The organism is Stutzerimonas stutzeri, from assembly GCF_013522825.1.
GTDB lineage: Bacteria > Pseudomonadota > Gammaproteobacteria > Pseudomonadales > Pseudomonadaceae > Stutzerimonas > Stutzerimonas stutzeri_AK.
This window is the reverse complement of the sequence record NZ_JAAMQZ010000028.1, coordinates 1-57,328: the sequence shown is the minus strand read 5'-3', so window position 1 is coordinate 57,328 and position 57,328 is coordinate 1. Positions and strand designations below refer to the sequence as shown.

53 protein-coding genes (1 of these 53 cut by a window edge) are annotated in these 57,328 nt (G+C 60.3%); 27 read left to right on the top strand and 26 right to left on the bottom strand.

The genetic code is table 11. The features are described 5' to 3' along the window. From G7020_RS16805 to G7020_RS16780, 6 genes are all read right to left on the bottom strand, one after another. On the bottom strand, positions 1–807 hold the 5' end (the start) of the coding sequence (locus G7020_RS16805) for a hypothetical protein (protein ID WP_181086329.1). 858 nt of this gene lie to the left of the window's left edge; 807 of the gene's 1,665 nt are visible here — the first part of the coding sequence; the start codon lies at positions 805–807; its stop codon lies off the left edge, out of view. After that, the gene (locus G7020_RS16800; protein WP_181086328.1) at positions 808–2,106 is read right to left on the bottom strand and encodes a cytidylyltransferase domain-containing protein; all 1,299 of its coding nucleotides are present in this window, start codon (positions 2,104–2,106) and stop codon (positions 808–810) included. A 78-nt stretch (positions 2,107–2,184) separates the two neighbouring features. Beyond that, on the bottom strand, positions 2,185–3,153 hold the full coding sequence (locus tag G7020_RS16795) for an FkbM family methyltransferase (RefSeq protein WP_181086327.1): 969 nt from the start codon (positions 3,151–3,153) through the stop codon (positions 2,185–2,187). Positions 3,154–3,262: 109 nt separating this feature from the next. Next, positions 3,263–3,721 (bottom strand): adenylyltransferase/cytidyltransferase family protein, encoded by a 459-nt coding sequence (locus tag G7020_RS16790; protein ID WP_336509728.1) that lies wholly within the window; start codon positions 3,719–3,721, stop codon positions 3,263–3,265. Between the two features lie 8 nt (positions 3,722–3,729). Beyond that, positions 3,730–4,914, bottom strand: a complete 1,185-nt coding sequence (locus G7020_RS16785) for a PD-(D/E)XK nuclease family protein (RefSeq protein WP_181086325.1) — start codon at positions 4,912–4,914, stop codon at positions 3,730–3,732. Positions 4,915–5,435: 521 nt separating this feature from the next. Beyond that, complete coding sequence (locus G7020_RS16780) at positions 5,436–6,407, bottom strand: Rpn family recombination-promoting nuclease/putative transposase (protein ID WP_181086324.1); 972 nt, start codon at positions 6,405–6,407, stop codon at positions 5,436–5,438. A gap of 486 nt (positions 6,408–6,893) precedes the next feature. Between G7020_RS16780 and G7020_RS16775 the strand changes: the two genes are divergently transcribed. Both G7020_RS16775 and G7020_RS16770 read left to right on the top strand, forming a co-directional pair. Further along, entirely contained in the window at positions 6,894–7,196 is a 303-nt protein-coding gene (locus tag G7020_RS16775; RefSeq protein ID WP_181086323.1) for a type II toxin-antitoxin system HigB family toxin, read from the top strand. A gap of 5 nt (positions 7,197–7,201) precedes the next feature. Then, entirely contained in the window at positions 7,202–7,573 is a 372-nt protein-coding gene (locus G7020_RS16770; protein ID WP_181086322.1) for a helix-turn-helix domain-containing protein, read from the top strand. 165 nt (positions 7,574–7,738) lie between these two features. On the opposite strand, the gene G7020_RS16765 is transcribed toward G7020_RS16770, so the two are convergent. Both G7020_RS16765 and G7020_RS16760 read right to left on the bottom strand, forming a co-directional pair. After that, positions 7,739–7,999 (bottom strand): DUF4351 domain-containing protein, encoded by a 261-nt coding sequence (locus tag G7020_RS16765; protein ID WP_181086321.1) that lies wholly within the window; start codon positions 7,997–7,999, stop codon positions 7,739–7,741. 120 nt (positions 8,000–8,119) lie between these two features. Continuing rightward, positions 8,120–9,055 carry a DUF4351 domain-containing protein gene (locus G7020_RS16760; RefSeq protein ID WP_181086320.1) on the bottom strand — a complete coding sequence of 312 codons (936 nt, stop codon included), beginning with the start codon at positions 9,053–9,055 and terminating at the stop codon, positions 8,120–8,122. A gap of 170 nt (positions 9,056–9,225) precedes the next feature. Between G7020_RS16760 and mntA the strand changes: the two genes are divergently transcribed. Then, positions 9,226–9,468: a type VII toxin-antitoxin system MntA family adenylyltransferase antitoxin gene (mntA, locus tag G7020_RS23900; protein WP_219852729.1), complete on the top strand. Its 243-nt coding sequence runs from the start codon at positions 9,226–9,228 to the stop codon at positions 9,466–9,468. A gap of 188 nt (positions 9,469–9,656) precedes the next feature. On the opposite strand, the gene ligA is transcribed toward mntA, so the two are convergent. The 4 genes from ligA to moaA all read right to left on the bottom strand — a co-directional run bounded on the left by ligA (position 9,657) and on the right by moaA (position 17,998). After that, entirely contained in the window at positions 9,657–12,026 is a 2,370-nt protein-coding gene (ligA, locus tag G7020_RS16750) for an NAD-dependent DNA ligase LigA (protein WP_181086319.1), read from the bottom strand. Between the two features lie 227 nt (positions 12,027–12,253). Continuing rightward, a complete protein-coding gene (zipA, locus tag G7020_RS16745) occupies positions 12,254–13,075 on the bottom strand; it encodes a cell division protein ZipA (protein ID WP_181086318.1) in 822 nt (273 codons plus the stop codon). A 178-nt stretch (positions 13,076–13,253) separates the two neighbouring features. Then, positions 13,254–16,739 carry a chromosome segregation protein SMC gene (smc, locus tag G7020_RS16740; protein WP_181086317.1) on the bottom strand — a complete coding sequence of 1,162 codons (3,486 nt, stop codon included), beginning with the start codon at positions 16,737–16,739 and terminating at the stop codon, positions 13,254–13,256. 263 nt (positions 16,740–17,002) lie between these two features. Next, positions 17,003–17,998 (bottom strand): GTP 3',8-cyclase MoaA, encoded by a 996-nt coding sequence (gene moaA / locus G7020_RS16735; RefSeq protein WP_181086316.1) that lies wholly within the window; start codon positions 17,996–17,998, stop codon positions 17,003–17,005. A gap of 184 nt (positions 17,999–18,182) precedes the next feature. Here moaA and G7020_RS16730 point away from each other — a divergent pair, with 184 nt between their 5' ends. Further along, positions 18,183–18,596 carry a CopD family protein gene (locus G7020_RS16730; protein ID WP_181086315.1) on the top strand — a complete coding sequence of 138 codons (414 nt, stop codon included), beginning with the start codon at positions 18,183–18,185 and terminating at the stop codon, positions 18,594–18,596. Between the two features lie 52 nt (positions 18,597–18,648). Here G7020_RS16730 and G7020_RS16725 read toward each other — a convergent pair whose 3' ends face one another. Next, entirely contained in the window at positions 18,649–19,113 is a 465-nt protein-coding gene (locus G7020_RS16725; protein ID WP_181086314.1) for a DUF2231 domain-containing protein, read from the bottom strand. Positions 19,114–19,248: 135 nt separating this feature from the next. On the opposite strand from G7020_RS16725, the gene coxB reads away from it, so the two are divergent. The 4 genes from coxB to G7020_RS16705 are packed head-to-tail and all read left to right on the top strand — an operon-like array spanning position 19,249 to position 23,853. Further along, positions 19,249–20,142, top strand: coding sequence for a cytochrome c oxidase subunit II (gene coxB, locus G7020_RS16720; protein WP_181086338.1), 894 nt, complete (start codon positions 19,249–19,251; stop codon positions 20,140–20,142). Beyond that, complete coding sequence (ctaD, locus tag G7020_RS16715; RefSeq protein WP_181086313.1) at positions 20,139–22,670, top strand: cytochrome c oxidase subunit I; 2,532 nt, start codon at positions 20,139–20,141, stop codon at positions 22,668–22,670. The genes coxB and ctaD overlap by 4 nt, the downstream gene beginning before the upstream one ends. Then, positions 22,670–23,029 (top strand): hypothetical protein, encoded by a 360-nt coding sequence (locus G7020_RS16710; protein WP_181086312.1) that lies wholly within the window; start codon positions 22,670–22,672, stop codon positions 23,027–23,029. Before ctaD ends, G7020_RS16710 begins: the two co-directional genes overlap by 1 nt. Beyond that, positions 23,026–23,853 (top strand): cytochrome c oxidase assembly protein, encoded by an 828-nt coding sequence (locus tag G7020_RS16705; protein ID WP_258189376.1) that lies wholly within the window; start codon positions 23,026–23,028, stop codon positions 23,851–23,853. Before G7020_RS16710 ends, G7020_RS16705 begins: the two co-directional genes overlap by 4 nt. 225 nt (positions 23,854–24,078) lie before the next feature. Here G7020_RS16705 and tusA read toward each other — a convergent pair whose 3' ends face one another. From tusA to G7020_RS16690, 3 genes are all read right to left on the bottom strand, one after another. After that, a complete protein-coding gene (tusA, locus tag G7020_RS16700) occupies positions 24,079–24,330 on the bottom strand; it encodes a sulfurtransferase TusA (RefSeq protein WP_423835663.1) in 252 nt (83 codons plus the stop codon). 130 nt (positions 24,331–24,460) lie between these two features. Further along, positions 24,461–25,000, bottom strand: a complete 540-nt coding sequence (locus G7020_RS16695) for a FlgO family outer membrane protein (RefSeq protein ID WP_181086311.1) — start codon at positions 24,998–25,000, stop codon at positions 24,461–24,463. After that, a complete protein-coding gene (locus tag G7020_RS16690; protein WP_181086310.1) occupies positions 24,997–25,710 on the bottom strand; it encodes a hypothetical protein in 714 nt (237 codons plus the stop codon). The genes G7020_RS16695 and G7020_RS16690 overlap by 4 nt, the downstream gene beginning before the upstream one ends. A 231-nt stretch (positions 25,711–25,941) precedes the next feature. Here G7020_RS16690 and G7020_RS16685 point away from each other — a divergent pair, with 231 nt between their 5' ends. The 3 genes from G7020_RS16685 (at position 25,942) to G7020_RS16675 (ending at position 30,999) form a co-directional block, all read left to right on the top strand. After that, entirely contained in the window at positions 25,942–26,295 is a 354-nt protein-coding gene (locus G7020_RS16685) for a helix-turn-helix domain-containing protein (protein WP_181086309.1), read from the top strand. Positions 26,296–26,527: 232 nt separating this feature from the next. After that, the gene (gene acnA / locus G7020_RS16680; protein ID WP_181086308.1) at positions 26,528–29,203 is read left to right on the top strand and encodes an aconitate hydratase AcnA; all 2,676 of its coding nucleotides are present in this window, start codon (positions 26,528–26,530) and stop codon (positions 29,201–29,203) included. Between the two features lie 227 nt (positions 29,204–29,430). Then, positions 29,431–30,999, top strand: a complete 1,569-nt coding sequence (locus G7020_RS16675; protein WP_181086307.1) for a methyl-accepting chemotaxis protein — start codon at positions 29,431–29,433, stop codon at positions 30,997–30,999. Positions 31,000–31,040: 41 nt separating this feature from the next. Here the strand turns inward: G7020_RS16675 and G7020_RS16670 are convergent, their stop codons facing one another. Further along, positions 31,041–31,718 carry an alpha/beta family hydrolase gene (locus G7020_RS16670; protein ID WP_181086306.1) on the bottom strand — a complete coding sequence of 226 codons (678 nt, stop codon included), beginning with the start codon at positions 31,716–31,718 and terminating at the stop codon, positions 31,041–31,043. Positions 31,719–31,800: 82 nt separating this feature from the next. On the opposite strand from G7020_RS16670, the gene ccoN (G7020_RS16665) reads away from it, so the two are divergent. The 12 genes from ccoN (G7020_RS16665) (at position 31,801) to G7020_RS16610 (ending at position 44,024) form a co-directional block, all read left to right on the top strand. Further along, positions 31,801–33,225: a cytochrome-c oxidase, cbb3-type subunit I gene (gene ccoN, locus G7020_RS16665; protein ID WP_181086305.1), complete on the top strand. Its 1,425-nt coding sequence runs from the start codon at positions 31,801–31,803 to the stop codon at positions 33,223–33,225. A gap of 11 nt (positions 33,226–33,236) precedes the next feature. Then, the gene (ccoO, locus tag G7020_RS16660; protein WP_181086304.1) at positions 33,237–33,848 is read left to right on the top strand and encodes a cytochrome-c oxidase, cbb3-type subunit II; all 612 of its coding nucleotides are present in this window, start codon (positions 33,237–33,239) and stop codon (positions 33,846–33,848) included. A gap of 100 nt (positions 33,849–33,948) precedes the next feature. Next, the gene (gene ccoP / locus G7020_RS16655; protein ID WP_181086303.1) at positions 33,949–34,884 is read left to right on the top strand and encodes a cytochrome-c oxidase, cbb3-type subunit III; all 936 of its coding nucleotides are present in this window, start codon (positions 33,949–33,951) and stop codon (positions 34,882–34,884) included. 539 nt (positions 34,885–35,423) lie between these two features. Next, positions 35,424–36,851: a cytochrome-c oxidase, cbb3-type subunit I gene (ccoN, locus tag G7020_RS16650; protein WP_181086302.1), complete on the top strand. Its 1,428-nt coding sequence runs from the start codon at positions 35,424–35,426 to the stop codon at positions 36,849–36,851. Between the two features lie 11 nt (positions 36,852–36,862). After that, a complete protein-coding gene (ccoO, locus tag G7020_RS16645; RefSeq protein ID WP_181086301.1) occupies positions 36,863–37,474 on the top strand; it encodes a cytochrome-c oxidase, cbb3-type subunit II in 612 nt (203 codons plus the stop codon). A 6-nt stretch (positions 37,475–37,480) separates the two neighbouring features. Continuing rightward, on the top strand, positions 37,481–37,663 hold the full coding sequence (locus tag G7020_RS16640) for a cbb3-type cytochrome oxidase subunit 3 (RefSeq protein WP_103454524.1): 183 nt from the start codon (positions 37,481–37,483) through the stop codon (positions 37,661–37,663). Beyond that, positions 37,664–38,581: a cytochrome-c oxidase, cbb3-type subunit III gene (gene ccoP, locus G7020_RS16635; RefSeq protein WP_181086300.1), complete on the top strand. Its 918-nt coding sequence runs from the start codon at positions 37,664–37,666 to the stop codon at positions 38,579–38,581. 136 nt (positions 38,582–38,717) lie between these two features. Beyond that, positions 38,718–40,130, top strand: coding sequence for a cytochrome c oxidase accessory protein CcoG (ccoG, locus tag G7020_RS16630; protein ID WP_181086299.1), 1,413 nt, complete (start codon positions 38,718–38,720; stop codon positions 40,128–40,130). Between the two features lie 11 nt (positions 40,131–40,141). Further along, positions 40,142–40,645 (top strand): FixH family protein, encoded by a 504-nt coding sequence (locus G7020_RS16625; protein WP_181086298.1) that lies wholly within the window; start codon positions 40,142–40,144, stop codon positions 40,643–40,645. A gap of 8 nt (positions 40,646–40,653) precedes the next feature. Further along, positions 40,654–43,092, top strand: a complete 2,439-nt coding sequence (locus tag G7020_RS16620; protein ID WP_181086297.1) for a heavy metal translocating P-type ATPase — start codon at positions 40,654–40,656, stop codon at positions 43,090–43,092. Between the two features lie 49 nt (positions 43,093–43,141). Then, positions 43,142–43,348, top strand: coding sequence for a cbb3-type cytochrome oxidase assembly protein CcoS (gene ccoS, locus G7020_RS16615; RefSeq protein WP_181086296.1), 207 nt, complete (start codon positions 43,142–43,144; stop codon positions 43,346–43,348). Further along, complete coding sequence (locus tag G7020_RS16610) at positions 43,341–44,024, top strand: sulfite exporter TauE/SafE family protein (RefSeq protein WP_181086295.1); 684 nt, start codon at positions 43,341–43,343, stop codon at positions 44,022–44,024. Before ccoS ends, G7020_RS16610 begins: the two co-directional genes overlap by 8 nt. A gap of 181 nt (positions 44,025–44,205) precedes the next feature. Here the strand turns inward: G7020_RS16610 and nadE are convergent, their stop codons facing one another. Continuing rightward, on the bottom strand, positions 44,206–45,042 hold the full coding sequence (nadE, locus tag G7020_RS16605; protein WP_181086294.1) for an ammonia-dependent NAD(+) synthetase: 837 nt from the start codon (positions 45,040–45,042) through the stop codon (positions 44,206–44,208). A 456-nt stretch (positions 45,043–45,498) separates the two neighbouring features. On the opposite strand from nadE, the gene hemN reads away from it, so the two are divergent. From hemN to G7020_RS16585, 4 genes are all read left to right on the top strand, one after another. Beyond that, the gene (hemN, locus tag G7020_RS16600) at positions 45,499–46,884 is read left to right on the top strand and encodes an oxygen-independent coproporphyrinogen III oxidase (protein ID WP_181086293.1); all 1,386 of its coding nucleotides are present in this window, start codon (positions 45,499–45,501) and stop codon (positions 46,882–46,884) included. 103 nt (positions 46,885–46,987) lie between these two features. Continuing rightward, on the top strand, positions 46,988–47,722 hold the full coding sequence (gene fnr / locus G7020_RS16595) for a fumarate/nitrate reduction transcriptional regulator Fnr (RefSeq protein WP_181086292.1): 735 nt from the start codon (positions 46,988–46,990) through the stop codon (positions 47,720–47,722). A gap of 12 nt (positions 47,723–47,734) precedes the next feature. Beyond that, a complete protein-coding gene (locus G7020_RS16590) occupies positions 47,735–48,283 on the top strand; it encodes an adenine phosphoribosyltransferase (protein WP_181086291.1) in 549 nt (182 codons plus the stop codon). A gap of 334 nt (positions 48,284–48,617) precedes the next feature. Continuing rightward, positions 48,618–49,226, top strand: a complete 609-nt coding sequence (locus G7020_RS16585; RefSeq protein WP_181086290.1) for an SCO family protein — start codon at positions 48,618–48,620, stop codon at positions 49,224–49,226. A gap of 8 nt (positions 49,227–49,234) precedes the next feature. On the opposite strand, the gene G7020_RS16580 is transcribed toward G7020_RS16585, so the two are convergent. The 8 genes from G7020_RS16580 to G7020_RS16545 all read right to left on the bottom strand — a co-directional run. Beyond that, the gene (locus G7020_RS16580) at positions 49,235–49,930 is read right to left on the bottom strand and encodes a transporter substrate-binding domain-containing protein (RefSeq protein ID WP_181086289.1); all 696 of its coding nucleotides are present in this window, start codon (positions 49,928–49,930) and stop codon (positions 49,235–49,237) included. An 11-nt stretch (positions 49,931–49,941) separates the two neighbouring features. After that, positions 49,942–50,715 (bottom strand): ABC transporter permease, encoded by a 774-nt coding sequence (locus G7020_RS16575; protein ID WP_181086288.1) that lies wholly within the window; start codon positions 50,713–50,715, stop codon positions 49,942–49,944. Continuing rightward, positions 50,712–51,458 (bottom strand): ABC transporter ATP-binding protein, encoded by a 747-nt coding sequence (locus G7020_RS16570; protein ID WP_181086287.1) that lies wholly within the window; start codon positions 51,456–51,458, stop codon positions 50,712–50,714. The genes G7020_RS16575 and G7020_RS16570 overlap by 4 nt, the downstream gene beginning before the upstream one ends. A gap of 119 nt (positions 51,459–51,577) precedes the next feature. Then, the gene (locus G7020_RS16565) at positions 51,578–52,567 is read right to left on the bottom strand and encodes an ABC transporter substrate-binding protein (protein WP_181086286.1); all 990 of its coding nucleotides are present in this window, start codon (positions 52,565–52,567) and stop codon (positions 51,578–51,580) included. Between the two features lie 313 nt (positions 52,568–52,880). Then, a complete protein-coding gene (recR, locus tag G7020_RS16560; protein ID WP_181086285.1) occupies positions 52,881–53,480 on the bottom strand; it encodes a recombination mediator RecR in 600 nt (199 codons plus the stop codon). A gap of 123 nt (positions 53,481–53,603) precedes the next feature. Beyond that, complete coding sequence (locus G7020_RS16555; protein ID WP_181086284.1) at positions 53,604–53,930, bottom strand: YbaB/EbfC family nucleoid-associated protein; 327 nt, start codon at positions 53,928–53,930, stop codon at positions 53,604–53,606. Positions 53,931–53,949: 19 nt separating this feature from the next. Beyond that, positions 53,950–55,971: a DNA polymerase III subunit gamma/tau gene (gene dnaX / locus G7020_RS16550; RefSeq protein ID WP_181086283.1), complete on the bottom strand. Its 2,022-nt coding sequence runs from the start codon at positions 55,969–55,971 to the stop codon at positions 53,950–53,952. Between the two features lie 149 nt (positions 55,972–56,120). After that, on the bottom strand, positions 56,121–57,328 hold a 1,208-nt coding region (locus G7020_RS16545), incomplete at its 5' end, for a group II intron reverse transcriptase (RefSeq protein WP_181086282.1).

The window sequence follows — 57,328 nt, the reverse complement described above, 5'->3', positions numbered from 1 at the left end:
GGGACTGGTTGCTCTTGCCGCTTTCTCTACGAAGTCGGCACGAAAACAACGATACAGGTCATAAAAACCATGCAGTAGAAATAACCGAGCCAGAAAATGCACATAAGGTCTGGGCAGACTGACTAGTAATTGAGGTTCGGCTCTAAAAAAACTGGCCACCCCCTGAACAGAAGGGAGTGACCAAGGCCCAATCACGGTCGAGAGATTCCGGTCAGTCTGTGCCAGCACCGAAACCAGTAAAGCCAGATGCTGACGGAACTTGAAGACCAGCTCATCTGACCAACCCAGACATTCGATGACCAAGTCCAACCCGGCCAACTGCCGGGAAAACAAACAGGGATGCTTAAAGAAGGCCTGCTGTACCACTTGCTGCAAGCGCCTCTCGGGAGTTCCATCAAGCTCCAAGCGTGACTGGATGAATGCCTGCCAGCGGTAATAACCAACGGGGAACGCCCAACTGGACGGCTTTCTCCTCTCCAGGTGATGCAGCAGCTCGAAGGCCTCTCTCCAGTGGGCGTCAGCATAGAGCTGCATAGCCTGACGATAGGAGACTCGCGAGAGCAACTCGGAATTCTCGGGAAATAAGAACACGGCCTCTGCCAGAACCTGCTCATGCAAAGCCCAATCCTGCACAGCCTCAAGGGCTCGAGCGCAAGCGTGAAAATCTTCCGTACAGGTCAGTGCGCCCAACCGATACAACTCTCGCCACAGGGTAGCAGCTCTCTGCCAATCCTGCGCCCGCAGGCCAGCCAGCGCCTGTTCTATCAGTTGAGCATGCAACACTGATGTTTCTACAATCTGGCTCATTCAGAAAAAACCATGGTTCTTGGTCAACTCGTTGACGCTCATGCCCATAGAAATATCCAACAGAATTTTTTTCTCGCTACCGCCGCGCCGAACCACCAAATCAATCACCTGATCTTCCACTTGGCGCGGAATGACTACAACACCTTCCTTATCAGCAAATACAAGATCCCCTACGGTTACTGAAACCCCAAAGATGCTGATCGGCTTGTTGATCGAGTCGACAGTCGCCCGCTGCCTGACATCTTGGCAAGTATAACCGCTAGAAAATACTGGAAAGCCCAGTCCATGAACCTCTGAGCTATCACGCGTCTTGCCGCCGATTATGGCCCCAACCGCACCGGCACGAATCGCCAGATTGGCATTCAGTTCGCCGAAATAAGCATAATCGCTCAGGTCGTTCTCAACCATGATGATGTCGTTGGGAATAATTGTATTGTACGACTGTAACGCCTGGTAGATACCCTCAAACCGTTCACCGTCATGTAAAGCGCGTAGTCGCAGTGTTTTTGCCCGAGCCAGAAGCTTGCACCCTTGGATGTTGGGCTGCAGCCCCTTGATTATCTGTGAGCGATATCCGAGGTCATCGAGAATATCTGAAAGTAGCGACGAGGACATAAATCCCTTGACGTTATTAAGCAACTTGCGGTCTCTCTCCCTATGCCCCGCTGCAAGCAAGTTGGCCATTTCAAACTCGTCCGGGAAGTTTACATCAAAGGCATCCTCAACCGTTGCTTCTATCTGATAGGGGCGCTCACCTATACGGCGCTGCAGTTTCAATGCAGCATTGCGCCTGACAATATACAAGCCCATCGTTTCAATCACAGTATCCGGCAAGTCCACGCTATTAGGAATATGATTGATATTGTAGATCGGCCCATCGCCATTCCATGTATATTGCTTCTCACGCTTTATCAGCACAGCAGAATCGAACTCTGGCTGACTTTTAAGTATATTAACGCCTTCCAAGATGCGCAGAGGGCTTATGAAGGGGCTAGTGCAAAGTATCTGGATATAAATATCAGCCTCAACATGCGCCACTTCATTCATGAATAGAGCATTGCCATCAACCTTGTTTGTAGCAAGACTGGGATTTCGGCGCAGTATTTTCGCACCACTGGCTGCCGCCAACTCCATGATATCTTCACTTTCCGTATCGAGGTAAACCTCATCAATGAAAGAGCACGCCATCAGCTTTTCCAAGGTATGCAAAAACAAGGGCTTACCATCCAACAAACGTGTATTCTTATTTTCAACACGATCACTGGTTCCTTTAGCAGGAAGAAATGCAACCACCTTCATTTGACACCTCACGAATACGATAATGAAAGACAAATCAGGAACCGACACCCAATATCTATGCTGCCGAAGACGGGTGCATTACAATGGATCGGCAAACAGGATCGCTTCCCAACCATGAGTCAGCTGAACCCACTTGAAGAAAAACGCATACTCGACACCAGTCTGCGCAATACTGCGAGGTATGGTGATGACATCATCCCATTTGTGATAGATACAGATTGCCAACCGTGGGCGGAAACGCCTGATGCTTTCCTGCGCACCGTTGAGAGCGGGCACTTCAGCTCCTTCGATATCCATTTTCACCAGATCCAGTTTGCTGAGATCATGGCGCTGGACATAATCATCCAACGTGATCGTAGGCACTTGCTCAGCCAAGCTTGAATCGGCAGACATGCGTGTTGCCCCCTGCATAGCTGCGGGCAACACCCCAACAACTTCATCGGAACGCTCGCTTAGAGCCAACCTATTCAATCGCACCCTATCAGCGATGCCATTCAACTCCAAGTTATAATGAAACAATTGGATATTTTCTTGAAGCAATTCAAAAGAGTGGATAACGCAGTCACCTTTCACTTTGTGACAGAACAAAGCGGCAGTATCACCCACAAAACCACCGGCATCGACAATCACGTCTCCAGGCTTTATTACAAGATGCTTATGCTCATATTGATTATAATATACATCATGAATATTTAGCACCCAATCATAAATTGCCAACTCAAACGCATAACCTTGCGGTCGTAAATCTTGAATCTTATAATCTCGCCCATTGAGTAGTAGTGGCGTACAAGCCTGATTGCGGATACAATTCACCATCTTGTTATATAGCACCAACTCAACAGGATCAATAAAATCAATCCCTCCCCAGCGCTTGAACATCCAGATCACAAAGCGCTGGCGGTCATCCATCGGCAAATGCTCATAGAGCGAGTGGGAAATTTCCGGAAAATACGGCCTATACCTATCTAAAAATGGCTCAGCGGCAGCTCGGACCGTATCACTCGCCCCCTGCAACTTACTAAGCAAGTCCCCCAATAATAAACTCATTTTCTCTCCTACCTTATAAATTTTGCTACCAATAAACCCAGCACTCATCAAGGCTTACGTGGATCAAAATAATAGCCTTACCTATTACTCAATTTAAAAATGCAAAAGATTAACGATCCAAATCACCTAAAAGCGCCTTCAGTAATAAATGTATTTCTTCAACCCCATATTCACTGGATAGCAACCTACCCAAAGACTCCCGTAGCTCAGTCGATGAGACACCATGAGTCCTTTCCAAGTAAATCACTTCACAAAGCTCTCTGAGATAATCGAAATGACCGGACCAGTCACTTCCCATTACAAATGTATCGACACTGTGCTTCGTAATATCCGCTACTTTTTGCTCCCAACTTTCTTCAGGTATCACCAAGTCGACACAGCGTAGCGCTTCGACAATTTCCCTACGCTCCTCATAAGGCAGTAATGATTTCTTCCCCTTGATAACATTGAACTCATCGGTGGAGACAGCCACGATCACCTGCTCTCCTAGCTCACGCATCCGCTGGAGCAAACGCAGATGCCCGATATGGAACATATCGAAAGTTCCATAGGTGATGACAGTCTTCACTTTCGCCCTCATCTAAAAACCACCCCCTGAGCCCACTGCGCAAACTCTCCCAATGCCTGCAAAGCACCTTCTCTCGTGTATGAATTGGCCCATACCTTGAATCCAAGGTAAGACGTCTTGCCTCCTTCGACCCAAGGCTTTTCGGCGCAGGACCAGGTATACCGATCCGAGGCTCCAGCTTCATGGAAAGCGCTTTCTATCGCCTCTCGCCTCTCTTGTATAAGCGCCCGATTCAGATACAGGAAAATCTCGAACCCTACCGCGCCATCTGCCGCATCCATATCCTGAAAATAGGCAAGTGTGATGTTGGCTTCCGGTATCGTTTGCGCCCAGTTGGCCGGAAAGAAACGCAGCGCACGATAGCCATTGCTCCAGGTCTGGCTTCGCGTGGATACGGTGGTATCGATTCCGTCACCGGCCAGTGCGCTGGTCACCCGGCTCAGCCCTTCCTGCAACAACTCCTCCTCGAACTGCTGCAATAGCTCGCCAGCCTGCTTCAACAGCTGAAAGTTCTGGAGAACCAGTATGCGAGCCTCCTGATCCATTACACGACTCCTTGTGGGGTTACCCAGTGTTCTGAGGTGCTGCAAGAATTCACTGTAGAAAACCTGCCATTTGCTGAAAGGCTGAACAGCAACGTCTGCTCCATACAAAGCCAACGCCTGCGTCACCAGTTCGTCGTAGGTAATCACCGGCCAATTTGGCGGCATATCGCAGGTCTTCGCCTCGGGACGCAGAACGCATTGAAGTATTTGTCGGTTATCCGAACGGGCTTCGAGCAGGGATTCATAAACTCCGAAAGGATTCGAGGCTGCACTGGCATAAACCTTGTTTTCGATGCCGAGGACGAAGTTGTTACCTTCAACCAGCAGATCGAGGCGCTTGCTGGCTTCAGCCTGGTCGGCCTTATGGGCGACTTCGCGCTCGGCACCGACACTGTGCCAATCGACCTGTTCAAGGGCCGAGGTTTCCATTAGGCCGCGCTCCACCAGGCAGTGCAGCAAGGCTTTGCTCAACCAGCAGGGCACCTGCGCAGTGCCCCCCATGAACAGGGCCATCAGGTCGGAGGTGGGATTTTCCAGATAACCACGGCCACCGCTGGAAAAGAAATTGACCTCACCCTCGGGCTTTTCCGGCAGGCGGGCAATGGCATCCAGCAATTGTGAAAGGCTGTCGCAGGTCATCACTGTCATAAAGAGCACCGCCGGCCAGGCCAGTCACTGTATTTTGTATATCGCATCGTGCCGCACCCTGAAGCCATGAGCCACGATATTGCAGCTTGGCAGGACGAGATAAGTGGCTGCGCCTGCTCCCGACTGTGCCAGTTAGCCGTCGCTTAAAAGCCATGAGCAAGGATCAGACCAAACCAGCAGCATCCCGGCCCTTCGCTGCCCGCAAGAATGCCATCAATTTGATGGCTCCTCCAAGACTGGCGTGCGGGTTTCTCTGGCAGGCAGGCTTTCAAGAAGGGTGTACCGCAATGAGCCGATACGAGCGCCTGCAAAAGAAAGCCACTCCCACAGGCACTGCGCTCTCCCACTGTAGTTGCTGAAGTTACTTGAAGGGGGACATGGAATCCGCCACAAAAGCAGGAGCGCTCAGTAGCCGGTAGCGAAAAGATTCTGTCCCAGAACCTTATCAGGTGCCTCCGTCGTTTACCGCAAAACCATTGGCGAGAGACAAAGCCAATACGACAACAGCTTGTAGCCTATCGCTATGGCGCGGTATCTGACTGACCAAACAGCTCTTCCAGGCTTTGCGCCTCGAATATCGCTTCGGCCCAATGGTTGATCTGCTCCGGTGTGGCCTGTTCGAGGTGCTTCACCACCCATTCCGGCAAAGGGCCGAAGCGGACGCTCAGTTGACGGCCTAGCAATGAGGCCTGGCCTTCCTGCATCCATTTCTGCATGCCTGCACGCTCGAAGTCCCGCTCCCATTTCTTGATGATGCGATCGGCCAGCATGGTTTCAACCTCCTGCAGGTTTTCTGTTTCCGGGCAAGCATTATCGGGATAGTTGATGCGTTTGAGGATAACGCGATTGAGCCATACGGTGAAGGCACGCTGCAGGCTGGCATGCTCCGGCCCGCTCAGGCGTATGCGCAAGCGTGTCACCGCGTCCTTGATGGCCTGCGGGCTGGCGCCCTCTTCGATTTCAATCAGGCTGGCCACGCTATTGTCCGGCAGTTGCCGGGCCAGGTCCGACGAGCGGTTCTCATCCAGCAGGAAGTAGCGCAGGCTCGGTTGGTAACGCTGCAAGGTGCCGGGCAACTGGCTGATCAGCTCGGACACATGCATGGGTGCTTTCCAGCGGGGCAGGCCGTTGTAGATCACCAGCGGAAATACCGGCGGCAGCTGGCTACGCGTGCTGATTTTCTCGGTCTTGATCAGGTCCTGGTAGAGCAGGCCGACATAGACCATCATGCGCAGCGCCATCCAGTGGTCGTTCCTGCTCTGGAATTCCAGCAGCAAGTAGATATACAGCCACTCGCCGCGATGACGAACGCGCCAGACCAGGTCATCGACCCGCTCCTTGAGTTCGTCACTGACGTAATGGCCGTTGACCTTCTCCAGCGTGGCAAAATCCAGTTCCCGGACCCACTCCTCCTGTACAAAACCGACGAGCAGATCACGCACCATCTGCGGATGGTTGAAAATATTGCGGTGAGCCTTGTCCTGTTCGCGCATCGCTGGCCTCTCCCTGGCTGGCTGAGCGGAAAGTCTTGTCCGTATTCGCGGCACCATGCAAATCGCCAGGGCCGGTTTGTGACGATTAGCACGAAGCGTTACAGATCATCGATGTAGACGTGGCCAGCGGTTACTTCTCCGTCGATGATTTGGCGCGGGTCGCACTTCATCCATGTGCTTGAACGACGAAGCTCGCGGATAAATCCGCTCCTACAAAAGCAGGAGCGCTCAGCAGCCCAATACAGTCACTTCACCCTGCTGCTTGCCTTGATGAAGCCCCTGCTCCTTGCCCTGCTCCAGCAGGCGTTCCGTCAGTCGAGTCATACCTTGCTCCTCCTGAGGGTAGCGGTCCCGGTAGATACGTCGCTCATTGTCGTCCAGGGCCGAATAGATGTCAGTGAATGTCGATGTACTTGAGCTGCCTCTCCAGTTCAACAGGCGTATCGCCCTCTTGAGAAAGTCCCACAATGGGACTACGATTGAACCATGAGAATTATCGCCATCAGTCACCTGCGAGCCTTCTGGGAGCAATACCCCGACGCCGAGCAGCCCCTGCTCGCCTGGATTGATGAAGCCAAGAAAGCCAATTGGTCAAGCCCGGCAGAGATCAAAGCGCAGTACCGCAGCGCAAGCATTCTCAAGAGCCGGCGGGTTGTCTTCAATATCAAGGGCAACGACTACCGTATCGTAACGGCTGTGGCCTATCGCTACGGTGCGGTTTATATCAAGTTCGTTGGTACGCATCGTCAATACGGTGCTATTGATGCCGACACCGTCGAGATGGAGTAATCGCCATGCACATTCGCCCTATCCGTTCAGACAGCGAATATAGAACAGCGCTCAAAGAGGTTTCCGCCCTGTTTGACTGCGAGCCGGAACCCGGCACCCCAGAAGGCGATGCCTTTGAGGTGATGCTGACCCTGATCGAAGCCTACGAAACCAAACACTTCCCGGTCGATCTGCCGAACCCGGTTGAAGCGATCAAGTTCCGTATGGAACAGTCCGGATTGACCCCTGCCGACCTGGCCCCGGCTATCGGGCGCACCAATCGGGTATATGAGGTGCTCAATGGTAAGCGGGCGCTCACGCTGCCGATGATCTGGAAACTGCACAACATGTTCGGCATTCCGGCTGAAAGCCTGATAAAGCCCACCGCTCACACCTGACCCGGCGCGCCTGGAAGCAGTGTAATCACAGGAGTTCGGAGCCTTACTCATCGATGTGCTGATCGCATCCTGGCAACACACTGAGGCAGTGCACTTGCTGCACGCCCTGCTCCAATAGGCGTTCCGTCAGTCAAAGTCAATACGACAACAGCTTGCAGCCTATCGCTATGGTGCGGTATCTGACTGACCAAACAGCTCTTCCAGGCTTTGCGCCTCGAATATCGCTTCGGCCCAATGGTTGATCTGCTCCGGTGTGGCCTGTTCGAGGTGCTTCACTGCCCATTCCGGCAAGGGGCCGAAGCGGACGCTCAGTTGACGGCCCAGCAATGAGGCTTGGCCTTGCTGCATGCCTTCCTGCATCCATTTCTGCATGCCTGCACGCTCGAAGTCCCGCTCCAATTTCTTGATGATGCGATCGGCCAGCATGGTTTCAACCTCCTGCAGGTTTTCAAGCCTCAGCTCATTAGCGCCACGAAACGCGCGGATAAATCCGCGCCTGCAAAAAGCAGGAGCGCTCAGCAGCCGGTAGCGGGAACATGGCCTTTTTCAATGCAGGCTGAAGACGTCGTCAAGGGTTTCGGCATCGAGGATGTTCTCTGCCCAGCGCTCCAGCTCCTTGGTATCCGCCTGTTGCAGGCGTTGCTCTATCTCGGGCGTCAAGGTGCCGAAGCGGCGCACCAGCAGTCGGCTCAATACAGTCACCTCACCCTGTTGCATGCCCTGTTGTATACCTTGCTGCATGCCTTGATGAAGCCCCTGCTGCTTGCCCTGCTCCAGCAGGCGTTCCGTCAGTCGAGTCATACCTTGCTCCTCCTGAGGGTAGCGATCCCGGTAGATACGTCGTTCATTGTCGTCCAGGGCCGAATAGATGTCGATGAAGTCGATGTACTTGAGCTGTTTCTCAGGGTCCGGCTCCAGTTTCAGCAGGCCACGAATGGCCTGATCGTAGATATCTACTTTGTGCCGGGCCGCCCAGTGCATGTTCGGCAGGTTGAGCCGGGCCACCAGGTTGTCGCTGTGCAGATAATCCGCAGCCGGGGTGCAGGCCAGCAGGCAGCGCAGGTAGTTGAATCCGAGATAGATGTGGCGCTCGCTACCCAGTTCGAGCCGATCAGGAATGCGCTCATTACCCTTCAGGAAAATCACTACCGGAACCACTCGCCGTGTCTGGCACAGTTCAGCCAGATCCAGGCAGTAATGCGCCAGACGGTGGATGGAAAAGCGTGCCGGATCACTTTCCTCTTCGAGGATGAACAGCAGCGCTTCACGTCGGCCATCGGGCCACTCCACCAGCAGCGGTATGTCCAGCTCGTGGAAACGATCACTCAGCCGCTTTTTCAGTTGCTCCTGGCGAATCGGTGTGATGCTGGTCGAGGCATCGATATCCACGGCTTCGGTGGCAGCGAAGAAAGCCAGGGCCTGGCGAGGATAGTCGAGAATGAGGTTCTTGAAATTCTGATCATGACTGTTCTTCCTTGTCATAAGTGCGTCCTGATTGCCTGTACGAACACGGGGCTCTGCTAGCTCCATTCACCCCAAAATACTGGATATCCATCCAGACAACAAATCCTGCCGAAGCCCTTGCAACTGTAAACGCTCCTAATTGCAGAGCTTCTGTACCATTGCTGGCCAAGTCATCGAAGCAGGTTTTTATGACCATCAACGAAGTTGAAGCAGCGTTGGCACAGTATCCGGAAATCAAGCTGGTCTATGTCTTTGGCTTGATCGCCGACAACACTGCCGGACCGGATAGCGACGTGGATATTGCCGTTCTGGGAGCCGCGCCTCTGGATATGAAACTCAAGGTCCGGTTGATTTCGGAGATCGCTTCAGCGACAGGCCGTCCGGTTGACCTGATTGATCTCGCTACCGTCGGTGAGCCTCTGCTGGGCTGAATTCTTCGCTACGGAGTCCGTATACGTGGCGATGCGGCTCTGCATGCGCATTGGGTTACCCGCCATATTTTCAATAATGAGGACTTCATGCCCTATATCAAACGCATGCTCGCCGAGCGGAGGCAGCGGTGGATAGGTTGATTATCAAGCGTTAGCCGATTGCCGAACTGGCCGGCTCCCCCCAGCACCTACCCCCCTTCCAACTGCGCCAGCCGCTTCAGAAACGCCTCTTCATCCAGCACGGTCAGCCCCAGCTCATTGGCCTTGGTCAGCTTCGAGCCGGCACCCGGCCCTGCCACCACGCAGCTGGTCTTGGCCGATACGGAGCCGGCGACCTTGGCACCCAGCACTTCAAGGCGGGCTTTGCCTTCGTCACGGCTCATGGTTTCGAGGGTGCCGGTCAGAACCCAGGTCTGGCCGGCGAGTGGCAGGCCTGCGGCTTCCTTGCGCTCGCTTTGCCAGTGCATGCCGAAGTCACGCAGTTGCGCCTCGATCAGGCGGGCGCGAGTGGCGTTTTCAGGATTGTCGAAGTAATCGCGCAGTGACCGGGCGGCCTTTTCGGTGAAGCGTTCGACCTGGCGCAGATCGAGCCAGTCAGCGGCGATGATGGCCTCCAGACTGCCGAAACGGTCGGCCAGACGTTGCGCGCCGGTGCTGGCGATAAAGGGAATGTTCAGCTTGTCGATCAGCCCGGAAAGGGTTGCGCAGGCAGCAAACTCGGGATGCAGTTCACCTTCCTCCTGCAGTTCAACACCGCGCTCACGCAGTTGGGCGATCACCGTGCGGTTGTGCCCATCCTGAAAGAAGCTGTAGATTTCGTGGGCGACTTCGAGGCCCACTTCTGGCAGGTAGACAAGCACATCCGGTAACGCCTGAGCGATACGCTCCAACGAGCCCAGGGCGCGCGCCAGCAGCTTGGCGGTTTCTTCGCCGACATCGGGAATGCCCAGCGCATAGACGAAACGCGCGAGCGTCGGTTTGCGGCTGGCATCGATGGCCTTGAGCAGGTTGCGTGTGGAAACCTCGGCGAAGCCTTCCAGTGCGATGATCTGTTCATGGGTCAGGCAGTAGAGGTCCGCCGGAGAATTGACCAGGCCCTTGTCTACCAGCTGTTCGACGATCTTGTCGCCCAGGCCGTCGATTTCCAGTGCGCGGCGCGAGACGAAATGGATGATTGCCTGCTTGAGCTGCGCCTGGCAGGCCAGGCGACCGACGCAGCGGTAGATCGACCCTTCGCTGACCGACTCACGGCCCTTGCTGCGCTTGATCAGCTGGGTGCGCTCGACTGCCGAGCCGCAAACCGGGCATTGTTCGGGTACCTGCACGGCGCGGGCATCCGCTGGGCGGCGTTCGGGAATAAGGCCGAGGATCTGTGGAATCACGTCGCCAGCGCGACGCACTATCACGGTGTCGCCGATCATCACACCCAGGCGCGCGACCTCATCCATGTTGTGCAGGGTCGCGTTGGAGACAGTGACGCCCGCCACCTGCACCGGCTTGAGCCGCGCCACGGGCGTGATGGCGCCAGTGCGACCGACCTGGAATTCCACGCCCAGCAGCTCGGTGATTTCCTCGCGTGCCGGAAACTTGTGAGCGATGGCCCAGCGCGGTTCGCGTGCACGAAAGCCCAGTTCGCGCTGCTGCGCCACGGAATTGACCTTGAACACAACGCCGTCGATCTCATAGGGCAGCGCATTGCGTTTTTCGGCGATGGCGTCGTAGTAGGCCCGGCATTCGGCAATGCCCTTGGCCAGTTTCAGCTCGCGGCTGACGGGCAGCCCCCAGCCTTTCAGCGCATTGAGAATGCCGATATGGGTATCCGGCAAATTGCCGTCACTACGTCCCACGCCATAGGCGCAGAGCTCCAGCGGACGGCTGGCGGTGATCTTCGAGTCCAGCTGGCGCAGGCTGCCGGCGGCGGCATTGCGCGGATTGGCGAAGGGCTTGGCACCGCTTTCCAGCTGCCGTGCATTGAGCGCCTCGAAACCGGCCCTGGGCATATAGATTTCACCGCGCACCTCCAGCACCGCCGGCCAGCCGGAGCCGTGCAGCTTGAGCGGGATATTGCGCACCGTGCGCACGTTGGCGCTGATGTCCTCGCCAGTGCTGCCATCACCGCGAGTGGCGCCGCGCACCAGATGGCCGTTCTCGTAGAGCAGACTCACCGCCAGACCATCTAGCTTGGGCTCGCAACTGTATTCGACCTCTGCACCATCGCCGAACAGATCTCCACCTGGCAGATCCAGCCCTTCACGAACGCGGCGGTCGAAGTCGAGCAGGTGCTGTTCCTCGAAGGCATTGCCGAGGCTGAGCATCGGCATCTCATGGCGCACCTGACCGAACGCCGCCAGCGCCTCACCGCCAACACGCTGAGTCGGCGATTCGGGCGTCACCAGCTCCGGATGCTCGGCTTCCAGCACTTTCAGTTCATTGAACAGGCGGTCGTATTCGACGTCGGGAACGCTGGGCTCATCGAGAACGTAGTAGCGGTAGTTGTGGGCATCGATTTCGCTGCGCAGTTCGGCGATGCGCTCGGCAGCGGTTTGGGCGGAAGGCATATGACGGAGCCGTAGCGAAGTGATGAAGGGTGAGGATTCTAGCCGATCGGGAAACGTCGGATTACGCCTTCAGCTAATCCGGGCTACGGCCATGTCGCCAGCCAAGAGAACGCTTTCCGTGGGAGCGGGCCATGCCCGCGAAAGATTCCGCGCCAGGGTGTGGGCTTTGTTCGCGGGCGTGGCCCGCTCCTACCAAAAGCCACACCGCATGGAATCCCTCACGGAACCTAACGCTTGACCGTCATTTTCCGGCGTTCGTATTCGACGATGCGCTGGCGGTAGTGTTCGATGGTCTGTGCGGTCAGGACGCTGCGCTGGTCGTCTTTCAGCTCGCCGTTCAATTCGGCGGACAATTTACGCGCCGCGGCGACCATCACGTCGAAGGCCTGTTTCGGATGACGCGGGCCTGGCAGACCGAGGAAGAAGCTCACGGCAGGCGTGGTGAAGTGATCGATATCGTCCAGATCGAAGGTGCCGGGCTTGACCGCATTGGCCATGGAGAACAGCACTTCGCCGTTGCCGGCCATGCTTTCGTGGCGGTGGAAGATATCCATTTCACCGAAACGCAGGCCGCTTTCCAGAATGTTCTGCAGCAACGCCGGACCACGGAAACCGGAAGGATCGCGGGCGATGACGTTGATCACCAGCACTTCCTCGACAGGCGGCAACTCTTGCTCAGGGTCTCTGTTTTCCGCTTCGTCGTCTTCGTCGGCAACGGGATTGAGCAGCGTTGGAACCGGTTCCTCGTTGGGGAAATGCAGGTCGCCCTGCTGAGGCTCACTGGTGCGGCGACTGCCGCTATCCCGCGCGCTGATCGATGGCAGATCGTCCTCATCCAGTGCTGGCTCGCTGTCGCGATTGACGACGCGCGGAGGACCGAGCACTTCATGGGTGACGTCATCATCGGGGAAGCTATTGGCGATATTGCGGTCCAGCTTGAATCTCAACTTGCCCTTGCTGCCGCGCATCCGCCGCCAGCCATCGAAGAGAATGCCGGCGATGACAATGATGCCGATGACGATCAGCCACTCGCGCAGACCGATATCCATTAATGCGTAAACCCCTGAAATCGATGATAAAAACGCAGATTCACCGCCGCTGAACAGGCCGATCTGCGCATCGTAAAAATTGCGCCCTAAACTAGCACGACGAACGGTAGATGTGCACCGCTGCCGCCTCTCTTTTATAAGCTGCCGTTACACACCGTCTTGGCAGAGCAGCACGTCTTCATGCTTCCACCAGTGCCACCGCCTGCTCGACATCAACCGCGACCAGACGCGAGCAACCCGGCTCGTGCATGGTCACGCCCATCAACTGGTCGGCCATTTCCATCGCAATCTTGTTGTGCGTGATGTAGATGAATTGCACGGTCTCCGACATTTCCTTGACCAGCCGCGCATAGCGGCCAACGTTGGCGTCATCGAGCGGCGCATCCACTTCATCGAGCATGCAGAACGGCGCAGGGTTGAGCTGGAAGATCGCAAACACCAGCGCCAATGCCGTCAGCGCCTTCTCGCCGCCCGACAACAGGTGAATGGTGCTGTTCTTCTTGCCCGGTGGACGCGCCATGATCGCTACCCCGGTATCGAGTAAATCTTCCCCGGTAAGTTCCAGATAAGCGCTACCGCCACCGAAAACCTTGGGAAAGAGCGTCTGCAGGCCGGCATTGATCTGGTCGAAGGTTTCCTTGAAGCGATTGCGGGTTTCCCTGTCGATCTTGCGGATGACGTTTTCCAGCGTTTCCAGCGCCTCGCTGAGATCGGCATCCTGCGCGTCCAGATAGCGCTTGCGCTCGGACTGCTGCTGATATTCATCGATGGCCGCCAGATTGATCGGGCCAAGGCGCTGGATGCGTGTGTCCAGACGCTCCAGCTCCGCTGCCCACTCCGCCTCGCTCGCGCCATCCGGCAGAGTCGCGAGCACGCCATGCAGATCGAACCCTTCTTCCTGCAGTTGATCCTGCAGCGCCTTGCGCCGAACATCCAGCGCCTGCCATTCCAGGCGTTGCTGTTCGAGCTGGCCACGCAACAGGTGCGCCTGCTGTTCGGCCTGGGTCCGGCGCTTTTCCGCCTCGCGCAGTTCACGGTCAGCGTCTTCCAGCGCCAGCCGGGCCAGCTTGAGTTCATCCTCCACACCCATGCGCCGTTCGAGCAGTTCCTCCAGCTTCATGCGCAGCTCCTCCAGCGGCGCCTCGCCCTCTTCCAGGTTCAGGCTGAGCTGCTCGCGACGCTCCACGGCACGCTCGAATTGTTGCTCCAGGCGTTCAAGCGCCTGGCGCGTCGAGTCATGCTGAGCCTTGAGCGAGCCCACGCGAACCGCCAGTTGATGCGCCTGATCCTTGCGCTGACGGGCTTCCTGGCGCACTTGGTCAAGCCGTTCGCGCAGGCCATCGCGGCTCGCCAGCAGCACCTCGCGCCGTTCGGTGTCCAGCGCCATGGCATCGAGGGCGTCCTGCAGTTGCAGCCGCGCCTCGGCCAGCTGTTCGGTTTCCAGAACGCGCTGCGCGGCCAGTTCGATCAGCTCTTCATCGAGACGGCCACGACGCAGATTCAGCTGTTCCAGTCGGGCCTGACCGGCCGAGAGGCGCGCCTTGAGCTCGGCCTGCTGACGGGCTTCGTCCTGCTGACGGCGGCGCTGCTGTTCGCGCTCCTCTTCCTGCTGGTGCTGGGCATCGCGCAGCTGGTCGAGACGCTCGTCCAGCAGTTCAAGATCCGTTTCACGTTGATCACGCTCGGCCTGCAGGCGCTCCAGCTCCTGTCCGCGCGCCAGTACCCCGGACTCGGCTTCAGCGGCACGCCGCACTCGCAAAAAATGCCGACCGACCCAGTAGCCATCACGGCTGATCAGGCTTTCACCATCGCCCAGCTCAGCACGACCGGCCAGTGCCTGGTCGAGGGTTTCCACGGGGCGTACTCGACCCAGCCAGGGCGAAAGGTCCGTCGCAGACTCGACCTTGTCCAGCAGACAGCCGGCAACGCGCTCGCCATGCGCCGCACTGACCAGGCGCAAATCACCCTGTTCGAAGCCACTCATGTCGAGGCTCTCGAAGCCGTCCAGCAGCACCGCCTGCAGGTCCTCGCCCAGCACGGTTTCGACCGCCAGTTCCCAGCCCGGCTCGACGCGAAGCCCCTCGGCCAGTCGCGGGCGCTGATCGAGATGTTGCTCACGCAACCATTCGGACACGCCCTTGCCGGGATCCAGCGCGGCCTGCTGCAAGGCTTCCAGCGAGGTGATGCGGCCATTCAGGCGCTGCAGTTCGCCCTGCGCCTGCTGCTGCGCCCGAGTGGCGCCCTGCAGTTGCTCGCGCAGTTGCTCCAGCTGTTGTTCAGTGTGTTCCTGGGCGGCGGTCAGCTCTTCCAGATTCAGCTCGCTGATGGCCAGTTGCTCGCCCACCTCCAGCATCGCGGCATCTTCCGGGTCGCTGGCCAGCGAGGTGCGCTCATCCTCCAGGCGCCGCTGACGCTCGGCCAGCCGCTCCAGGCTCTGTTCGAGCTGCTGAATACGCGACTGCTGCACCTCGGACGCGCGGCGCGGCTCGGCGCTCTGATGGTTGAAACGCTCCCACTGCTCCTGCCAGTGCTGCATGGCGGTTTCCGCTTCTTCCAGCTGCGCGGCGGTTTCTTCCGCCGCCGCGCCCGCCAGTTCCTGCTCGGGCTCCAGCATCGCCAGCTCTTCGCCGAGGGTGGCCAGCAGGGTGCGGTCGTGGCCCAGGTGGGATTCGGTTTCCAGGCGCGCCTGCTCGGCCTCGCGCAGGTCGTCCTGCAGCTGGCGCAAGCGCTGTTGGCCGTGCTGGATGCTCTGCTCGACCCGCGCGATATCGCCGCCCACGGAATAAAATCGGCCCTGGACCTGATTGAAGCGTTCGGACAGTTCGTGGTGGCCATCGCGCAGGCGCTCGATGCTGGCATCGGCATTGCGCTGCTCGGCCACCAGCGCCTCGAAGGCTACGTCCTGATCACCGATCACCTGCTCGCGCTGGCCGACCTGCTCGTTCAGCGTCTGCCAGCGCAGCGCCGATAGCTGTGCCTTGAGCTGACGCTCTTCGGCCTTGTATTGCTGGTACTTCTCCGCCGACTGCGCCTGGCGATGCAAGCGCTCAAGCTGGCGTTCCAGCTCTTCGCGCAGGTCGGTCAGGCGCGCCAGGTTCTCATGGGTGCGGCGGATGCGGTTCTCGGTTTCGCGGCGGCGCTCCTTGTACTTGGAGATGCCGGCGGCTTCCTCGATGAAGTTGCGCAGGTCTTCGGGCCGGGCCTCGATCAGCTTGGAGATCATGCCCTGCTCGATGATCGAGTAGCTGCGCGGCCCCAGGCCCGTGCCGAGGAAGATATCGGTGATGTCGCGACGACGGCATTTCACGCCGTTGAGGAAATAGGTGTTCTGCGAATCACGGGTGACGCGGCGACGGATGGAGATTTCCGCGAAGGCCGCGTATTCGCCGGTCAGGCTGCCGTCGGAGTTGTCGAAGATCAGCTCGATGCTGGCCTGGGTCACCGGCTTGCGCGTGTTGGAGCCATTGAAGATGACGTCGGTCATCGACTCGCCACGCAGGTTCTTCGCAGAACTCTCGCCCATCACCCAGCGTACGGCATCGATGATGTTGGATTTGCCACAACCATTCGGCCCGACCACCGCCGACATGTTGTTCGGGAAACTGACCGTGGTGGGATCGACGAAGGACTTGAAGCCGGCAAGTTTGATGCTTTTCAGACGCATGCGGGGCCTTATCCGTGGCGGTCAGCGGGAAGATGAACAAGCAGGGTCGCCGTGAGCATCGCAATTCCTGGCATCGAGTGGACGCGAGCGCGAAAACGGCGGAGTTTATCACGCTGATCGAGCCGTCTTGCAGGAAGGGTTCTCAGGGTCTCACGGATAGATTTGCCATTACCTTGTAGGAGCGGGCCATGCTCGCGAACCCGATCATGCAAGCCATTCGCGGCCAAGGCCTACGGAAACAGCAGCGCCCCGACGCCACGGAATCAGCCGCCGGTCATGCTCATGAAGCGCACCACCTGTACCTGCTCGTCGGTGCGGAATTCATGCTTTTCCGGCTTGAGCTGCAGCGCATCGACCAGTGCCTGGCGCAGGCGTTCGCTGTCGCCGGGATGACGGCGCATCAGGCTCTTGAGGTCCAGCGCGCCTTCATGCCCGAGGCAAAGCACCAGTTTGCCCTCGGCGGTGACGCGCACACGGTTGCAGCTGCCGCAGAAGTTGTTGCTGTGCGGCGAGATGAAGCCCACCTGGGTTTCACTGCCCGCCACCTGCCAGTAGCGCGACGGGCCGCCAGTGGTGTGGCTGCTGCGCACCAGCGTGTGGCCCACTTCGATACGCTCGCGCACTTCGTCGCTGGAGCAAAAGGTGATCTCGCGCTGATGGCTGGAAATGCTTCCCAGGGGCATTTCTTCGATAAAGCTGATGTCCAGCCCGCGCTCGACAACGAAATTCACCAGATCCAGCACTTCGTCGTCGTTGCGGCCCTTCTGGATCACGCTGTTGATCTTGATCCGACGGAAGCCCGCCTGGCGTGCAGCGTCGATGCCTTCGAGCACCTGGTCGAGCTTGTCGCGGCGGGTCAGCTCAGCGAAGCGCTCACGCTTGAGGGAATCAAGACTGATGTTCAGCCGCTTGACGCCAGCGGCTTTCAATATCGGCGCCAGCGTCGGCAATTGCGAACCATTGGTGGTGATCGCCAGGTCTTCCAGCTCCTCACGGGCGCCCAGGCGCGCCAGCAGATCAGGCAGCCCCTTGCGCACCAGCGGCTCGCCGCCGGTCACACGAATGCGTTTGACACCCAGGCCGATAAAGGCATCGGCCACCGCATAAAGCTCTTCCAGAGTCAGAATCTGCGCGCGCGGCGCAAACACCATGTCCTCGCTCATGCAATAGGTGCAGCGGAAGTCGCAGCGATCCGTGACCGACAGTCTCAGATAGGTGATGCGTCGACCGAACGGATCGACCAACTGTGATTCAGGCATGTCGCTCTCCAACTGCTTGATGCGCATGAGCTTTCCAATACCGCCAAGGCTATGCCTAAACGAGGCATAGGGCAAAGCCTGGAGCCGAATGGCACTCATAGAGCCACTTCCAGAGCTTAGCCGAACCGCCGGGACACAGGGCTGTCACAACCTCTGACTTGCCGTGGGCCGGATGGAGACGTGAATGCCCCTGCTCAAACTGCTGCACTTCGCGAGCCTGTTGTGCTGGTGCGGCGCCCTGCTGTACCTGCCGGCGCTGATCGCTGCCGGCACCCGGCGCAGCGAACCGCTCTTCTACCGAGACCACGCACACCTGACGCGCACGGTGTTCAACCTGATTGCGACGCCAGCGGCGCTGATCGCCATTGGCTCGGGCAGCGCGATCTTCCTGCGTGACGGGCTCGTTGCCGGCTGGCTGATCGTCAAGCTCACCACGGTCGCCGGCATGGTCATGTGTCATGCCTTGTGCGGCGTACTGGTGTTACGCATCGAACGCTCGCCAGAACAGAGCGCCAGCATCCAGTGCCGAATTCTTGGCGTGTTCATCGCGACCTTTATCACGGCGACGCTCTGGCTGGTCCTGGCCAAGCCTTTCTAATTCACGAATGACTCGGCAAGCACTCATGACCGAACCCAAGGCACATCATCCCTCAGACCTTGTCCAGATCGACGCCTACCGCATGCTCGTAGACCAGGCGCCCGCCAAGATAGGCCGCCAGGGCGATCAGCACGGCGGTGATGGCCGACAGGTACAGGCCCCAGAGGTAAATGTTCTGCCCATCGTTCTGGTAGCGCAGCAGCCAGTTGAGCGAGGCGAGCGAGAGCATCATCACGGCGAGGATGGCGTGGCACCAGGCGGTGATCTTCTGGCGAATCTCGTTCACCGTGAGCAGATCGATCAGGCCGAAAAGGCTGGCGACCCAGCCCCCCAGTGCGCCGACACCAGCCAGCCACAGGCCGGCACGCCACCAGAAATCATCCAGCGTCCACAAGTGGGCCAGGTCGACCGGCAGCAATGCAGTCAATGCGGCGACCGGGAAATGAATCAGCATCGGATGCAGGGGATGCCCGGCAATCGCGGCGCGGCTATGGATGGAGTCTCGGTAGTTGGCCATTCGGCCCTCCAGTGGCAGACGGAAAAAGGGGCCATGCGAACCGGTGGCCTCTTGAAATGGACCACGCTGACGCTGGCAGTTCCTTGGCTGAGTGCCTGTGGTGGCCCGCTGTCCACGCTCGATCCGGCCAGCCCGATGGCCCATCAGGTGGCCACTGTCTGGTGGGGCATGCTGGCCTTCGCCACGCTGGTGCTGCTGGCGGTGAGCGCGCTGTGGATCTACGCCATGCTGCGCAAGCCGCGCACGGTCAGCGAGGAACAGGCGAGCCGGATCAATCGACGCTGGATCATCGGCGGTGGGATCGTACTGCCAAGTGTCAGCATCATCGTGCTGCTGGTCTTCGGCATTCCCACCGGGCGCGGCATGATCCCGCTACCGGTCGACGGCGAGCAGCCCCTGAAAGTGGAAGTCACCGGCCATCAGTGGTGGTGGGAGGTCCACTATCCCGACAGCGGCGTCACCACCGCCAATCAGTTGATCATTCCCGCCGAGCGCCTGATCGACGTGCACGTGACCAGTGCCGACGTAGTGCATTCGTTCTGGGTCCCGCGCCTGGGCGGCAAGATGGACATGCTGCCGGGGCGGACCAACGTCATCCGTATCGAGGCCGGGCACACCGGCATATTTCATGGCCAGTGCTCGGAATTCTGCGGACTTCAGCACACGCACATGAAGCTGCACGTCGAGGCGATGACAGCTGACGCCTTCGATGACTGGATCGCGGCGCGGGAGGATTTCAGCGTGCGGCAGCCCGCGTCTGGCGCAGGTGGCGAAGTCTTCGCCAACCGTTGCGGGCAATGCCACCGCGTGGCAGGCATCAGCGAAGGGAATCGCGCACCGGACCTGACCGACCTGGCGAGCCGCCCCAGCCTCGGCGCCGGGGTCATCGACAACGATGCACAGGGCCTGCGCCGCTGGCTGCGTGAGCACAAGACGCTGAAGTTCGGCAATGCCATGCCGGCCCATGACGACGTGCCGCCACACACCCTCGACGAGATCGCCGCCTGGCTGGAGACGCTTGCGCCATGAGTTATTTCGACCGAAGCAAAGCGCCTTCCACCGACCCGGAACAGTTGCACGATCAGTTCAACGAAGTCTGGGGCAACCCGCGTGGCTGGCGGGCGCTGACCATCGTCAACCACACCAGCATCGGCCTGCGCTTCATGATCACCGGCGGAGTGTTCTTCCTGATCGGTGGCCTGATGGCCATGCTGATCCGCACCCAGCTGGCGCTGCCCGGCTATGTGCTGATGGAGCCGGACATCTACAACCAGGTCTTCACCATGCACGGCACGGTGATGATGTTCCTCTTCGCCGTGCCGATGATGGAAGGCCTGGCCGTCTACCTGATTCCGAAGATGCTCGGCGCACGAGACCTGATCTTCCCGCGGCTGTCGGCGCTGGGCTACTTCTGCTACCTGTTCGGCGGCATCATCCTGCTGTCGAGCGTGTTTCTCGAAGTGGCGCCCAAGGCCGGCTGGTTCATGTACACACCGCTGTCGAGCGCGGCGCACATGCCGGGGATCAATTCGGATTTCTGGCTGCTGGGCATCACCTTCGTCGAGATTTCGGCGGTGAGCGCCGGGGTCGAGCTGGTGGTGTCGATCCTGCGCACCCGCGCCAACGGCATGGCGCTGCACAAGATGCCGATTTACGCCTGGTACATCCTGGTGATGGCGATGATGATCGTCATCGGTTTCCCGCCGCTGATTCTGGGCAGCATCCTGCTGGAGCTGGAACGCGCCGCCGGCCTGCCCTTTTTCGATACCGCCAGGGGCGGCGATCCATTGCTGTGGCAGCATCTGTTCTGGCTGTTCGGCCACCCCGAGGTGTACATCATCTTCCTGCCCGGCGCGGGCATCGTCTCGACGCTGTTGCCGGTGTTCTGCCAAAGGCCGCTGGTGGGCTATCGCTGGGTGGTGCTGGGCGTGCTGAGCACGGGCTTCCTGAGCTTCGGCTTGTGGGTCCACCATATGTTCACAGTGGGCATTCCGGCGCTGGCGCTGGGCTTTTTCTCGGCGGCGAGCATGCTGGTGGCGATCCCCACGGGGGTGCAGATCTTCGCCTGGATCGCCACGCTATGGCTGGGCAGACCGGTCTATCATGTGCCGATGCTGTGGCTGGTGGGCTTTCTCATCGTGTTCGTCGCCGGCGGTCTGACCGGCGTGATGGTGGCGCTGGTGCCCTTCGACTGGCAGGTGCATGACACCCATTTCGTGGTCGCGCACATGCACTACGTGCTGGTGGGCGGCATGTTCTTCCCGCTGATGGCCGGGCTCTATTACTGGCTGCCGCACTTCTCCGGGCGCATGCCTTCGGTGCGGCTGGGGCGCTGGGGCTTCTGGCTGGTGTTCATCGGTTTCAACACGACCTTCCTGATCATGCACTGGACGGGACTGATCGGCATGCCGCGGCGGGTCTACACCTACGACACGGGGCTGGGCTGGGACATGCCGAACCTGGTGTCGTCCATCGGCAGTTTCATCATGGCCATCGGCATCGGCACCATTCTGCTGGATATCCTGCTGCACTTCCGCTTCGGCCAGCCGGCGAAAAAGAATCCCTGGAATGCCGACACCCTGGAATGGGCCACCAGCCTGCCGCCCAGCCCGTACAATTTCGTCAGCCTGCCGGATATCGATGATCGTCATCCGCTGTGGAAGGACCCGAACCTTCCCGACAGCATCGCCCGTGGCGAACACGCACTAACGGTGATCGACCATGGCCGGCGGGAAACCTGGGGCGTCGATCCCCTGACCGGCAGGGTGCGCGAAATCGTTCACCTGCCCGGCAACAGCTGGCTGCCCTTCATCGCCTCGCTGTTTCTCACCGCGCTCTGCCTGAGCCTGCTGAACAAGGCGTACTGGATCGCCCTTGCCGCCACTCTGGCAACCCTGGTGGTGCTGTTTCGCTGGTCCTGGGAAAACGGCACGCATCCCAATGCCGCACCGGACGCCCGCACCCAGCCCGACGAGCCGCCGCTGCATTCGCGCACCTTCGACGGCCCCGGCCTCTGGGGTATGGGCGTGACGCTGCTGGCCAACGGCGCGCTGTACCTGTGCCTGCTGTTCGGCTGGTTCTACCTGTGGACGGTTTCGCCCGAGTGGCAAGTACCGGAGCAATCCGACCTCAATGGCTGGCTGATGCTCGCCAGCGCCTTGCTGCTGACAGCCGCCACCCTGTGGATGCGCCGGGTGCCGGCACAGTTGCGCCGGGGCACCTCCACGCATGTGCTGCGCGACCTGTGCATCACCACGGGCCTGGGCCTGGTGCAATGTGCGGCACTGCTGTGGCTGCTGCTGGATGCCAGCCTCGCCATAACCGAAACCGCGCATGACGCGGTGATCTTCGTGATGCTGAGCTACAGCCTGATCCATTGCGCCCTGGCGAGCATTCTGACTGTCCTGCAGAGCTGGCGGGTGGTGAAAGGTTACGTCGGGCTGCATGCACCCTACGAACCCGTCGTGGTGGAACAGCTCTGGTATTACAACCTCGGCGTGCTATGGAGCGCTTATGCGGCCATCGTCCTGTTCCCGAGCACCTGGGGAGGCGCCTGATGAAGCCACGTTGGTTCTCTGCCCTGCACCCGATACAGATCGTCCTTGGGCTGATCATCTGGAGCGTCTGGTTCGCCGGCATCTACGGCGCTCACGGCGTGGCCTGCGTGGTCAACCCGCCCGATCCGGCGCAGGGCATCGCCAACTGGCTGAACGCGAGCTTCGCCATTGTCACGCTGGCAGTGGTCACGTTGCTGTTGTGGCTCGGATATCGCGCCTGGCAGCTGACACGCCCGCCGCACCAGCTGGACGAACGCCAGTTGTTCGTCAGCCGGGTTGCGGCGGGCATTCACCTTATCGCGGCCCTGGCCACCCTGTTCATCGGGCTGCAACTGGCGTTTTTACCACCATGCGTATGACTTCCACCCTCCGTTGGCCCCTGACGCTGCTCCTGATGGGCTTACTGCCGCAACCGGCGCTGGCCCACGGCCTGTTCGACGGTCATTTTGTCGAGCGTGCGCCGCTGTTCATCACGGCCCTCGTCCTGGCCGTGGCCTGGGGGTTGTATATCCTAGGCGCCCGGCGCATCCCGACCCGGCGCAGCGAAGCCGCCTGGTTTCACGGCGCCATGCTGCTGGCGGCCTTCGCCGTATTCGGCCCCATCGACGACTGGGCGGAAACCAGCACCAGCTGGCATATGACTCAGCACATGCTGTTCATCGTGGTGATCGCCCCCATGTGGGCACTGGCGCGCCCGCTGCCGCAATGGCGCGCGGTCACCGGACAGGTGGCACAGCCGGTGTGGAGCGCCATTCTGCGCTGGGGTCGATATCCGGTGGCGCTGGCGATGCTGCATGGTGCGATCATCTGGATCTGGCACACGCCCAGGCTGTATCAACTCGCACTGGACAACCTCTGGTGGCATGCCGTCGAACATGCCTGCTTTCTATTCAGCGCCTGGCTGTTCTGGTGGTCCACCCTGCGCGCAAACCCGAAACAGGTGCCGCAGGCACTGATGGCCAACCTCCTGACACTGATGCACACCGGCCTGCTGGGCGCCCTGCTGACGTTCGCCAGCACGCCCTTTTATGGCGAATCGCGGGATGTGGCCGACCAGCAACTGGCCGGTCTGATCATGTGGGTGCCGGGCGGTCTGATCTACCTGCTGGGCGCCGGCTGGATCACCTGGCGCTGGCTGACGCGGATGTGGCGGCGACAGGAGGCGAACGCATTGTCGCGGTGATTCTCTGCCGAATCGAACAGCGTAGGAGCGGGCCATGCCCGCGAAGGAAATGTGCCGATGACCGGACATCGCTTCGCGGACAAGTCCGCTCCCACAGGATATGCAGCGCGCGCGGGCCATTGTAGGAGGGGCCTTGGCCGCGAATGTAACCGCGTCGATGTTCGGGCATCGATTCGCGGGCACGACCCGCTCCTACCGGGCGCCCCAGAGCCCAAACCCCAAGCCTCAATCGCTTTTCTTGCGAATCCAGTACAGGTAGGCGCCTTCCTGTGTCTGTTGCTCGATCAGCTCGTGGCCGAGAAAGACGCAGAACTTGGGAATGTCACGTTGGGTGGACGGGTCGGTGGCGATGACCTTGAGCATCTCACCGCCGCTCAGGGCACGCACCTTGTTGTGCAGCATCATCACCGGCTCCGGGCAGTTGAGGCCGGTGGCGTCGAGCAAGGCATCGTGGGACAGGTTGTTCGGGTCGGTCATGAATAGGCTCCGCAAAACAGGCGGGCATTGTCGCGCACCCCTGCCCTTGCGGTCACCTGTGACGACGCAAGAGACGGCGAACAACCCGGCAGCCAACCGGGCCATCCGCGCCTCATGCGGCACAAGGTAGTCAATAACGCTTGTTGCGCAGCATGGTGCGCATGTTCTCGTCGATCGGCAGCGCATAGTCATGCACCGCGAGCACCAGGTTGGTGTTCGGCTGGATCACTTTCAGGTTGATGAACACATAGTCCTTACTCTCACCGTAGCTGCCGACGATCACCGCTTGGGCATTGTGGGCACTGGCCAACTCGTGGATTTCACGTGTCAGCATCAGCTCGCCCTGGCTTCGCGAGATGTACACGCTGTTGCGGAACTTCATCTCCACCATGCGATTGCCAGCCTGGGTGAAACGCGCCGAAACCTGTTCGGAGACCAGCCGCCCCATGGTCGAGGAGCGCTCCAGTGCGTCGATGTTGACCAGGGTCGCGATGATCATGGTGCTGCCGCCACCCGGCAGCTGTTGCAACAGCGCGTCGGCGGCCTGGTGATTGGCGCGAATGAACGGCGAATTGCGGGCATTTTCATAGTTCGGAGCCGCATTGCGCACACAGCCGGACACAACGACGACCATCAACAAGGCCAGCAGGGAATGGACAAGACGCTTCATTGGGCTGCCCCCCTGAGCGGCAGGCGCGCATTGCGGGCATACAGGCCCCAGTCGGTCTGGGTGGTGTAGTAGGCGCTGCTGACCTGGGCGAAGTAGCGATCGGCAGTGGAAACGCTGGTGGTAACGATCAGCTCGGTCTGTGGCACAACGTGCCGGCCTTGCTGATCCTGGTACAGCTCCAGCGCCTCGGCCAGGGCTGTCACCCCGATGACCGCCCCCGCCGCAGCGCCGGTCTTGCTGACGCTGCCATAGATGTTGTCGGTGACCTTGTAGACGGCCAGCAGGCCACCCGTCAGCAGGCTGGCGCCCAGTGTCTTCGAGCCGAGGAAGGATTCCTGATAGCGACGATCTTCGGAGAATCGCACCGGGTTGGCGGAAACCTCGACCAGCAGGGTTCCCTGGCGGTCGGCATGTTTCATCACCGGATAGCCGGCGCGGGTCAGTTCGGTGACGAGCTGTGAAGTGAAGGTTTCCTCGAAAGGACTGGCGGTGCCGTCCTGGCGCACCACATGCAGCGGACGCTTCTCGGGCAGGGCCGCGATCAGCTGGCGAGCAGTGTCTTCAGCGATCAACTGCCAGTGCGATGCCGCCCGCACGTGCTGCTGATCCTGCAGCGGAAAACCGCTTGGTCGCGGTGCTTCCGCGATCTGTACGCAACCGCCCAATACCGTGCTGCCCGCGAGCAGACCCATGATTATTTTCTTACGCATAGTCGATCCCTGGAGACGCGGAAAAAATCCCGCTTGGCCATTCAGTGCCATGTCCGGATGCCCGTCGACGGGCCGCCCATATCCCCCGCAGCCCCGACCGGCAGTTCTTCCCGGCATGAACTAGGCACATTAGATCAAATCATTATCTAAACAAATTAGAACCTAACGAGCAGAACGTGAACGCCCAATCATTTCGCGCATGGATTCCGCCATGACAATTTAGGTTTAGCCGTGCGTCAGGAACTCGCTGCAACCGTAGGCAGGATCATTGCCCGCCACCGCACCGCGCTGGGTATCACCCAGGACCAGCTGTCACTGGCACTGGACGTGGACCCGATTACCGTTTCCCGATTCGAACGCGGCGTTACCCTGCCCTCGCTGCTCACCATCCAGCGCCTGTGCGAGGTCTTCGGCGTCAGCCTCAGCCAGTTCTTCACCGAAGATGCGGAGCCGCCAACAGCAGCCAAACTTGACGACTCCACCGCCCTGCTGGTGATGCTCGGCTCCCTGCACGAAGAGGAGCGCGCCTTCGCCATCGACACGCTGAAGCGCTTTTGCCGCTTGGCGGCCAGACGGCGCAAGTAACGACAACTCCTCCACATCCCGCCTCACACCGCCCGCCAAATCCGCTCGGGAACCCAGGCGTATGTCCCCTGTCCAGTGAACAGTTGGCATGCAGCCGGCATCGCCTGCGCTATCTGAAGACTGCATTGCGCGCTGGCGACCCGCCACATGGCCAAACACCTCGTCAGGGACTAGATTCAACCAAGATCCCCGACCTCAGCCAGCCCGACCGTGCGGGCGCAAGGAGAGACGAATGCGATCCCTGGACAGCCTCAATTGCCGTCGAAGCCTGGATGTGAACGGCAAGACCTACCTTTATTACAGCCTGCCCGAGGCGGCGAAAACGCTGGGCGATATCAGCCGCCTGCCGACCTCGCTCAAGGTGCTGCTGGAGAATTTGCTGCGCTGGGAAGATGACGTCACGGTGCGTGCCGATGACTTCAACTCGCTGGCAAGCTGGCTGCAAGCGCGCACTTCGGAGCGCGAAATCCAGTACCGCCCTGCCCGCGTATTGATGCAGGATTTCACCGGCGTGCCGGCGGTGGTGGACCTGACCGCCATGCGCGATGCGGTGTCTCGCGCCGGGGCCGATCCACAGCAGATCAATCCGCTGTCGCCGGTGGATCTGGTGATCGACCACTCGGTGATGGTCGACCGCTTCGGCAGCGATCAGGCATTCGAGCAGAACGTCCAGATCGAGATGCAGCGCAATGGCGAGCGCTACGAGTTTCTGCGCTGGGGTCAGCAGGCCTTCGACAACTTTCGGGTAGTGCCGCCAGGCACCGGCATCTGCCACCAGGTCAACCTGGAATACCTCGGCCAGGTGGTCTGGACCCGCGATGAAAACAACGAGACCTACGCTTATCCCGACACCCTGGTCGGCACCGACTCGCACACCACCATGATCAATGGCCTGGGCGTGCTGGGCTGGGGCGTCGGCGGTATCGAGGCCGAGGCAGCGATGCTCGGCCAGCCGGTTTCCATGTTGATACCGGAAGTGGTGGGCTTCCGTCTGAGCGGCAAACTCAACGAAGGCATCACAGCCACCGATCTGGTACTGACCGTGACGCAGATGCTGCGCAAGCAGGGTGTGGTGGGCAAGTTCGTCGAATTCTACGGGCCTGGGCTGGATCATCTGCCACTGGCCGACCGCGCCACCATCGGCAATATGGCCCCGGAATATGGCGCCACCTGCGGCTTCTTCCCGGTGGACCGGATCACCATCGATTACCTGCGCCTGACAGGTCGCAGCGAAGAGCGTATCGCTCTGGTCGAGGCTTACAGCAAGGCCCAGGGCATGTGGCGCGACAGCGACTCGCCGGACCCGCAGTTCACCACCACCCTGGAACTGGATCTGAGTCAGGTACAGCCTTCTCTCGCCGGCCCCAAACGCCCACAGGACCGGGTGTCACTGGGCGATATCGGTGCCAGCTTCGATCTGCTGCTGGAGACCAGTGGCCGCAAGCAGCAATCCGATACGCCCTTTGCCGTCGCTGGCGAAGACTTTGCCCTCAGGCACGGCGCCGTGGTCATTGCTGCGATCACTTCCTGCACCAACACCTCCAACCCCAGCGTGCTGATGGCGGCCGGTCTGGTGGCGAAAAAAGCGCTGGAGCGCGGTCTCACCCGCCAGCCCTGGGTCAAGTCCTCGCTGGCGCCCGGCTCCAAGGTGGTCACCGATTACCTGGAACGCGCCGGACTGACGCAATATCTGGATCAGCTCGGTTTCAACCTGGTGGGTTATGGCTGTACCACCTGTATCGGCAACTCGGGACCGCTGCCGAATGCCATCGCCCAGACCGTCACCGACAACGACCTGATCGTCTCCTCGGTACTCTCCGGCAACCGTAACTTCGAGGGGCGTGTGCATCCGCTGGTCAAAGCCAACTGGCTGGCTTCACCGCCGCTGGTAGTGGCGTTCGCCCTGGCCGGTACCACGCGTATCGATATGGATCGCGAGCCACTGGGATACGACACACAAAACCAGCCGGTCTATCTGAAGGATATCTGGCCGAGCAGCGCGGAGATCGCCGAAGCCGTCAGCCGTATCGATGGCGAAATGTTCCGCAGTCGCTATGCCGACGTATTCAGCGGCGACCAGCACTGGCAGAAAATCCCGGTCAGCGCCGGTGATACCTATCAGTGGAACGCCGCGTCCAGCTATGTACAGAATCCACCGTTTTTCGAGGAGATCGGCCAGCCGCCCGCGCCGCCTGCCGATATCGAGAACGCGCGCATCCTGGCGCTTTTCGGCGACTCCATCACCACCGACCACATCTCCCCGGCGGGCAACATCAAGGCCAGCTCGCCAGCCGGGCTGTACCTGCAGTCACTGGGCGTGCAACCGGAAGACTTCAACTCCTACGGCTCGCGCCGAGGCAACCATGAAGTGATGATGCGCGGCACCTTCGCCAACATCCGCATCCGCAACGAAATGCTCGGCGGCGAGGAAGGCGGCAATACCCTGTATCAGCCCGGCGGCGAAAAGCTCTCGATCTACGATGCGGCCATGCGCTACCAGAGCGAAGGCGTGCCGCTGGTGGTGATCGCCGGCAAGGAATACGGCACCGGCTCCAGCCGCGACTGGGCGGCCAAGGGCACCAACCTGCTGGGGATCAAGGCGGTGATCGCCGAAAGTTTCGAGCGTATCCATCGCTCCAACCTGATCGGCATGGGTGTACTGGCACTGCAATTCACCGATGGCCAGACGCGTCAGTCGCTGGGCCTGGACGGCAGCGAGACGCTTTCGATCCGTGGCCTGGACGAGAATATCAAGCCGCGCCAAATGCTCACTGTCGAGGTGCAACGCAGCGATGGTTCCCGGGATTCGTTCCAGGCCCTGTGTCGCATTGATACGCTCAATGAAGTTCAGTACTTCAAAGCCGGCGGGATTCTGCATTATGTGCTGAGACAACTGATCAAGGCTTAGCGCCTTCGTCCCGTACAACGCCCGCAGCCTGAAGCTACGGGCGTTTTTTATGAACCACTGGTCAGTTTTTTCCTTAAGCCTTTGGTTTTCCAGCCGTTAATTTTCGCTACAACCAATCATTATATTTTGACGTCAAACCTCAAGCGCTCTATAAATGCTCTGCAAGAGCGCTTGTACGCTATTCATAAATATAAAAAATCATCCCAATTGCCAGGCGCACCTCACGCATGCGAAAGAATCTTCCCATCACGCAACGCGATTACCCGTTTCCTGACCAGCAGAGGCTGATTTCCACTACAGACCTGAAAGGCCGAATCACCTACTGCAACGATATCTTTGCCCAAGTCAGCGGTTTCGAACGCGGCGAACTGATAGGCGCGCCACACAATCTGATCCGGCATCCTGATGTGCCCGCCGCCGTATTCAACCATCTTTGGGTGACGCTCAAGGACGGCCGCCCCTGGATGGGCATCGTCAAGAATCGCCGCAAGAATGGCGACCATTACTGGGTCAACGCCTATGTGACGCCGGTACTCGATCCACAGCGCCAGATCATCGGCTACGAGTCGGTACGCACCAAGCCGACCTCCGAACAGATAAAGCGCGCCGAAGCCCTCTATGTACGGCTCAACACCGGCAAGCGTGGCGTGCCATTGCGTGATACCTGGATGCCTCTGGTCGTCGGCTGGCTGCCCTTTATCCTGACCAGTCTGGCCGGCTTCGCAGTTGGCGCCTGGCTCGATCACGCCTGGGGCTTTGTACTGGCTGCGGGGCTTTCCATTCCCCTTGGCCTCGCTGGCCGCCACTGGCAGATGCGCGGTACCAATCGCCTGCTGCAACTGGCCGAGCAGTCACTGAGTGATCCGCTGATCGCACAGATGTATACGGACAGTCACGGCAGTGAAGCCCGGCTGGAAATGGCCATGCTCAGCGAACAGGCACGCCTGAAAACCTGCCTGACGCGCCTGCAGGACAGCGCCGTGCAACTGCAGCAACAGGCAAAACGCGCCGAAGAACTGGCGCAGAGTAGCTCCGGTGGCCTGGCACGACAGCATCATGAAACCGAACAGGTGGCCACTGCGATCAATCAGATGGCCGCTACCACACAGGAGGTGGCAGGCAATGTGGCGCTGGCTGCCGATGCAACCGGGCAAGCCAACAGACTGACGACCCAGGGTCGCGAGATCAGTGCGCAAACCCGCCAGGCCATCGAGCTGCTGGCCAGCACCGTGAGCGAAACCGGCGATGCCGTTACCGAACTGGCCCGCAACAGCAACGAGATCGGCAGCGTGGTGGATGTGATCAAGAGTATCGCCGACCAGACCAATCTGCTCGCGCTCAACGCCGCCATCGAGGCAGCACGCGCCGGAGAATCTGGCCGCGGCTTCGCAGTGGTCGCTGACGAAGTCCGCCAACTGGCCCAGCGTACCGCCGCAGCCACTGGTCAGATCCATCAGCTGATCGAAAAACTCCAGCTGCAGGCTCGCCAGGCTGTAGAAGCCACCGGACAGGGCAAAGCCCAGGCAAGCGCCGGTGTCGAACGGGTCATCGATGCCGACAAGGCGCTCGCCGGTATTGGCGCTGCGATGGAAAGCGTCATCGACATGACCACCCAGATCGCTTCGGCCACCGAGCAGCAGAGCGCCGTAGCCGACGAGATCAGCCGCAACGTCAGCAATATCGCCCGCCTTGCCGACCAGACCTCGGGCGATGCCCAGAGCACGGCGCTGCTGTCCGAGGATCTGGCGGCAACTGCGCAGGCACAGTATTCACTGGTGGAGCGTTTCAACCGCTGACAGGCCATTGAAAACTACCTACATTTTTCAACGGCCTGCGATCATTGCAGAAACTCGGCAATCCTGTCCGCAGCGCTATCCAGGTGCTGCTCATGGGTCAGCCCTGAACGCTTCAGAGGTTTCAGGTCATGGTCGGCGGCGGCCAGCCAGTGCACCTCGACCGCTGGCGACAATGCGTAGCCGGCAACGGTATGGCGGTCACCGAGCGCGTCGCGCTCACCCTGTACGATAAGGGTGGGCGTGCGCAGTTCGGCCAGATGCACCACGCGCGGCTTCTCCGGCTTGCCTGCCGCATGGAAGGGATAACCCAGACAGATCAGCGCATCAGCCTTCAATTCATCGGCCAGCAGGCTGGCCATTCTTCCGCCCATCGACTTGCCTCCGAGAGCCAGCCGGCCTGCGGTCTGCTGTCGCACCAGCCTATACACCTCGCGCCACCGCTCCAGCAGCCGAGGCTGCGGATTCGGTGGCCGCCTGCGACCATCGAGTCGCCGCTCGGCCATATAGGCGAACTCGAAGCGAACCACCTCGATCCCACGCGCCACAAGGCGCTCGGTCATCGCCTGCATGAACGGACTGTCCATCGGCGCACCGGCGCCGTGCGCGAGTATCAGGCTGGCCGAGGCCGCGCCATGCGGGCGGTCAGTCCAGACAAGCGGAATTTCTCCCCCCTGTGTGTATTGACCCGCGTCAATACCGGCCACTTGCCCTTTCCCCATGCTTGCCCCCGCTTTCTACTGAAAGAAACAACTGCTTACACGCAACAAAAAAACGCTCATTACCGTGGATGGAAGCCCATACATGAACACAGCAACCAGTACCGCCTACCAATACAAGGTGGTCCGCCAATTCGCCATCATGACGGTGGTGTGGGGAATCGTCGGGATGGGGCTCGGCGTTTTCATCGCAGCACAGCTGGCGTGGCCCGGACTCAACTTCGACCTGCCCTGGACCAGTTTCGGGCGTTTGCGACCCTTGCACACCAACGCGGTGATTTTCGCCTTCGGTGGCTGCGCATTGTTCGCGACTTCCTACTACTCCGTCCAGCGCACCTGCCAGACCACCCTGTTCGCGCCCAAGCTGGCCGCGTTCACCTTCTGGGGCTGGCAACTGGTCATCCTGCTGGCCGCAATCTCCCTGCCGCTGGGCTTTACCAGTTCCAAGGAATACGCCGAGCTGGAATGGCCGATCGACATCCTGATCACCATTGTCTGGGTAGCCTATGCGGTCGTCTTCTTCGGCACGCTGGCCACGCGCAAGGTCAAGCACATCTATGTCGGTAACTGGTTCTTCGGGGCCTTCATCCTGACCGTAGCGATTCTGCATATCGTCAACAACCTGGAAATCCCGGTCACCGCGATGAAGTCCTATTCGGTCTATGCCGGTGCAACCGACGCCATGGTGCAGTGGTGGTACGGTCACAACGCCGTGGGCTTCTTCCTGACTGCCGGCTTCCTCGGCATCATGTACTACTTCGTGCCCAAGCAGGCCGAGCGTCCGGTGTATTCCTATCGCCTGTCGATCGTCCACTTCTGGGCGCTGATCACCGTGTACATCTGGGCTGGTCCGCACCACCTGCATTACACCGCCCTGCCGGACTGGGCTCAGAGCCTGGGCATGGTGATGTCGCTGATTCTGCTCGCACCGAGCTGGGGCGGCATGATCAACGGCATGATGACCCTCTCGGGCGCCTGGCATAAGCTGCGCAGCGACCCGATCCTGCGCTTCCTGGTGGTCTCCCTGGCGTTCTACGGCATGTCGACCTTCGAAGGTCCGATGATGGCCATCAAGACCGTCAACGCCCTGTCCCACTACACCGACTGGACCATCGGCCACGTTCACGCCGGCGCTCTCGGCTGGGTTGCCATGGTATCCATCGGCGCCCTGTATCACCTGATTCCGAAGGTGTTCGGGCGCGAGCAGATGTACAGCATCGGCCTGATCAACGGTCACTTCTGGCTGGCCACCATCGGCACCGTGCTCTACATCGCCTCGATGTGGGTCAACGGCATCGCCCAGGGCCTGATGTGGCGTGCGATCAACGAAGACGGCACCCTCACCTACTCCTTCGTCGAAGCACTTGAAGCCAGCCACCCAGGCTTCGTGATCCGCATGATCGGCGGTGCGATCTTCTTCGCCGGCATGCTGCTGATGGCCTACAACACCTGGCGCACCGTGCGTGCAGCCAAGCCGGCCGAATACGACGCCGCCGCGCAGATCGCCTGAGGAGCCGAGCAATGAAGAGTCATGAAAAACTAGAAAAGAACGTCGGTCTGCTGACCCTGTTCATGATCCTCGCAGTGAGCATCGGCGGCCTGACCCAGATCGTCCCGCTGTTCTTCCAGGACTCGGTCAACGAGCCGGTGGAAGGCATGAAGCCCTACACCGCGCTGCAGCTGGAAGGCCGTGACATCTACATCAAGGAAGGCTGCGTCGGCTGCCACTCGCAGATGATCCGTCCGTTCCGCGCCGAAACCGAGCGCTATGGCCACTACTCCGTCGCCGGTGAAAGTGTTTACGACCATCCGTTCCTGTGGGGCTCCAAGCGTACCGGTCCGGATCTGGCCCGTGTCGGTGGCCGCTACTCCGATGACTGGCACCGCGCGCACCTGTACAACCCGCGCAACGTGGTACCGGAATCGAAGATGCCGTCCTACCCGTGGCTGGTGGAGAACACCCTCGATGGCCAGGATACCGCCAAGAAGATGAAAGCCTTGCGCACCCTGGGCGTGCCTTACACCGAGGAAGACATCGCCGGTGCCCGGGATGCCGTCAAGGGCAAGACTGAAATGGATGCCATGGTGGCTTACCTGCAGGTTCTTGGCACGGCTCTGACCAACAAGCGTTGATCCGATACGCCTTAGAGAGATGACGGCCTGCCGTGGCGGCGACCGTCAGGGACTTCAATCGCGGACAGCCAGAGTGGCTCGGGCTGTCCAGGAGTAGCACATGAGCACTTTCTGGAGTGGATACATCGCCCTGCTGACGCTGGGCACCATCGTCGCTCTGTTCTGGCTGATCTTCGCCACCCGTAAGGGCGAATCAGCCGGCACGACCGACAAGACCATGGGGCATTCGTTCGACGGCATCGAGGAGTACGACAACCCGCTGCCCAAGTGGTGGTTCATGCTGTTTATCGGCACGCTGCTGTTCGGCATCTTCTACCTGATCCTGTACCCCGGCCTGGGTAACTGGAAAGGCGTCCTACCGGGTTATGAGGGCGGCTGGACCCAAGAAAAGGAATGGCAGCGCGAAGTGGATCAGGCCGACGCCAAGTTCGGTCCGATCTTCGCCAAATACTCGGCCATGAGTGTTGAGCAGGTTGCTCAGGACGAGCGCGCATTGAAAATCGGCGCACGCCTGTACGCCAACTACTGCGCCATCTGCCACGGCTCCGACGCCAAGGGTTCCAACGGTTTCCCCAACCTGGCCGATAACGAATGGCGCTGGGGTGGCGCACCGGAAACGATCAAGGAGAGCATCCTTCACGGACGCATTGCGGCGATGCCGGCCTGGGGCCAGGTGATTGGCGATGAAGGTGTGAAGAACGTTGCCGCTTACGTGCGCAACCAACTGGCTGGCCTGCCGCTGCCCGAAGGGCACGAGGCCGATCTGGCCAAAGGTTCCGAGGTGTACGGACAAACCTGCTCCGTCTGCCACGGTGCCACCGGTGAAGGCATGGCCGCCCTTGGCGCACCACAACTGACCAACCCTGCCGCCTGGATCTACGGTTCAAACCTGCCGCAACTGCAGCAGACCATCCGCCACGGTCGCAACGGTCAGATGCCGGCACAGGAACAGTACCTCGGCAACGACAAGGTGCATCTGCTGGCGGCTTACGTCTACAGCCTGTCGCAAAAGCCGGAGCAACTGGCGAAGCAGTAACACCTTCAAGGCCCTGAAAATGTAATGCAGAATTTTCAGCGGCCTGACAGGCCATTGAAAAACGTAGCCGAGGCAGGCAAGACAAGGCAAAAACAGGCGAGGAAGCGGAGTTTAGTGGCCTAAATGAGCATTCCGAGCCTGTTTTTAACGCAGTATTGCCAACGCAGGTAGTTTTTCGATGGCCTGCTAATACAGGGCGGTCCAAACCGCCCTGTCTCCAATCAAGTCCACCGCCTCAAAGCCCCCATGCGACGCTCTGTCGCACACCGCTCGATACATCCCTCTTTGCCGTACGGTCAAACCGCTTCCATACTCCCTGCTACTCGCCAATATCCCGCAGAACTACAAGGCGAAGCCCTCGATTCAGCACGCCGACGCGGTGTGCCAGGCGTACCTGTAACAGGCAGGGAAGACGCTTGAAATCAGGGCCGGAACGGTACTGATGGGGTCGGAGCTCGTTTGCATTACCCCCCTCCTTTCTCCATACTTGCCGCCGTTTTTGCCCCCCCTTGATATGCCATTTAGCGTGGAAGCCTTGCATGAGCACAGCAATAAGTGAGACTGCATATAACTATAAGGTGGTTCGCCAGTTCGCCATCATGACGGTGGTGTGGGGAATCATTGGAATGGGTCTGGGAGTCTTTATCGCCGCGCAGCTTGTGTGGCCAGGACTCAACTTCGACCTGCCCTGGACCAGCTTCGGTCGCCTGCGACCGCTGCACACCAACGCGGTGATCTTCGCCTTCGGCGGTTGCGCCCTGATGGCCACATCCTTCTATGTGGTACAGCGGACCTGCCAGGCGCGACTGTTCTCCGACAGCCTGGCCTCCTTCACCTTCTGGGGTTGGCAGGCGGTGATCGTGCTGGCGGTGATCACGCTGCCGCAAGGCTTTACCAGCTCCAAGGAATACGCCGAGCTGGAATGGCCGATCGATATTCTGCTGGCCGTGGTCTGGATTTCCTACGCACTGGTGTTCTTCGGCACCATCCTGAAGCGTAAATCCAAGCACATTTATGTCGGTAACTGGTTCTTCGGGGCCTTTATCTTGGTGACGGCGATGCTGCATATCGTCAACAACCTGGAAATCCCGGTCAGTTGGTTCAAGTCCTACTCGATCTACTCCGGCGCGACCGACGCCATGGTGCAATGGTGGTACGGCCACAACGCCGTGGGCTTCTTCCTGACCACAGGCTTCCTCGGCATGATGTACTACTTCGTGCCCAAGCAGGCCGAGCGTCCGGTGTATTCCTACCGCCTGTCGATCGTGCACTTCTGGGCGCTGATCACCCTCTACATCTGGGCCGGCCCGCACCACCTGCATTACACCGCACTGCCGGACTGGGCTCAGAGCCTGGGCATGGTGATGTCGATCATCCTGCTGGCGCCGAGCTGGGGTGGCATGATCAACGGCATGATGACGCTCTCGGGCGCCTGGCATAAGCTGCGCACCGACCCGATCCTGCGCTTCCTGGTGGTCTCCCTGGCGTTCTACGGCATGTCGACCTTTGAAGGTCCGATGATGGCCATCAAGACCGTCAACGCCCTGTCCCACTACACCGACTGGACCATCGGCCACGTTCACGCCGGCGCCCTCGGCTGGGTGGCGATGATCACTATCGGCTCGATGTATCACCTGATTCCGAAAGTCTTCGCTCGCGAGCAGATGTACAGCATCGGCCTGATCAACGCGCACTTCTGGCTGGCCACCATCGGCACCGTACTCTACATCGCCTCGATGTGGGTCAACGGCATCGCCCAGGGCCTGATGTGGCGTGCGATCAACGAAGACGGCACCCTCACCTACTCCTTCGTCGAAGCACTTGAAGCCAGCCACCCAGGCTTCGTGATTCGCATGATCGGCGGTGCATTCTTCCTCATCGGCATGCTGTTGATGGCTTACAACACCTGGCGCACCGTGCGTCACGCCAAGGCCGCCGACTATAACGCTGCCGCACAGATCGCCTGAGGAACCGAGCAATGAAGAATCACGAAATACTGGAAAAGAACGTCGGGCTGCTGACCCTGTTCATGATCCTCGCGGTGAGCATCGGCGGCCTGACCCAGATCGTCCCGCTGTTCTTCCAGGATGTAGTCAACGAGCCGGTGGAAGGCATGAAGCCCTACACCGCGCTGCAACTGGAAGGCCGCGATCTGTACATCCGCGAAGGCTGCGTCGGCTGCCACTCGCAGATGATCCGTCCGTTCCGCGCCGAAACCGAGCGCTACGGCCACTACTCCGTCGCTGGTGAAAGCGTCTACGACCATCCGTTCCTGTGGGGTTCCAAGCGTACCGGCCCGGACCTGGCCCGTGTCGGTGGCCGCTACTCCGATGATTGGCACCGCGCGCACCTGTACAACCCGCGCAACGTCGTACCGGAATCGAAGATGCCCTCCTACCCATGGCTGGTGGAGAACACTCTCGATGGTCGCGACACTGCCAAGAAGATGAAAGCCTTGCGCACCCTGGGCGTGCCTTACACCGATGAAGACATCGCCGGTGCGAGAGACACGGTAAGGGGCAAGACCGAAATGGATGCCATGGTGGCCTACCTGCAGGTCCTTGGCACTGCACTCACCAACAAACGGTAACGCACCATGGATATCGGGACTCTTCGCGGTCTGGGCACTATTTTGGTTGTCGTCGCCTTCATTGGCGTCGTGCTCTGGGCCTATAGCAGCAAACGCAAGAACAGCTTCGATGAAGCCGCCAACCTGCCCTTCGCAGACGAGCCCGACGCCAAGAAGCGTGATGAAGAAGCGTCCAGGAGTAAGAAATAAATGACCTCGTTTTGGAGTTGGTACATCACCCTGCTGAGTCTGGGGACCATTGCAGCCCTGGTCTGGCTGCTGCTGGCGACTCGCAAGGGACAGCGCCACGAAAGCACCGAAGAAACCGTCGGCCATTCCTATGACGGTATCGAGGAATATGACAATCCGCTGCCGCGCTGGTGGTTCATGCTGTTCGTCGCCACGGTGGTATTCGCCCTCGGCTATCTGGTCCTGTATCCAGGCCTGGGCAACTGGAAAGGCATCCTGCCCGGCTACGAAGGTGGCTGGACCCAGGTCAAGGAATGGCAACGCGAGATGGATCGTGCCAACGAACAATATGGCCCGCTCTATGCCAAGTTCGCCGCCATGCCGGTCGAAGAAGTCGCCAAGGACCCGCAGGCCCTGAAAATGGGCGGACGCCTGTTCGCCTCCAACTGCTCGGTCTGCCACGGTTCGGACGCCAAGGGCGCCTACGGCTTCCCCAACCTCACCGACCATGACTGGCTGTGGGGCGGCGAGCCTGAAACCATCAAGACCACCATTCTGGCAGGCCGTCAGGCCACCATGCCGGGCTGGCTGAATGTGATTGGCGAAGACGGCATCCGCAACGTCGCCGGTTACGTGCTCAGCCTGTCCGGACGTGATACGCCGGAGGGTATGAACGTCGACATTGAGCAGGGTCAAAAGATCTTCGCCAGCACCTGTGTAGCCTGTCATGGTCCTGAAGGCAAAGGCCTCCAGGCAATGGGCGCACCGGACCTGACGGACAATGTCTGGCTGTACGGTTCGAGCTTCGGGCAGATCCAGCAAACCCTGCGCTACGGCCGTAACGGTCGCATGCCTGCCCAAGAAGAAATTCTTGGCAATGACAAGGTGCACCTGCTGGCAGCTTATGTGTACAGCCTCTCGCAACAGTCGGAGAACTGATCCAGTGAGTCTGGGCGCGACCTCCCGCCGCACCTGACTCCGACTATCGGGGCGTAACATTCGCAGCAGGTCAGCAAATGAACCCGGTCGGCACGCATCGACCGGGTCACTCACCCTCCGCCGTGGTACGCACTCGATGACTGAGCAAATCCCCGTTCATGATGTAACCCCTCCAACCAAGGTCCAGGCCTCAACGGACCTTTACGCTGCTCGCGAAAAGATCTACACCCGCTCGTTTACCGGCCTTTTCCGCAACCTGCGTCTTGTGGGCGGCGGCCTGCTTTTCATTCTCTACTTCGGCACGGCCTGGCTGAACTGGAATGGTCGCCAGGCGGTCTGGTGGGATCTGCCCGAGCGCAAGTTCTACATCTTTGGCGCCACCTTCTGGCCACAGGACTTCATCCTGCTCTCGGCGCTGCTGATCATCTGCGCCTTCGGCCTGTTCTTCATCACCGTATTCGCAGGGCGTGTGTGGTGCGGCTATACCTGCCCGCAGAGCGTCTTCACCTGGGTCTTCATGTGGGCGGAAAAGGTCACCGAAGGTGACCGCAACCAGCGCATGAAACTCGACAAGGCGCCGATGAGCGCCAACAAATTCCTCCGCAGGCTGGCCAAGCACAGCATCTGGCTTGGCGTATCCCTGGCCATCGGTATCACCTTTGTCGGTTACTTCACACCGATCCGCGAACTGGTACCCGACCTGCTCACCCTGCAAGTCGGCGGCTGGGCTCTGTTCTGGGTCGGTTTCTTCACCCTCGCCACCTATGGCAACGCCGGTTTCCTCCGCGAGCAGGTGTGCATCTACATGTGCCCCTATGCGCGCTTCCAAAGCGTAATGTTCGACAAGGACACCCTGATCGTCTCCTATGATCCGCGCCGTGGCGAAAAACGTGGTCCGCGCAAGAAGGATGCCGACTACAAGGCCATGGGTCTGGGCGACTGCATCGACTGCACCATGTGCGTACAGGTCTGCCCGACCGGTATCGACATCCGCGACGGTTTGCAGATCGAATGCATCGGCTGCGCCGCCTGTATCGATGCCTGCGACACCATCATGGACAAGATGAACTACCCTCGCGGGCTGATCAGCTACACCACCGAGCACAACCTTTCCGGACAGAAGACGCACCTGGCCCGCCCGCGCCTGCTTGGCTACGCCTTGGCGCTGGTGGCGATGATGGGCCTCTTCACCTATGCCGTGGTCGACCGCTCACTGGTCAAGCTCGACGTCCTCAAGGACCGCGTGCTGTACCGCGAGAACGAGCAGGGCATGGTGGAAAACGTCTATACCCTGAAGGTGATGAACAAGGCTCAGAGCGAGCAGACCTTCATCATCGAGGCCAGCGGCATCGACGGCCTGCGCTATGAAGGTCGCAACGAGATCCACGCGGCAGCCGGTGAGCTGATCACCATCCCGGTGGAGCTGTCCGTCTCCCCGGAAAAACTGCCCTCCAGCACCAATGACATCGTATTCCATGTCAGGTCGGCTAACGATTCCTCAATCAAAGACGATGCAGAGAGCCGCTTCATCGGCCCGAGCATTCGTTGAACAGGTAGTACATGAGCGCATCCGATAACGAAAAAACCCGTTGGTACACCCAGTTCTGGGCCTGGTTCGTCATCGGCATCCTGGCGATGTCGGTGATCCTCGGCACCTCGCTGCTGACCATCGCCATTCGCAATGCCGACACCCTGGTATCGGACAACTACTACGATGCCGGCAAAGGCATCAACCAGTCGCTGGAGCGCGAGAAGCTCGCCGAGAGCCTTCAGGTGCAGGCGCAACTGAGGCTCAACGATGAGCGCGGGCTGGCCGAACTGCAGCTCAGTGGCAACAGCCGTCCGCAGCAGCTGGTACTCAACTTGCTTTCGCCGACGCAACCCGAGCGTGACCGTCGCATCATCCTGCAACCCCAGGGAGAAGGCTTTTACCAGGGGCAGATGCAGGACCCAGTGACTGGCCGACGCTTCATCGAACTGATCGGTCGTGAAGGAGAACAGGACTGGCGCCTGTTCGAGGAAATGGAAATCAGCAGCGGTCAGACCTACGAACTGAACCACTGACCGATTCGATGGCACATCCTCTTCCCTGCTATCACTGTGGTCTGCCGGTTCCCGCCGGCAGCACCTGGCACGCCCGCGTACTCGACGAGACGCGGGCCATGTGCTGCCCCGGTTGCCAGGCAGTCGCCGAGGCCATCGTCAGCGCCGGCCTGGAAAGCTATTACCTGCACCGCAGCGACACCTCGACCAACCCAGGCGCTCTCCCCCAAGCATTGTCCGATGAGCTGGCGCTGTACGACCGTAAAGACGTCCAGCAACCCTTCGTGCAACATGAAGGTGATCTCGCCAGCACCGCGCTGATGATCGAAGGCATCAGCTGCGCCGCCTGCGGCTGGCTGATCGAGCGGCATCTGCTCGGCCTCGACGGCATCGCCGAGGCGAACCTGAACCTGTCCAATCACCGTCTGCAGGTGCGCTGGAGCGATAGCCGTCTGCCACTCAGCGAGTTGCTCGCCGAGCTTCGACGTATCGGCTATGCCGCGCATCCCTACCGGGCCGATCAGGTCGCGGAACGGCTGGCCAGCGAGAATCGCCGCAGCCTGCGCCAGATCGGCGTGACGGGATTGCTCTGGATGCAGGTGATGATGGCGACCATGGCCACCTGGCCCGAATTCAACCTGGACCTTTCGGAAAGCTTCTTCGTTACCCTGCGCTGGACCGCGCTGCTGCTCACCACGCCCATCGTGTTCTATTGCTGTACCGATTTCTTCAAGGGTGCCCTGCGCGACCTGCGCACGCGCCACCTGACCATGGACGTCTCGGTTTCACTGGCCATCGGCGGCGCCTACCTGGCCGGCATCTGGTCCACCGTGACCGGCCAGGGCGAGCTGTATTTTGATGCCGTGGGCATGTTCGCCCTGTTCCTGCTCACCGGACGCTATCTGGAGCGCCGCGCACGCGAGCGCACGGCGGCGGCGACCGCGCAACTGGTCAACCTGCTGCCGGCATCCTGCCTGAAGCTGGACGAAGACGAGCAAACCGCCCGTATCCTGCTCAGCGAGCTGTGCGTGGGTGATCGGATACTGGTGCAACCTGGCGCCCTCGTCCCGGCCGATGGCCGTATTCTCAACGGACAATCGAGCATCGACGAATCGGTCCTGACCGGCGAGTACCTGCCGCAGGCGCGCGGCATCGGCGATCTGGTCACCGCCGGCACACTGAACGTCGAAGGTCCATTGACGGTCCAGGTGCAGGCACTCGGCGACGATACCCGGCTGTCCGCCATTGTCCGCCTGCTGGAACGCGCCCAGTCGGACAAGCCTCGCCTCGCCGAACTGGCCGACCGCGTCGCGCAATGGTTCCTGCTGGTAGTACTGCTGACTGCCGCCGTCGTCGGCATCGTCTGGTGGCAGATCGATCCGCAACGGGCCTTCTGGGTAGTGCTCGCACTGCTGGTCGCCACTTGCCCCTGCGCCCTGTCTCTGGCCACACCGACTGCGCTCACCGCCGCCACCGGCACGCTGCACAAGCTCGGCCTGCTGCTCACCCGTGGGCACGTTCTGGAAGGCCTCAATCACATCGATACGGTGATCTTCGACAAAACCGGCACCCTCACCGAAGGCCGTCTGACCCTGAGCGAGATTCGTCCCCTAACCGATCTGGATGCCGACGCCTGCCTGGCCCTGGCTGCCGCATTGGAAAACCGCTCCGAACACCCGATATCGAAAGCCTTTGGCCGCGCCCCGCAAGCGGCAGACACGGTGGACAGCGTGCCTGGCCTCGGCCTGCAGGGCTCGGTGGGCGGGCGACTGCTGCGCATCGGCCAGCCCGGCTTCGTCGCTGCCGGCTATGCCGGAGCTACGCCCGAGATTCCCGGCAATCAGGGCCAATGGCTGCTATTGGGTGACACACGGGGGCCGCTGGCCTGGCTGGTACTCGATGACCGCCTGCGCGACGACGCCCCGGCCCTGGTGCAAGCCTGCCATCGCCGTGGCTGGCGCACGCTGCTGCTGTCTGGCGACAGCTCGCCGATGGTCGCCGATATCGCACGCCAGCTGGGCATCGACGAGGCCCGTAGCGGGCTGACCCCCGCCGACAAACTCGACCATCTGCAGCGCTTGCAGAGCGAAGGCCATCGCGTGCTGATGCTCGGTGACGGGGTCAACGATGTACCGGTTCTCGCCGCCGCCGACATCAGCGTGGCGATGGGCTCTGCCACCGACCTGGCCAAGACCAGCGCCGATGCGGTATTGCTCTCCAACCGCCTCGACAGCCTGGTGCAGGCTTTCAGCCTGGCGCGCCGCAGCCGGCGTATCATTGTCGAAAACCTGAGCTGGGCGACCCTTTACAACGGCCTGATCCTGCCGTTTGCCGCTATTGGTTGGGTGACGCCGCTATGGGCTGCGCTGGGCATGTCCGCCAGCTCGCTCCTGGTGGTGCTCAACGCACTGAGACTGACCCGGCTACCGAAGGCGCCTGACGCGCCGAACCCGATCAGCCTGAAGTAGGATGAGCGACACTCGCTTGCCCTGCGTCACAGCATTTTCCGGAGGCTCCATGGCCGCGCTCTATATCCTGATCCCCGTCGCGGTCGTGCTGGTGGCTCTGGCCATCTGGGTATTCTTCTGGGCCGTCGATGCCGGCCAGTACGAGGACCTCGATAGCCCGGCACACAGCATTCTATTCGACGACGAAGATCCCAAGCACCGGGCCGGCATCGACCAGGCCGCACAAAACGACGACGAGAAAACCAAGCGTGACTGAGCTGTTGCCCTTGCTGCTGTCCGCCTTTGTCCTCGGCCTGCTCGGCGGTGGACACTGCCTGGGCATGTGCGGCGGCCTGATGGGTGCTCTGACCATGGCCATTCCTGCCGAACAGCGCGGCAAGCGCCTGCGTTTGCTGTTTGCCTACAACCTTGGCCGGATACTGAGCTACGCCGCCGCCGGCCTGATTGTCGGTCTGGCCGGCTGGGCGGTTGCCAAAAGCCCGGCGGCGATGGCGCTGCGGGTCGTGGCGGCGCTGCTGCTGATTGCCATGGGCCTGTATCTGGCCGGCTGGTGGAGTGGCCTGACGCGCATCGAAGCCATGGGACGCGGCCTGTGGCGACACCTGCAGCCCATCGCCAGTCGCCTCATGCCGGTGCGTAACCTGCCGCAGGCGCTGTTTCTTGGTGCGCTCTGGGGCTGGCTGCCCTGCGGCCTGGTCTACAGCACCCTGCTCTGGAGCGCGAGCCAGGGCGATGCACTCGACAGCGCCCTGCTGATGCTGGCCTTCGGTATCGGCACCTGGCCGGTCCTGCTGGCCACCGGCCTGGCCGCCGAACGCATGACCGCACTGCTGCGCAAGCGTGGTGTGCGCATGGCCGGCGGCATCATGGTCATTCTCTTCGGCCTCTGGACCCTCCCCGGCCCGCATCAGCAGTGGCTGATGGGGCACTGAGGCTTGCAGCTTGTCGCTGTTTTCCGATCCGCTCGTCGGGTCGATGAAGCGTGACCCGATCTACGAAACCCAGCCATTTGTAGGTCGGATTAGCCGAAGGCGTAATCCGACGGCTTGAAGGCGTAATCCGACGAGCAAGACCTCAGCTTCTAGAGGTCAGATCATCCACTCTCCAGTGCCTTTATCGCCTCTCCGGCTCTTTCGGCATTTCCCGCTTGTGCTGCGACTTGTCATAGGTCTCGATAATGATTCGCGCGGCCTCGTCCGAGACCTCGAAGCCCTGCAGGAAGGCGTCGATCTGCTCGTAGCTCACGCCGTAGGCGTCTTCGTCCGGCCTGCCGGGCTTGAGTTCTTCCAGATCGGCGGTGGGCACCTTGTGTACCAGTTGTGACGGAGCCCCCAGCGCTGCGGCAAGCTCCCGGACCTGGCCTTTGACCAACCCTGCCAGGGGCGTCAGGTCGCAGGCGCCGTCGCCGAACTTGGTGAAAAAGCCCATCACCGCCTCGGCCGCATGGTCGGTACCGATGACCAGGCCCTGACGCGCATTGGCGATGGTGTACTGCGCCACCATGCGCATCCTCGCCTTGGTATTACCCAGCACAAAATCCCGCGCAGCATCCGCCAGGGGCTCCAGCGCCTCTGTCGCGCGCGAAAGCCCCAGGACCGCCGCGCCGATATTCACCGTATGGCATTCATCCGGCCCGATGCTATCCACCGCTAGCTGCGCTTCGTCCTCGTCGTGCTGCACCTGATAAGGCAGTCGCACCGCGATGAATCGATAATCATCGCCTTCACCCGCCGCACGCATGCCTTCCACCGCCCGTTGCGCGAGCAGCCCTGCGGTGGTCGAATCGACCCCGCCGCTGATGCCAAGCACCAGAGTTTTCAATCCGGACTCGCGCAGGCATGCCTGGATGAAAGCCACCCGCCGGTTGATTTCAGCCTGAACAGCCTCGGGCCCGTCAAAAGGCGGACACACATCGAGTGCGGCAGCGATCTGCTGCTGACGACCTTGCATTGGCTTACTCCTTCGATAAACGAACAATTCAGTTAACAGGCTGTTGAAAAACTATCTGCGTTGGCAATACTGCGTTAAAAACAGGCCCGGCAAGCCGCTTGCGGCTAACGCGCTTCAGCGCGGCCCGAAGGGCGAACGAAGTGAGTACTGCTCATTTAGACTACTAAACTTCGCGTGATTCGCTGCGGGCCAGCCTGCGGCTGTTACTTCGCTGCGCTACGTTTCTCGCCTGTTTTTGCCTTGTCTTGCCTGCCTCGCCTACGTTTTTCAACGGCCTGTTGCGGTCTGTGGACCGCAGTTTGACAATCCGACCCCATACGCGCCAATAAATCTCCCTCCTTCATGCCACTCGTCACAAGGCTCCGGACGGGGTCCGGGCTGGCTTGATACAGGTCAAGTCTGTACCTGTGTGCCCCCCCTAGAATCCGGCCACTGCAGTCAATCCGAGAACGCACGATGCTCGACGTCATTCGCTGGAATACCGACCTGATCCGTAACTACGATCAGACCGGGCCGCGCTATACCTCGTATCCGACTGCCCTCCAGTTCAATGACAAGGTCGGCTCCTTCGACCTTCTGCATGCCCTGCGTAGCAGTCGCCATGCCAAACGCCCGCTCTCGCTGTATGTGCACCTGCCGTTTTGCGCCAATGCCTGCCACTACTGCACGCGCAACAGGGTCATCACCAAGGACCGCGGCTGCGCACTGCCCTATCTGCAGCGCCTGGAAAGGGAGATCGAAATGATCGCCCGCCACCTTGGGCCTGATCAGGTGGTCGAACAGCTGCACTTTGGCGGTGGCACGCCAACTTTCCTCAGCCATGACGAACTGCGGCGCCTGATGGCGCATCTGCGTGCGCATTTCAATCTGCAGGACGACGACCACGGTGACTTCAGCATCGAAATCGACCCGCGCGAGGCCGACTGGTCGACCATGGGCCTGCTCCGTGAACTGGGCTTCAACCGCATCAGCATCGGCGTGCAGGCACTGGACCCCGAGGTCCAGCGCGCAATCAATCGAATGCAGACGCTGGAGCAGACCCAGGCGATCATCGAAGCCGCCCGAACCCTGCAATACCGTTCGATCAACATCGACCTGCTCTACGGCCTGCCCCTGCAGACACCCGAACGCTTCGCGCAAACCGTGAAGAACGTCATGGCGATGCAGCCGGACCGCGTATCGCTGTTCAGCTATAGCCATGATCCCGAACGTTTTCAGGGGCAGCGTCGAATCAATGCCGCAGAGCTACCTGGCGAGGCAGAGAAGCTGGCGATGCTGCAAGTCGGCGTGGAAGGGCTCACCCATTCCGGCTATCGCTACATCGGCATGGATCATTTCGCCCTGCCAGATGACGAGCTGGCAATGGCCCAGGAAGACGGCACCCTTACCCGCAATTTCCAGGGTTACACCACGCATGGCCATTGCGACCTGATCGGACTGGGAGTCTCGGCCATCAGCCAGATCGGCGACCTGTACTGCCAGAACAACACTGACATAAGCCTCTACCAGCAGTCTCTGGATCAGGAGCAGCTCGCCACCAACCGAGGCCTGCGCTGCAACGAAGACGACCGCATCCGGCGGCAAGTGATTCAGAGCTTCATCTGCGAGTTCGAGCTGCGCTTCGAAGTGATCGAACGCACGTTCAACATCAACTTCAGGGATTACTTCAAGTCAGCCTGGCCAACCCTGGAACAGATGGCCAGCGACGGTCTCATCCAGTTGAGCAAAGACACCATCGCCGTGCTGCCCGCGGGCCGCCTGCTGGTCCGTGCGCTGTGCATGCAGTTCGATCATTACCTGCTACCCGAACACCATCCCAAACGCCTTTCCCAGGCTTTCTGAGTCTGATTGCCGATCGATAACCCTGCGACTGTTGTGCAATTGGCCTAAGCCGGCTGCCTGAGTTAACCTTGCGCAAATCTCGTAAGGTTTTTCAGGATTACCTATGTCCGAGTCGATCAAGGCCCGCACACAGCGGCAAGCTCATTGCAAGGATTGCAGCCTGTCCGGCCTGTGCCTGCCGCTTTCGCTGAACATGCAGGACATGGACGCTCTGGATGAGATCGTCAAGCGTGGACGTCCTTTGAAGAAGGGGGAAATGCTGTTTCGCCAGGGGGATACGTTCAACTCCGTGTTCGCGATCCGCTCCGGCGCTCTGCGCACCTTCAGCGTCACCGACACCGGAGAAGAGCAGATCACCGGTTTTCATCTGCCCAGCGAAATGGTCGGGCTTTCCGGCATGGACACCGAAACCTACCCGGTCTCGGCACAGGCTCTGGAAACCACTTCGGTTTGCGAAATTCCTTTCGAGCGTCTCGATGAACTCAGCGTCCTGTTGCCACAGCTGCGCCGTCAGTTGATGCGTATCATGAGCCGCGAAATCCGCGACGATCAGCAAATGATGCTGCTGCTCTCGAAGAAAACCGCCGATGAGCGCATCGCCACCTTTCTGATCAACCTGTCGGCCCGCTTCAGCGCACGTGGCTTCTCCGCCAACCACTTCCGCCTGCCCATGTCACGCAACGAAATCGGCAGCTATCTGGGGCTGGCAGTCGAAACCGTTTCCAGGGTTTTCACCCGTTGCCAGGCAAGCGGCCTGCTGGAGGCGGAAGGCAAGGAAGTGCGTATCCTCGACTCCATCCGCTTGTGCGCGCTGGCTGGCGGAAACATGGACGCCTGAAGGAGCCCCACCATGATTTTCGATGAATTCACGATCAAGAAACTGATTCGTCCCGTTCCCAACTTCCCAGGGCCCGGTGTGGTGTTTCGGGATATCACCCCACTGCTGCAGTCGCCCAAGGCCCTGCGCATGGTCGCCGACAGCCTGATCCAGCGCTACGTCGAAACCGATTTCAGCCACGTTGGCGCCCTAGATGCGCGCGGCTTCATCATCGGCTCGATCATCGCCTACGAGTTGAACAAGCCGCTGATTCTATTCCGCAAGAAAGGCAAGCTCCCCGCTGATGTACTGGTCGAGTCCTACCAGAGCGAGTATGGCGAAGCCTTTCTCGAGGTCCATGCCGACAGCTTCTGCGAAGGTGACTCGGTACTGCTGCTCGATGACCTGATCGCCACGGGCGGCACCTTCATCGCCGCGGCCCAACTGGTGCGGCGCATGGGCGCACAGATATACGAAGCCGCAGCGATCATCGACCTGCCCGAACTGGGCGGCTCGCAAAAACTTCAGGATATGGGCATCCCGACCTTTACTCTGACGGCTTTCGAGCTCAAAGAGCGTTAACAGCTTAAAAACTGGCTGCGTTGGCAATACTGCGTTAAAAACAGGCTCAGCAAGCCGCTTGTGGCTAACGCGCTTCAGCGCGGCCCGAAGGGCGAACGAAGTGAGTACTGCTCATTTAGACCACTAAACTCCGCGTGATTCGCTGCGCTCACCCTGCGGGCCAGCCTGCGGCTGTTACTTCGCTGCGCTACGTTTCTCGCCTGTCTTTGCCTTGTCTTGCCTGCCTCGCCTACGTTTTTAACGATTATTGCAAAGCTGCTGCGTTGGCAATAGTGATGGCCCGTCACTGCGGCGGGCTACAGTCGAGCCAAGCCCTCTGACGAACAAGACCGCCATGCTTGCTTCCCTACTTTTGCGCTGCCTGCTGATCGGCACGCTCGCCTTCACCCTCCCGGCATTCGCCCTGGATCGCAACGCCCTGCTGGACGAGGCCAATCTGTTGCTGCTGCCGCGTGAACGCCCCCTGCCCAACATCGAACTGATCGACCAGGACGGCCAGCCCTTCGAAACCCAGGCGCTACGCAACCGTTGGCACATTGTCTTCTTCGGTTTCACCGCCTGCCCGGATATCTGCCCCACCACGCTCAGCGACATGCGTCGGGTGTTCGCCCAGCTACCGAACGAGCTGCGCGAACAAGTGCAACTGGTGATGGTCACCGCCGACCCGGCACGCGACACGCCCAGCCAGCTGAAAACCTATCTGGGCTACTACCGCGCGGGCTTTACCGGTCTGACCGGCGAGATGACGCAACTGCAAAGGTTATCCAAGGCACTGGGCCTGCCGTTCGTTCCAGCCAGCATGACCGAAGGCGACTACAGTGTCGCCCATAGCGGCAACCTCGCACTGATCGCCTCCGACGGCACCCTGCGTGGACATATCCGCGCGCCGTTCAAGCTCGAAGAGTTGCCCAAGGCTTTGGCTCAGGTCCTGAGACAACCCTGACGGGCAGCTCAGTGGCAATCCAGAGTATCGGCCAGCACATAGGCTTGAAACGCTACTTCATCGATCCAGAAGCGGATCAGTTCTTCCAGCGTCCCCTCTTCCTTCCACTGCGCCAGCAACCCGTCGATGCGCGCCTGCAGCACGGCATCCGGCGTGCTGATACGCAGCTGCTGCTCGCCTTCGGGCAGAGCCGCCAGCAGGCTGTCGTAACGACGCCACTCGGGCAGCTTCGCTATTTCCGCAAGCAGGCGCTGGTCGTCAACCACCGAGCGGCATTCACCAAGCTTGAGGCCGATCAGGGCATGTGCGGTGCTGGGGTATTCACGCGGCTGTGCGCCGAAGCGCTGCGTAACCAACTGCGCGTAAGGGCTGGCCGCAACGAGACAGACCGGCTGGTTGCGAAGATGCTGCCAATCTGCGACACCGCCTTCGTTGGCCGTCAGGGCGGCGGGGACCGACTGGTAGTAGAGCGGGCCAGCGTCTACCGGCCCCAGCCGCAGGTTGGCGCTGTCAGGCTGATGCGTAATGGTTACCGCCTGCCCCAGCGCCTCACCTAAAACCTCCAGCAGTGCCGACTCGAAGCTGTCCGTTTCGGTGCTCGACAAGATGCGGTATTCCGGCAGCGTCGCCTGCAGCGGCTGTGCAGATGCCAGGACCGGCCCCAGCAGGGCCGGCAACAAGACTAGAAACGGTAATACGCGCACGGCAAGCGACCTCAGACGTATTGGTAGCGCAGCATCCTCTGCTTGAATTTTTCCAGCACCACCTGATCGATCAGGGTGGCGAGGATGGCGATCACCAGAATATTCATCATCACGCCGCTCATGTCGGCGATCTCACCTGAATACGCCAGCGAACGTCCCAGGCCCTGGCCGAAACCGATCAGCATTTCAGCGGAAATCAGCGCACGCCAGGCGTTGCCGAACGCCAGCTGGGCACCGGTGATCAACTCCGGCATTACCGCCGGCAGGTAGACACGGCGCAGCAACTGCCAGCGTGACGCCCCCATCACCCGCGCGGCGGCGACATGTACCGGCTGCACGCTTTCGGTGGCATTCATCACCGACAACGCCATGGGGAAGAATGCGGCCAGCGCCACCACCACGATGATCGGCAGGTTGCCAAAGCCCATGACGATCAGGAACAGCGGTACCCAGGCAATCGAGGGAATCGACTGCAGGATGACGATGGCCGAGCGCAGGATTTCACGGAAGAAGAACAGCACCCCGCCGACCAGGCCAAAGCCGATACCGAACAGCAAGGCAAAGCTGTAGCCACTTCCGAGACGACTCATGCTGCCGTACAGGCCTTCGCGAAATGCTGGCTCCTGTACCGTGGTGAACAGCCGCTCAAGCACCGTGGGAATTCCCGGCATCAGGAATGACGGCAGGCTCCAGGCCGCCGCCTGCCAGATCAGCAGGATGAACAGAACCGCCAGCACCACGGCGAGGTATTTTTTCGGGCCGGTTAGACGACGTGGCTGACTCATGGCTGGCCGACCTCCGTCTTGATGCCCAGCAAGCGCAGGATCTCGGTTCGCTCAGCGGCGAACGCGGTCAGATCATGGCTCTTTTCGCAATGGGTGAAGTTGAAGGTTTTCAGCACCTGCGCCGGGCGCGCGCTGAATACCAGCACATGGTCGGCCAGGTACAGCGCCTCATCGACATCATGGGTCACCAGCAGCACGGTGGGCTGGTGCTGCTTGATCAGTTCCAGTAACACGTCCTGCAGTGCCATACGGGTCAGCGCATCCAGTGCACCGAAGGGCTCATCGAGCAGCAGCACTTCGGGTTTGGCGATAAAGGCACGCGCCAAGGCCGTGCGCTGACGCATGCCGCCGGAGACCTGGTGCGGGTAGTAATGCTCGAAACCATCCAGACTCACCCGCGCCAGCCAGTCCGCTGCCTGCTCGAAAGCGCTGGCCTTGGCCACGCCCTGCAGCTCCAGCGCCATGGCGACGTTGCCTTGCAGGCTCAGCCACGGGTAAAGCGCGTGCTCCTGGAACACCAGCGTGCGGCGGGGGCTCGGGCCGGGAATCTTCTCGCCATCGGCCAGCACACGGCCAGCGGTGGGGTTTTCCAGTCCGGCCACCAAGTGCAGCAGGGTCGATTTGCCGCAGCCGGAAGGTCCGACCAACGCCACCAGTTCGCCCTGGGCGAACTCGGCATTGAAGCCTTTGATGACCTCAAGCTGCCCGAACCGCTTGTCTACTTCTTCGAATCTGAGTTGCATGAAAAACCTGAAAGAACTTCGCCGGCGACAGCCGGCAGAATGAAAACTGCCCGGCACGTGGCCGGGCAATGAGCGATCAGCAGCATCAACGGCCTGTCAACAGGGCGCTGATGAAGCGATCAGAGTTCGCGTGCTTCCTGCCAGGACAGGTCCAGGATCGCGCGGGTATCGAACGGCTTGCCGTCGCGGGTCTTCAGCGAACCCAGCTCCTGCAGAATATCGGCCAGTTCCTGAATGCGCGCCAGATCAGCCTCATCCAGTTTCGCAGTGAAATCCTGGGTGGCGATGGCTTCCTCGATCACCACTTCACGCGGCAGCTCGCCACGCTCCAGGGTCTTGAGCGTCGGCTCGGCGATGAAATAGCCGGCGATCAGCCTGGCGGCTTCGGCAGGCTGGTTCTCCAGCAATTCGATGGCTTCGCGCTGAGCATCGAGGGATTTCCACACGGCCTCCTTGCGCTTGCTCAGGGTTTCGCCGGAGGTGATCACCACCATGCAGGGGAAAGGCCAGACTTCACCGATCTCGTAGATCTGCTTGACCGGAGCCACCAGCTGGGCGATGCGGTCATAGGGTTCGAACAGGAAGGCTGCATCGACCCGCCCGGACACCAGCGACTGTACGGCAACTGCCGGGCTGACACCCATGATGTTCACATCGCTGGGCGCCAGCCCGGCAGCCTTCAGCGTGACACCACGCAGTACCGAATCGGCAGTGCTGCCCTCGCGCTGCGAAGCCAGACGGTGCCCCTTGAGACCAGCAACATCCTCGATACCGGTTTCGTTGCGCACCAGAATCGAGTGATAGCCCTGCTGGGCTCCGCCAACCACCTTCAGATCGGCGCCCTTGGAGGCCCAGGCAACGGCATTGGTGAAACCCAGCACCCCGGTGTCCAGCTGCCCACCGACGATGGCCTTGATCAGATCGGTACCGGAACTGAATTCGACCAGCTCGACGTCCAGGCCATGCTTCTTGTACAACTGCGCCTCATGGGCAACCATCGCCTGGGCATCATCCATGACGCGGATGTAGCCAACCTTGAATGTTTCCTGTGCCTGCGCGAATGCGCTCATCAGCAACAGAGCGGGGACCAGCCAGTACCTTGCCTTCATCTTCGACCTCAACGCTGTGCACGCTTGCGATATATAACCAAAAGAAAGCTTATTATTCTACCTGGTTATATATCTTCATTGGCTTAGAACTTTACACGATCTGATGCATAGCCTGCACCTCTTGGCTGGCCATATGCTCCAGACGGAAAGTTATATCGATGCAGTGATTGGCACTGATGTAGGTCGGCTAGCGAAGCGTAATCCGACGATCTGGATACCTGATCCGACAAACTGATGCACAGGCAACCGCAAGCAAGGCTTTCGCCCTATGCCGTCTGATCGTTCTCGTCGGGTCGGTGAAGCGTGACCCGGCCTACAGATGGATGGTCTTGCGCCCGGCCAGCGCGTGGGCCAGAGTGCCGCCATCCACCAGGTCCAATTCGCCGCCCAACGGCACACCATGCGCGATCCGGCTGAGGGTCAGCCCCTTGGGGATCAACAGCTGCGCGATGTAATGGGCGGTGGCCTCGCCTTCCACGGTCGGGTTGGTGGCCAAGATCACTTCGCTGAAACTGCCTGCGGCAACACGTGTCAGTAATTCGGGAATACCGATGGCTTCCGGCCCCAGGCCATCGAGGGGCGACAGATGCCCCTTGAGCACGAAATAGCGACCACGAAAGCCGGTCTGCTCGACCGCGAAGACATCCACCGGACTCTGCACGATGCACAGCAGGCTATCGTCCCGGCGCGGATCAGCACACTGCGCGCACAGCGCCTCTTCGCTGAGGGTGCGGCACTGCTGGCAATAAGCGACATTCTCCATCGCCCGCGTCAGCGCCTGGGCCAGACGCAAACCACCACTGCGATCACGCTCGAGCATCTGCAGGGCCATGCGTTGTGCCGTCTTCTGCCCAACGCCGGGAAGAATGCGCAATGCGTCGATGAGTTGGCGAATCAGGGGGCTGAAGCTCATGGAAATCCCGAAGCTGGAAGCTGGAAGCTGGAAGCTGGAAGCTGGAAGCTAGTGTCAGAGGCCGCGGCCAACGCCGGTCAAGCTCTTTCTTCCAGCTTCGGGCTTCAAGCTTTCAGCTGCTTTTTAGAACGGCATCTTGAAGCCGGGAGGGAGTTGCATGCCGGCGGTCATACCGGACATTTTTTCCTGGCTGTTCGCCTCGATCTTGCGTACCGCATCGTTCACGGCGGCGGCAATCAGGTCTTCGAGGATGTCCTTGTCTTCCTGCATCAGGCTGTCATCGAGGCTGACGTGCTTGACGTCGTGACGACCGTTCATCACCACACTGACCAGGCCAGCGCCGGATTGGCCGGTCACTTCAGCGTTCGCCAGCTCTTCCTGCATTTTCTGCATCTTTTCCTGCATCTGCTGCGCCTGCTTCATCAGGCCGGCCATGCCACCTTTCATCATGGGGATTTCCTCGGGTCGATCAGGGTTGTTCCAGGGGTTCGATGGTGCCCTCGCGGATCACCGCCGCAAATTGCTGCATCAGTTGTTGGACCAGCGGATCGGACTGGATCGACTGCTCGGCGGCCTGCTGCCGCTGCGTACGATACCGGGCCGCCGCCTGAGCCGGGGTTTCCTGTTGCGGTGTCTGCAGTTCGATCACCAGCTTCAGGGGCCGGCCATGATACTGATCGAGCGCCTCGTTCAGGCGCCGTTGCTGGGTTGCATTGAACAGTGCGCTCTGCGCCGGGTCCAGGTGCATCAGCCAGCGATCATCCTCGACCGAAATCAGCGTGCAGTTGGAGGCGATACTGCCAGTCAGGCCAGACAAGCCCAGCTTGAGATAGATGCTCTGCCACTCCGCGGCCAGGCCTGTGGCCGGCTCCATGGCAAGCGCAGGCTCGGCGATTTCGGCAGCGGGTTCGAATGATTCCAGCGTGTCCAGATAGGCTTCGGCCTGGGTTTCAGCCTCGAAATAATCCTCATCGCTCAACGGTGGCTCGTCATCATCCACCTCTTCGACCGGAACCGGCGCAGTGGCGGGCTCAATCGGCTCGGTAACGGCCTGCGCCGGTTCGCTGCGGGCGGGCGGCTCCAAAACAGCCGGGGCTGGACGCTCTTCCCAGGGCAGATCGATGGGCGGCGCTGCGGGCATAAACTGTGCCGCCGGTTCCTCGGCAACGGGCGCCTGCGCAGGCTCTTCTGAGGGCTCTTCGAAAGCCGACTCAGCGACAGCATCAGAAGCAGGCTGCGCCAGAACTTCAGGCTCGACGGCAACACTGGATGGCACAGGTGCAGCGGCGACAGGCACCGCGGGCGCAGCTGCAAGCATCGTGGCGGCCACCGGCGCCGCCTGGGAATCAGTCGTGGCCGGACTGATTCCCTGATTCTTTAAGGGTGTTCGCGGCGCGTTTTCACTACCCGCCGGGCGAAACGCCAGCATGCGCAGCAGGACCATCTCGAAGCCACTGCGCGGGTCCGGCGCCAACGGCAGATCGCGCCGACCGATCAAGCCCATCTGGTAATAGAACTGCACGTCCTCGGCAGGCAGCGCCTGGGCCAGAGCCAGCACCCGCTCGCGATCACCCTGGCCATTGTCCACCGCCTCCGGCAGCGCCTGGGCAATGGCCACGCGGTGCAGCACGTTGAGTATTTCCGCCAGCACGCCGCCCCAGTCGGGACCTTGCTCGGCCAGATGGCGAACCGCCTCCAGCAACGCACGGGCATCACCTTCCAGCAGCGCCTGCAACACGCCGTAGACCTGACCATGATCGAGGGTGCCGAGCATGCTGCGCACATCCTCGGCCAGCACCTTGCCTTCGCCGAAGGCGATCGCCTGGTCGGTCAGGCTCATGGCATCGCGCATCGAACCGTCGGCGGCACGCCCCAGCAGCCAGAGCGCATCGGGCTCGAAGGGTACGTTTTCCGCACCCAGCACATGGGTCAGGTGCTCGACCACCCTTTCCGGCAGCATGTTCTTCAGCGAGAACTGCAGGCAGCGCGAAAGAATGGTGACGGGCAACTTCTGCGGATCGGTGGTGGCCAGCAGGAACTTGACGTGCGGCGGCGGCTCTTCGAGCGTCTTCAGCAGCGCATTGAACGAATGCGACGAAAGCATGTGCACTTCGTCGATCAGATAGACCTTGAAGCGACCCCGGCTGGGTGCGTACTGCACGTTGTCCAGCAGCTCACGGGTATCTTCGACCTTGGTGCGACTCGCGGCATCGACTTCGATCAGGTCGACGAAACGCCCTTCGTCGATCTCGCGACACACCGAACATTCGCCACAAGGCATGGAGCTGACGCCGGTTTCGCAGTTCAGGCACTTGGCGATGATCCGCGCGATGGTGGTCTTGCCGACGCCACGGGTGCCGGTGAACAGATAGGCATGGTGCAGACGCTGACTGTCCAGCGCATTGATCAGGGCCTTGAGCACGTGCGTCTGCCCGACCATTTCGCGGAACGAGCGTGGACGCCATTTGCGGGCTAGAACCTGATAACTCATAACACCATCGCGGGGAAAGCAGGTCGGGTAGGGACAGGCCATTACTGGCCCGTCCCCCCCTAAGAACCGTACGTGCGGCTTTCACCGCATACGGCTCAAGTTTACGAAAAGCCAGCCAAGAGGCTAACCGACATTAATGGTGCGAGATATTAGCATCTCTGGCCACCGTATCGCAGAGTTACCTTTTCACGCCGGCTATGCACCAGCGCATGACAGTTGGGATGAAGCAGCACACGGTTCCTCAAGGTATCCGTCCCGCCGTCCACACGCCTGATGACGTGATGGTCGTGCCAACCGGTTTCCTTGTTGATCGCGTGCCCGCACAGGGCACATAGCCCCTTCTGCCTACGGAAGATGCTGAGGATCTGTCCTCGATAACGCAGCGTGTGCTGCATCCGTTGAACCCTCAACGCCTCCCACTTCAGCTCCTGCGTCGCGTCGTAGGGCTGACACTCTCCCGATAAACGCTTGTGACGCACGATTGCGGTCTCCGCCAGCTCGTACAGCCGCCGGAACTGCCTTTCTCCCTTGCCATTTTTGTAGGGATACGCAAACACCCAGTTCTGCCCACCTATGGATCGGAAGTATTTTTTCCTGATCCAGTCAGCCGACTTCCGCGGATGCCTCCGCTTCGCCCACCTCCAGAGTCGCCAGAAGATAAGGCTATCCAGCTTGCTGAAGGTTTGTTTTGCCACGACCGTGGAGTGGTATTGCGCCCACCCCTTCAGTACCGGGTTCAGCTGGCCGATCAACGCGTCCTGCGTCAGTGCTCCGCTGCCTTTGATGATCTCACGCACTTTCCGATAGAACGCCGAGACGTTCTTCTTCGAGGGCTTGATCAGCAGCTTGGCGTTCCTATACGGCGATTTCGGCACGTACTTCCTGAAATTCCACCCCAGAAAATCGAAGCCTTGGTGGATGTGCGTGATCTGCGTTTTCTCCCGTGACAGCGCAACCCCTCGTGCCGACAGGAATTGCTCTACCCAAGGTTTGACCACGTCCTCTAACAGCTCTTTCGAGGCTGCCGTAACGACAAAGTCATCCGCATAGCGAACACACTGCACCTTGCTCTTCTTAGCGTTCCGGACCCCCAACTTCTTCACCAGATGGCGCTTTAGCTGAGTCTCCAGACCATTCAGGGTGGCGTTTGCCAGACAGGGCGAGATGATCCCGCCTTGCGGCGTCCCGGCCTCCGTAGCCATGAGTTGTCGCCGGTCGATAACCCCGGCCTTCAACCATTTGCGCAGCACCTTCCTGTCCATCGGAACATTCCGGCACAGCCACTCGTGGTTGATATTGTCGAAGAACCCCTTGATGTCACCTTCCAGAATCCAGACCGGCGCCTTTTGTGACGACA

What these genes read in the sequence shown, in the direction of transcription:
- G7020_RS16800 (WP_181086328.1), bottom strand. Translation starts at nt 2,106, where the DNA reads ATGAAGGTGGTTGCATTTCTTCCTGCTAAAGGAACCAGTGATCGTGTT.
- G7020_RS16795 (WP_181086327.1), bottom strand. Translation starts at nt 3,153, where the DNA reads ATGAGTTTATTATTGGGGGACTTGCTTAGTAAGTTGCAGGGGGCGAGT.
- G7020_RS16785 (WP_181086325.1), bottom strand. Translation starts at nt 4,914, where the DNA reads ATGACAGTGATGACCTGCGACAGCCTTTCACAATTGCTGGATGCCATT.
- G7020_RS16780 (WP_181086324.1), bottom strand. Translation starts at nt 6,407, where the DNA reads ATGCGCGAACAGGACAAGGCTCACCGCAATATTTTCAACCATCCGCAG.
- G7020_RS16775 (WP_181086323.1), top strand. Translation starts at nt 6,894, where the DNA reads ATGAGAATTATCGCCATCAGTCACCTGCGAGCCTTCTGGGAGCAATAC.
- G7020_RS16770 (WP_181086322.1), top strand. Translation starts at nt 7,202, where the DNA reads ATGCACATTCGCCCTATCCGTTCAGACAGCGAATATAGAACAGCGCTC.
- G7020_RS16765 (WP_181086321.1), bottom strand. Translation starts at nt 7,999, where the DNA reads ATGCTGGCCGATCGCATCATCAAGAAATTGGAGCGGGACTTCGAGCGT.
- G7020_RS16760 (WP_181086320.1), bottom strand. Translation starts at nt 9,055, where the DNA reads ATGACAAGGAAGAACAGTCATGATCAGAATTTCAAGAACCTCATTCTC.
- mntA (WP_219852729.1), top strand. Translation starts at nt 9,226, where the DNA reads ATGACCATCAACGAAGTTGAAGCAGCGTTGGCACAGTATCCGGAAATC.
- ligA (WP_181086319.1), bottom strand. Translation starts at nt 12,026, where the DNA reads ATGCCTTCCGCCCAAACCGCTGCCGAGCGCATCGCCGAACTGCGCAGC.
- zipA (WP_181086318.1), bottom strand. Translation starts at nt 13,075, where the DNA reads ATGGATATCGGTCTGCGCGAGTGGCTGATCGTCATCGGCATCATTGTC.
- smc (WP_181086317.1), bottom strand. Translation starts at nt 16,739, where the DNA reads ATGCGTCTGAAAAGCATCAAACTTGCCGGCTTCAAGTCCTTCGTCGAT.
- moaA (WP_181086316.1), bottom strand. Translation starts at nt 17,998, where the DNA reads ATGCCTGAATCACAGTTGGTCGATCCGTTCGGTCGACGCATCACCTAT.
- G7020_RS16730 (WP_181086315.1), top strand. Translation starts at nt 18,183, where the DNA reads ATGCCCCTGCTCAAACTGCTGCACTTCGCGAGCCTGTTGTGCTGGTGC.
- G7020_RS16725 (WP_181086314.1), bottom strand. Translation starts at nt 19,113, where the DNA reads ATGGCCAACTACCGAGACTCCATCCATAGCCGCGCCGCGATTGCCGGG.
- coxB (WP_181086338.1), top strand. Translation starts at nt 19,249, where the DNA reads ATGGCCCATCAGGTGGCCACTGTCTGGTGGGGCATGCTGGCCTTCGCC.
- ctaD (WP_181086313.1), top strand. Translation starts at nt 20,139, where the DNA reads ATGAGTTATTTCGACCGAAGCAAAGCGCCTTCCACCGACCCGGAACAG.
- G7020_RS16710 (WP_181086312.1), top strand. Translation starts at nt 22,670, where the DNA reads ATGAAGCCACGTTGGTTCTCTGCCCTGCACCCGATACAGATCGTCCTT.
- G7020_RS16705 (WP_258189376.1), top strand. Translation starts at nt 23,026, where the DNA reads ATGACTTCCACCCTCCGTTGGCCCCTGACGCTGCTCCTGATGGGCTTA.
- tusA (WP_423835663.1), bottom strand. Translation starts at nt 24,330, where the DNA reads ATGACCGACCCGAACAACCTGTCCCACGATGCCTTGCTCGACGCCACC.
- G7020_RS16695 (WP_181086311.1), bottom strand. Translation starts at nt 25,000, where the DNA reads ATGAAGCGTCTTGTCCATTCCCTGCTGGCCTTGTTGATGGTCGTCGTT.
- G7020_RS16690 (WP_181086310.1), bottom strand. Translation starts at nt 25,710, where the DNA reads ATGCGTAAGAAAATAATCATGGGTCTGCTCGCGGGCAGCACGGTATTG.
- acnA (WP_181086308.1), top strand. Translation starts at nt 26,528, where the DNA reads ATGCGATCCCTGGACAGCCTCAATTGCCGTCGAAGCCTGGATGTGAAC.
- G7020_RS16675 (WP_181086307.1), top strand. Translation starts at nt 29,431, where the DNA reads ATGCGAAAGAATCTTCCCATCACGCAACGCGATTACCCGTTTCCTGAC.
- G7020_RS16670 (WP_181086306.1), bottom strand. Translation starts at nt 31,718, where the DNA reads ATGGGGAAAGGGCAAGTGGCCGGTATTGACGCGGGTCAATACACACAG.
- ccoN (WP_181086305.1), top strand. Translation starts at nt 31,801, where the DNA reads ATGAACACAGCAACCAGTACCGCCTACCAATACAAGGTGGTCCGCCAA.
- ccoO (WP_181086304.1), top strand. Translation starts at nt 33,237, where the DNA reads ATGAAGAGTCATGAAAAACTAGAAAAGAACGTCGGTCTGCTGACCCTG.
- ccoP (WP_181086303.1), top strand. Translation starts at nt 33,949, where the DNA reads ATGAGCACTTTCTGGAGTGGATACATCGCCCTGCTGACGCTGGGCACC.
- ccoN (WP_181086302.1), top strand. Translation starts at nt 35,424, where the DNA reads ATGAGCACAGCAATAAGTGAGACTGCATATAACTATAAGGTGGTTCGC.
- ccoO (WP_181086301.1), top strand. Translation starts at nt 36,863, where the DNA reads ATGAAGAATCACGAAATACTGGAAAAGAACGTCGGGCTGCTGACCCTG.
- G7020_RS16640 (WP_103454524.1), top strand. Translation starts at nt 37,481, where the DNA reads ATGGATATCGGGACTCTTCGCGGTCTGGGCACTATTTTGGTTGTCGTC.
- ccoP (WP_181086300.1), top strand. Translation starts at nt 37,664, where the DNA reads ATGACCTCGTTTTGGAGTTGGTACATCACCCTGCTGAGTCTGGGGACC.
- ccoG (WP_181086299.1), top strand. Translation starts at nt 38,718, where the DNA reads ATGACTGAGCAAATCCCCGTTCATGATGTAACCCCTCCAACCAAGGTC.
- G7020_RS16625 (WP_181086298.1), top strand. Translation starts at nt 40,142, where the DNA reads ATGAGCGCATCCGATAACGAAAAAACCCGTTGGTACACCCAGTTCTGG.
- G7020_RS16620 (WP_181086297.1), top strand. Translation starts at nt 40,654, where the DNA reads ATGGCACATCCTCTTCCCTGCTATCACTGTGGTCTGCCGGTTCCCGCC.
- ccoS (WP_181086296.1), top strand. Translation starts at nt 43,142, where the DNA reads ATGGCCGCGCTCTATATCCTGATCCCCGTCGCGGTCGTGCTGGTGGCT.
- nadE (WP_181086294.1), bottom strand. Translation starts at nt 45,042, where the DNA reads ATGCAAGGTCGTCAGCAGCAGATCGCTGCCGCACTCGATGTGTGTCCG.
- hemN (WP_181086293.1), top strand. Translation starts at nt 45,499, where the DNA reads ATGCTCGACGTCATTCGCTGGAATACCGACCTGATCCGTAACTACGAT.
- fnr (WP_181086292.1), top strand. Translation starts at nt 46,988, where the DNA reads ATGTCCGAGTCGATCAAGGCCCGCACACAGCGGCAAGCTCATTGCAAG.
- G7020_RS16590 (WP_181086291.1), top strand. Translation starts at nt 47,735, where the DNA reads ATGATTTTCGATGAATTCACGATCAAGAAACTGATTCGTCCCGTTCCC.
- G7020_RS16585 (WP_181086290.1), top strand. Translation starts at nt 48,618, where the DNA reads ATGCTTGCTTCCCTACTTTTGCGCTGCCTGCTGATCGGCACGCTCGCC.
- G7020_RS16575 (WP_181086288.1), bottom strand. Translation starts at nt 50,715, where the DNA reads ATGAGTCAGCCACGTCGTCTAACCGGCCCGAAAAAATACCTCGCCGTG.
- G7020_RS16570 (WP_181086287.1), bottom strand. Translation starts at nt 51,458, where the DNA reads ATGCAACTCAGATTCGAAGAAGTAGACAAGCGGTTCGGGCAGCTTGAG.
- G7020_RS16565 (WP_181086286.1), bottom strand. Translation starts at nt 52,567, where the DNA reads ATGAAGGCAAGGTACTGGCTGGTCCCCGCTCTGTTGCTGATGAGCGCA.
- recR (WP_181086285.1), bottom strand. Translation starts at nt 53,480, where the DNA reads ATGAGCTTCAGCCCCCTGATTCGCCAACTCATCGACGCATTGCGCATT.
- G7020_RS16555 (WP_181086284.1), bottom strand. Translation starts at nt 53,930, where the DNA reads ATGATGAAAGGTGGCATGGCCGGCCTGATGAAGCAGGCGCAGCAGATG.
- dnaX (WP_181086283.1), bottom strand. Translation starts at nt 55,971, where the DNA reads ATGAGTTATCAGGTTCTAGCCCGCAAATGGCGTCCACGCTCGTTCCGC.